Source organism: Sphaerisporangium perillae, from assembly GCF_023276435.1.
Classification (GTDB): Bacteria; Actinomycetota; Actinomycetes; order Streptosporangiales; family Streptosporangiaceae; genus Sphaerisporangium; species Sphaerisporangium perillae.
Window position 1 is genome coordinate 1 of the sequence record NZ_JALLPO010000047.1, and the last position, 57,671, is coordinate 57,671.

Consider the following 57,671-nt stretch of genomic DNA (forward strand, 5'->3'; position numbering starts at 1 on the left):
ACCCCGACGCCCCCGACCACCCCCAGCCCGCCTCCCAGCGGCGGCTGCTCGGCCACCTACAAGATCACCAACTTATGGCAGGGCGGCTTCGGCGCCGAGGTCGCGGTCAAGAACAACGGCACCTCGGCGATCAGCGGCTGGACGGTGAAGTGGACCTTCGCCAACGGCCAGACGATCACCCAGCTGTGGAACGGATCCGTCACGCAGAGCGGCAGCGCCGTGACCGTCAAGAACGCGAGCTACAACGGCAACCTGGGCGCGGGCGCCTCGACGACGTTCGGCTTCAACGGCAGCTGGAACGGCACGAATGCCGTCCCCTCCACCGTCACCTGCACCTCCCCGTAACCGGCCGGATGTGGGCGGCTCCCCCAGGAAGCCGCCCACATCCAACCCGCACCCAAAGGCACCACCGAGAACGACCCTCCAGTGCGCCGTCAAGTGCGGCTCCCCAGTGTCCCGCCCACCCACCCCGCCCCAATCAGCGCCCGCTCACCACGCTCCGTCCCAAACTTGTCCAGGAGCCAGCTAAAGTGAACAACTCCCCGTGCTCACATGGACGCCAACTTATGAGAGACTCCAGGCTTGCGGGGCGGTAGCTCAGCCGGTCAGAGCAGCGGACTCATAATCCGTAGGTCGTGGGTTCAAGTCCCACCCGCCCTACCACGCCACCAAGCAAAACACCCGTTGACCAGGCACTTTGCCTCAAGCGGCTTCCGCGATCATGCAGCCACCTGCCACCGGATGCAGCCGCAAGCCGGTGCTCACGGGATACATGCGGGATGAAAACGCCGCCGTTTGCCCAGGTCAGGCACGCAAAAACGAAGGGCCCCGGGATGACTGCGCCTTCAAGCCGGCGGCGCTCCGTGCCGCCGCACGGCCCGCCGCCCGCCCGCCGTCCGGGCGTGCGGCGTGGGCGCCGGTCCCGAACGGCGGCGAGACTCCGGGCCGCCCGCCGTACACTGCGCCCGCCGTACTAAACCTCATCCGCCGACCTGGGACGCGCCGCCGCCGGCCCCTGAATAGATGCCGCCCCGTTGAAGGGGGAGAGGTCCTGTTTCCGTATCGTGAGGTCTACCTTGTTCGCATGGTCGCCCGCGTCGACGAAGGCTGCCGAGCTGTCCTGCCTGACCTTTCCCCGCCAGCCGCACTCGCACGTCGCCACATACATATTCGGGGCAAGTTCCTCTACCCGACCATGGTGCCGTCGACCCCGTGTCTGCCCAAGCACAACATAGGTGCCCATGACCAGCACCGCCACAGCGCCCAAGACGACGATCGCAGCCAACAAGCCCACCAATTCGGCTTGTCCAGCGTTTCCCAGAGGAATGGGATCATGCCTCCGGCTGAACCCGCCTATTGCAGCGGTAGTTCCAAGCGCGGCCGCGACCAACAAGGCGAGCACGCCGAACGCCGTTCGGCGTATCTTCCGGACCAAGGCCAACGCTGCGGGAACAGCGACCACGCTCGTACCGATTGCGGCGCCTACCATGACTCGTGGCCAAAGCCACGGTTGATCAAACGCCTGCCCCAACAGGATCAGGGGAGCAACACTCAACATCAGGGCGGTTAACAGGAACGCAAGCCATCCGTGCCGATCGAAGAAGTCATCTAATCGATCTTCAACCTTCCCCATGCTGAGAGAACGGCCCGTGGTAGGAGCTGGTTCCCTGTTGCCGCCATTCGGCCTTGGCTGACTCTCAGGCGCAGCCCACCAGGTGCCTCCCCACACAACCGCTCACGATCACGGCCGCCGGCCACCATCGCCGACCAGGCCGCAGCCTTCTGATCACGAGCCGAACGGTCCTGATAAGGAAGCGGTCTCCGAGGTAGGGCCAGGGGGCCGCCGGGCCATTAGCGGGCCATTAAGGGAGGTCAGCAGCGGTTAATCACGGTCACCCGCGGAGAGCCCGCCACCCAGCTCACGGCCCGTACGGCCCAAGATCAGGCCGATTTGCAAGCAGGATGTCAGTGCAGAAGCGCTCGCTTGAACGTTGGCGCGTGGCTGCGTAGTGCTGGTTGCTTTTCGCCAGGTACATGGTGCCGTCCCATGGCCTCCGGCACGGGCCTCAGGCTCCGGGATGATCTCGGTAAGCCCCACGTAGTCGAAGGCTGAGGTCGGCCGGCTCTTCCCGCCACCATCGCCCCAGGACGAGCTGAGCAGACCAGGAGCGCGTGCGAAGCACGCTTTCGCCCGCTGCATGGAAGTGCAACCATGGTCATCGTGAAGCACGACATAGAGCCGAGATCCAAAACCAGCGAGTTACCTCCGTCCATGTTCAAAATGTCTCCGTGGCTACCGTGGGTGGCACTGGTCCTCGGGGTCTTGGTGATCCCTGATCAAGTCGGTGATTTAGTGACGGGCGAACCCCGTTCCCTGGCAGAGGGGCTTCATTGGGGGCCGGTCGGGATAGTGGCGGAAAACCTCATCGTATTGATCTCTTGGAGCCTGGTCTCATTCTTGGCGATCAAGGAACTGCTCCACCGACGACGCAACCGCTCGACATCCGCATTCTCGGATGGCACAACGAAGCCCAACGACTCGTAGCAGCAGTTGAGATCTACGATCGGACGCATACCCCGTAAGGCAAAGGGTTGAGCAACCTCGCCAAGATCCGGAATATGCTGGTGACGCCGAATACGACTTCCTTGCTGGCGCGGACCCCGTCCAGATCGCCGCGATAGCGGACAATGCGCAGTACCTGGGCGGCACCGGGAAAGTCGATTCCGTCGGCGGGAGCCGTACGCAAGACGCGCGTCTCGGTCCGTCCATGACCACGATCGTCGGTGGTGTCAGTTCGCGCGGCGAACATCGCATCGGTCCCGGTCAGCGCGTGTGCCGCGCTGGTCAGCAGGGTCGGCTGATTGTCCTTGACGATCAGGAGATAGTGGCTGTTCAGGTCCTCGACCAGATGGCGGGCGGTCTCGCGGACCGTGTGCAGGGCGTCCCCGGTCAGCACCATCCCGGCGCCCTTGGCATCATCGAGCAGCGGGGCCAGTTCGGGCACCTCGGTCGTCTTGGTTGCGGCCTGCCGCTGAGCCGGCACCGCACCACGCTCGTGCTCGAACAGCGACAATAGGTGAACCCGGCCCCCGCCCGGCAACCGAGCACCACGCATGGCCTTGCCGTCGAACGCCGCCGATGCCAGCATCCCGTTCAGCGGTGGTTGCCGGCGGGACCGCTGGACAGCGCGGCGGGCCTCGCGCTCTTTGGGAAGAGGCTGCGCATCGCAGTCCCCGGTACCGGCCCCGGCGCCGTCATCAGCACGCTCCAGATCGGTCGGGGCAGCCGATTCACCAAGGTAGGCGGCGGTTTGCCGGTCCACTTCGTTCCCATCGACATCAGCCAGTACCCGGCGAAGCGTGCACTCGCTGGGTGGGTGGTGAACGCCCGTGAGCGGGTCACCCCAACAGCCCAGGCGGGCCGGCAGATCCTGCGGCGCATCCTCGGCCCACTCGATGATCGCCGCGATCGAGTCACCACCGACCACGGTGGTGCCGAACGTCATCACCGCCAAGATGGCCTCCAAGGTGTGACGGACCTTGCTCGCTTGCCGAGGGTCGGCGATCGACCGGAATCGGGCCACAAGTCCGCACTTCTGACCCGGGATACTCTGAGCGTCGCTGTCGATCTGACCCACCTCGGGCACGCTGATCAGCGATGATGGAGCGACGGGCACGGTTCCTCCGAGGATCGAACGGCGTCAGACACCGCTGATCTTCAGGAACCGTGTCCTTCCTCATCTGGCACTTGGCCAGTTATTACCTGGTCTTCACTCCGTACGCGACCCGCGCCCCAGGCACAGCGGTACCGAAGAAATCAAACCCGGACGAATCCTCGATATGCCGGGGCCCTGCCCGAGTGGGGGCCTCCCCGGGGGCCTCTCGATACGCCAGGCGTACGATCAAGCGCTCCACATCGCAGGCGCTGAGCTTCACCATCCCCTACCGCTCGATCGGCGACCGGCCGGCCCCGAACTGGCAGGTCCTCGGCCCCGGCCACTTCCAGCAGTGAACGCCGACCACTGACCGAACTGGTCTTTGAGCTGGTACTCCTGCCCCGATCGCGCGATCAGACTGCGGGGCCACATCGGCGCAGCTCCCATCTCGGGCTCGCTGCGGTGTGCGGCCCGCCGGCCGCGCCGGCTCGCGTGGTTGGAAACAGCGGTCCGCCGTAGGCGGAGTCCCGGACGAGCGTACAGCTGGAATGGATCCAGGACGTGACCTGCGCGGTGGTCGATCCCGGCCAGCCGCCGGCGCCTCGGCCGAAGCGTGACAAGACGTAGTGGACCTGTCCCGACGCGACCAGGCCCGAGAACTGCGACAGCGTGGGAAAGGGAACCTGGCCGGTGTAGCCGCCCATCGGAAGGATCGAGACGCCGCTGTAAAGGATGTACGGTGAGGCGTCAGTCCAGCGTTCCACGGCGAACAGGTACCTCGCGCCCGCCCGGTGTGCTGTCACGTAGGCCAGCAGTCTCCGCTGCTGCGGCGTGAGCCCTTGAGGCCGTCCCTGGTGGCTGGTCGGGCCGACCCTGCCCATCCCTCCGGTCTCGCTGTAGCGCGCGTCAAGTGCCGAGACCGACCACGCCCCGGGCGCGACGAGAAGCGAGGCCACACCGGTCACTATGCCGATCACCATTGTGGCCGGGTGTGGCGCGGTCCGGCCCGGCCTGGGGACGCACAGGAGGGCCAGGGCCACGGCGCAAAGCCCGATGGTCATGGGGGCCAGCCACGGCAGGAACCGCGGGTAGCACAGTGCGAGCAGGGCACACCAGGCGGCGTTGACGGCGAGTGCCGCGGGCAGCACCCAGGCGCGCGTTCCGCCGGCCTTGTAGGCCCTCCAGCAAAGCGTGATCCCGGTGCCGCTCAAGGCGGCCAGCGGTACGGCGACGACGCCCATGTAGTACGTGTGCCCGGTGACGCTACCGAGGCTGAAGACGAGAAAGTACGTCGCCAGCCACACCCCCCACAGGAGCAGGTGGGCGAGGTGGGGGTCGGTACGAGCAGCACGCCTGCGGATGAGGCCGAGGACGCCGAGGCCGATCGCGAGCATACCGAGCGGGTAAAGCCACCCGGTCTGCGAGGCGATCCCCGGACTTGCCATCTTGGCTACGGTGTCGCCCGTATGGGGCGACGAAGAGGCGCTCACGGTAGGCGTCGCGCGCGATGCGGTCCCTGTCTCCGCCGGCCGGTTGAGCTCCGGAGGATCCGCGCGTTGCTGGTCCGCGATGACGCTTCCGGTGGCGGTCGCGTTGAACCCGAGGGATCCGAAGCGGCTCAGGAAGTTGTAGCCGACGACCATGCTGAGGGCCGAATTATTCGTGGTGCCGTCGATGTACGGCCGATCACTCGCCGGTATCAGCGCCGCGATCACGATCCAGGAGGCGGACAATGCTACCGTGACAACGCCGGCCAGCGCCACGTGCCCGACTCTGCGGCGCAGTGAGACGGGGGCGGCGACCAGGTAGGTGAGTCCCAGTGCCGGCAGTACGGCCCATGCCTCCAGCATCTTGGTCTGGAACGCCAGCCCGACGTAGGCCGCGGCCAGCAGCAGTATCCGCAGCCGGGCGTGCTCTACTGCCCGCTGCACGGCCTCGGCGGCCAGCAGGAGCAACAGCGTGAACAGGGAGTCCTCGACGATCGACCGGCCCAGGCCCACCGTCACCGGGGTCAGTGTGAGGACGGTTGCCGCCAGAAGCGCGGGCACAACGCCGGCCCAGCGACGCGCCACCTTGTACAGGAGCAGCACGCACAGTACGCCCTCGACCGCTTGGGGCAGGACCAACGCCCAAGGGTGAAAACCGAACAGCCACGCCGAGATCACCTGCGGCCACAGGAACCCCGGCAACTTGTCGAGCGTGATGGAGTTGGCGGGATCGTAGGAGCCGAACAGGAAGGCCAGCGGGCTCTGCGTCATGCTCCGCACCGCGGTCGCGTAGTACACGTGGTAATCGCTGCGGTCGAGGTCCCATGTGAACAGCACCGCGGCGACGGCTGCGATCAATAGCAGCACGGGGCGGGCGTAGGCCGGTTGGCCTGCGGGGGACCTCCATGGTGGTCGGCGTCCGTGAGATGGCAAGCCCGAGGCAAGCGCCACAGGAAGCGACACGTTTGCGCTCATGCTGACAAATATGCTTCTTTACCCATAAAAGCCCTATAACGCCCAGACAGCACGGTCGAAGCCTTCTGCCAGGCGCCGATGGCCGCCGCGAGGTCTCCGGCTTCACGACGCACGTCGCCCAGCGCACGCAGCGCCAGGCCCTGACGCCGGGGAGCGGGAATGCCCTGACAGATCGCGACGACCGTCTCCAGGACCGTGGCCGCCTCGTCCAACCGCCGCCGCGAGCGATGGAGCTCCGCCCAGACGAACAGGACGCGAGCCTCGCCCAGACGTTCGTCCACGCTCCGGTACGTGGCCAGAGCCTCGCCCAGGAGATGCTCGGCGTCCCCGAACAGCCGCAGAGCGAGTTTGGCGGAGGCGAGCCCCAGGGAGGCGTAGGCCGTGCCACGGGGGAAACCGAGATCGGCGAAGGATGTCAGGGCCTGGGCGAAGGACTGTTCGGCGGCGGCGGGTTCGTCCTGGGCGAGCTGGATCTCGCCCAGAAGGATCCGGGCGAACTGACGGGCACGGACGTCGCCCACAGACCCGGCCTGCTCGACGGCGCGTTCGATGTAGGGACGGGCAGCGGCATGCCTGCCCTGGTTGAAGTGGATCTGGCCGATCTCCCGCAGCACCGCGATCTCCGAACCCCGATCACCGGCCTCTGCCAGGCCGCCCGCCGCCTCGTCGTAGCAGGCCAGCGCCGCCGGGTATCTTCCTTATCCGCGCCAGCCGCGGCCTGCACCAGTGTGCGATCCGACAACGCCAGCGTCAGGTCTGCCAGCAGAAGCCGCTTCCAGAGCAGGTGGAACAGCACCGGCGCAGGTGCCTCTCACCGCCGCCGGACGCGCAGCACGCAGGTCAGCATCGGGAGGGTGAACTCGCCGTCCGCAGTCTCCGGTCTGCTCGCAAGGAAAGCGCGGATCCGGCCGAGCGTTGCCTCTTGTTCCTGTTCCGGCATGACCAGCATCCCCGCCCTCGTCGCAAGCGTCGCAACGAGAGAGTCAGCGGTGCGGCGCTGCCCGTGCGGGAACTCGGTCTGCTCCGGCGAGCCGAACCGGGCGGCCCCGCCAGTCTTGGGAAGGTGCATGTCTGCCGTCTCAGCGCGCCAATTGGTGGGCGTGTCACGAGGGCCAATGGCCGCGCTCCCGCTGACCCGCGCCAGCCCGGCAACCCAGTCGACCCGGTCGTCCATGACGTTCCACAGGCCGGCCAGGATGCCGCCGGGTGCGAGAACCCTGGCGATCTCGGGTCCCGCGACGGCCATGTCGAACCAGTGCATGGCGTTGCCGGCCAGCACGGCATCAACGGACGCGTCCGGCAGCGGTATCGCCTCGGCGCTACCCGGCAGGGCACGGACCTCCGGCAGTGCGCGGCGCAGCTCGGTCAGCATCGCCGGGTCAGGCTCGACCGCGGTGACGTCGGCGCCCACCGCAACCAGCGTGGCGGTGAGCTTGCCGGTTCCGGCGCCGAGGTCGAGCACCCGCAAGCCGGGCGCGGGCTCGAGCGCCCAGCGCACCGCGGCCTGCGCATAGTCCGGGCGGTGCTCGGCGTATGCGGTCGCCGCCGCGCCGAACGATGAGGCGTGACGGAGCCGTTCGTTTTGTTCCACACGATCACCCTATTGCGGCCACGCAAGACTTGATCGCCATGGGTTCGTGCCCGGCGCGGGCGGCGATTTGGCCGCCGTTCGTGCCAGCGCAGCCAAACCGGCCGAGACACCATCGCGACTTGAAGGCCACAGCGCGTTCCGCGCCGAGCTCATCCGCCAGATCTCGTGAGACTCCGCCACCCGTACCGACAGATCGCGTGAGACTCCGCCAGGTCAGCCGAGACCTGACAGCGGCGCTGAAGTGGGTAGGCGCCCCCCACCCCGTGCCGCCGGTCGGCCCGTGGTACTTCTACCTCGACGCCCTGGCCGCCGTACGACAGACCCAGCACCGGTACGAGGAGTCCGCCGTGCTGGCCACCACAGCCCGCGACAACCTGGCCGTCCACGGGTTCGGCAACCCAGCTTGCGTGCCGTGGCGTACCCGGGCCGCCCAGAACCTGCACGCCCTAGGCCGTAGCGCACAGGCGCAGGCGCTCGCCGCGGACTTCGCCCACGCCCTGGCCGCTGCGCCCAGCGCCGGTCCGGCTGAACGGGACCGAGCCCCCCACCAACGGTCTGTTCTGAGCTCAGGCGAGGCTGTGGCGCACGGCCAGGTACCGCGTGAGGTGATCGATCACCTCACGCGCGTCGTCCTCGATGCCGTGGATGAAAGTGGACTTACGTCGCCGCAGCACGGGCAGCCCCAGCGCGTACAGTCCCGGGCTATCGACCACACCGCCCTCGTGGCGCAGCCGGCCCTTCGCGTCGACCACAGGCACGTCGAGCCACCCGTAGTCCGGCCGAAGTCCCGTCGCCCAAACGATCGTGCGGATCTCGCCGCTTCGCAGGTCGAGCTGCCATCGCGCCGACTCGGGCACGTGTGTCGGCGCGAAGCGCTCGGGAGGATCGACCTCGGCGTCACACCCGTGAGCCCGGGCCCACTCGTCGAATGTGTCCAGCAGGCGCTGCATCTTGAGGTCCGCGAGCGAAAACACGTTACGCAGGCCACCGGAGAACAGCGCACGGCCGTCACGTACAGCCGCCCAGCGGCCCACCAGCTCGACACCCATCGCGGCGAGCGCGTTGAGATCGAGCGTTCTACGTTCAGGGGTCCCGACCAGCTGCGGCGAGGGTAACCGCCGGGCCCGCGTCAGATCATCGACCTCGTCGTGGCGCTGGTTCCATACGCCCGACGCGTCCATCCACCACAGCACATCGCGCCCGCGGTAAAGGCGCGGCAACCGCACGTGCTCCCCCACCGAGAGGATCACCGGCCGCCCCGACCGCTTCAGCTCCGCTGCCAGCTGCACGCCGGTCGCCGACGCTCCCACGACGAGTACGCCCCCGTCGGGGAGGTTGGTGGGGCCGTGGTAGTCGAACGGCGTCAGTTGCACGACGGACGCCGGCACCGCATCAGTGAACTGCGGCACCGTTGGCTGGTTGCAGGCGCCACTCGCGATGACCACTGCCCGGCAGCGGATTTCGCCGCGGCTCGTCGTCACGCGGTATCCGTCGTCGGTGCGTCGCACCGATCTGACGTTCGTGCCGGTCCGGACGGGAGTGCGCGAGACGGTGGCGAAGCGCTCGATGAACTCGATCACCTCGCCCATCGTCATGTAGCCGTCGGGGTCTGGGCCTTCGTAGCGATGGCCTGGCAGGCGGCTTTGCCAATTGGGAGTGAGCAGCCGCAGGGAGTCCCAGCGTTCGCGTCGCCAGGAGTTCGCCACCTCGCCGCGCTCGAGCACGACGTGGTCGATCGACCGGCCGCGAAGGAAGTGGCTCGCGGCGAGGCCCGCGTGCCCCGCGCCGATGACGACCGCGGTGGTGCGTTCGATGGCTCGGCCTCCCTCAGGCGACTTCGACGGTGACGTTCGTCGGGTTCGTGAGGGCGTCGAACACGGCAGAGCGCTTCTGGGACTGGGCCACCAGCGCTTCGATGTCCTGGGGCGAGGCGTCCGCGTCGATCGTGAACGTCACCTTGATGTCGTTGAAGCCGTTGCGCACGTCGCTGTCGGCACCGAGGATCCCGCGGATGTCGTGGTTGCCTTCGACCGTCGACTCGACCGACCGCAATTGGATGCCGCGATTCTGCGCGACGGACGCCACGCCTGCCGTCAGGCAGGCCGCCAGGCCGACGAGGAGGTACTCGATCGGCGTGATGCCGTTGTCCTCCGCGGCGAAGACCTCGGGGTGGTCGGCGGTGAACACCGTTTCGCTCTTGTGGCTCTGCTCCTGCCCGAGGCCGAAGAAGTTCTGGATCGTCGTCGTGCTGTGGACGCCGTTCTGCCACTTGGAGGATGCCCGCCAGGTGAACTGAGCCGCCTCGGGTGCGCCCTTCAGCGCCTCGCGTGCGTCGAGCAGAGCTTGAACGTTGACTCCGTTGTCGATCGTGGTCATGTCGCGTGATGCCCCTTTCACTCTTCCCTCTATTTCCCATCGGGATTATTGACAATACATTGGCCAGGAGGAATATGGCTATATGATTCCGCACATGGTGTCAGCCTCGACGCTCCCAGCCGGCTCGGTCGGCATTGTCGAAACGCAGTACCTCGACCTGCCGACACCGGTGCAGCTGGACTGCGGGCAGACGCTGCACCCGATCCGCGTGGCGTACGAGACCTACGGCACCCTCTCCCCCGGGCGGGACAACGTCATCCTGGTGTGCCATGCGCTCAGCGGCGACGCCCACGCGGCCGGCTTGTCGAAGACGCCGCCCCAGGGCAGCACGCGCGACGGGTTCGCGGCCGCGGACCGCGACGGTGCGGCCGGCAAGGGACTCGGCTGGTGGGACGGGATGATCGGCCCCGGCAAGGCCTTCGACACCGACCGTTTCTTCGTCATCTCCACGAACCTGCTCGGCGGCTGTCGCGGGACGACGGGGCCGTCGTCGATCAACCCGGCGACAGGCGAGCCGTACGGGTCCGACTTTCCCGTCATCACTGTGGCGGACATGGTGCGCACCGAGCGGGCGTTCCTGGACGCCTTAGGTATCGAGCGGCTCGCGGCGGTGGCCGGCGGCTCGCTCGGCGGGATGCAGGCGTTGGAGTGGGCGATCCTGTTCCCTGATCAGGTCGATGCGGTCGTGGCGATCGCCAGCACGCACGCCCTGCACCCGCAGGGCGTGGCCTGGAACGCGATCGCGCGTGACGCCATCATGGGCGACCCCGCCTGGCAAGGCGGCCACTACTACGGCACAGGCCGCATGCCCCATGCCGGCATGGGCGTGGCGCGGATGGTCGGCCACGTCACGTACCTGTCCGCACCGGCGCTGAGCGACAGGTTCGGCCGGCGACTGCAGTTCGCCGACGACATCCGCCATACGATCACCGAACCGGAGTTCGAGGTCGAAAGCTACCTGCGCCACCAGGCCGACTCGTTCGCCAAGCGCTTCGACGCCAACACCTATCTCTTCACGTCACGGGCGCTGACCTATTTCGATCTCGCGCGGCAGCACGGCGGCGGATCGCTCGCGCGGGCACTCGAACACGTCTCGGCGCGGACGCTGCTGATCGCGTTCACCTCCGACTGGCTGTACCCGCCGTCGGCGTCGAAGGAGATCGAGGACGCGCTTGGCGCTCTCGGCAAGCCGGTCGATCTCCAGGTGATCGATGCGCCGTACGGCCACGACTGTTTCCTACTTGAGGAAGCACGTCAGACGCCCATCATCCGCCGATTCCTGGCCGGCGGATGACGTCGAGGAAGAGGCATTGGTGACCGACAAGTTCCCCCGCGCAGAGGAAGCCCGCGCGTTCGGATTCGAGACACGACAACTACACGCCGGTCAACGGCCCGACCCGAACACGGGCGCACGTGCGGTGCCGATCTTCCAGACGACCAGCTACGTGTTCGAGGACCCGGAGTCGGCGGCGGCGTACTTCAACCTCCAGGAGTACGGGAACACGTACTCGCGCATCATGAATCCGACCGTCGCGGTGTTCGAGGAGCGAGCGGCGAACCTGGAGGGCGGCTCCGGTGCGGTGGCGTTCGCCAGCGGGATCGCCGCGCAGGGAGCCGCGCTCTTCACGCTGCTGGAGCCAGGCGACCACGTCGTCTCGTCCTCGGCGCTCTACGGCGGGACGGTGAACCAGTTCAAGCACCTGCTGCGCAAGATGAGCGTCGAACTGACGTGGGTCGATCCCGACGACCCGGACGCATGGCGCCAGGCGGTCCGCCCGAACACGAAGGCCTTCTTCGGCGAGACGATCGGCAACCCGGCCGGGAACGTGCTGGACATCGAGACCGTGGCATCCATCGCGCACGAGCACGAGCTGCCACTGATCGTGGACAACACGTTCGCGACGCCGTACCTGTGCCGCCCGATCGAATGGGGCGCCGACATCGTGATCCATTCGGCGACCAAGTTCATCGGCGGTCACGGTACGAGCATCGGCGGCGTCGTCGTCGAGGCCGGCACGTTCAACTGGTCCAACGGGCGGTTCCCCGTGATCGCGGATCCGTCGCCTGCCTACCACGGCCTCCAGTTCCACGAGACGTTCGGGAGCTACGGCTACCTGATGAAGCTGCGCGCCGAGACCCTGCGCGATCTCGGCGCGGCGCTCGCGCCGCTCAACGCGTTCTTGTTCCTGCAAGGGCTCGAGACGCTGTCGCTGCGGATGGAACGCCATGTGGAGAACGCACAGGCGGTCGCGGCGTTCCTCGAGTCGCACGAGCTGGCGGACAATGTCACCTACCCCGGCCTGCCGTCGAGCAGGTACCGGCCACTGGTGGAGAAGTACCTGCCGCGTGGTGCCGGCGCGGTGTTCTCGTTCGACTGCGCCGGTGGCCGAGCCGGTGGGCAGGACCTCATCCGCGGCGTGACACTCTGGTCCCACCTGGCGAACGTCGGCGACGCGAAGAGCCTGATCATCCACCCTGCCAGCACCACGCACCGTCAGCTGGGCGACGACGAACTCCGGGCCGCCGGGATCGCACCGGGGACGGTGCGGTTGTCGGTCGGCACCGAGTCCGTCGCGGATCTGATCTGGGACCTGGAGCAGAGTTTCGCGCACGTCACCGCGACAGCGGGAAAGAGGTAGCGAGAGCATGACCGATCTCGGGCAGTACCAGGACCCGTTGTTGATCCAACGCGTGCTCCACACCGCGAGGACCATCGCGATCGTGGGCTTGTCGAACAACGAGTTGCGAGCCAGCTACTTCGTTGGCTACTACCTCAAGCGGCACGGCTACCGCGTGATCCCCGTGAATCCTCGCGAGACGCAGATCCTCGGAGAGACGTGCTACGCGAGTCTGCTGGACGTGCCCGTGCCGGTGGACATCGTGAACGTCTTCCGTGCGCCGGATGCCCTGCCGGAGATCGCGCGGGAGACTGTGGCGATCCACGCCGGTGCCCTCTGGTGCCAGTTCGGCGTGATCAGCGAGGAGGGCGCGCGGATCGCGGAGGACGACGGCGTGACGGTGATCATGGACCGCTGTCTGAAGATCGAGCACGCGCGCTACGTGGGCCGGATGCACTGGCTCGGCTTCAACACCCAGCGCATCACGTCCATCCGCGCCGGGCTCCAGTAGATGACGCGGCGAACTCGCTCATCTCATACACCTCTCCTACCCGACTCGGCCCGATCTGCCATCGCCCATGCGGTCCGCTGCTTGGGGCCGCTGGCCGTAGCGGATTCGGGAGAACCCGGCGCGCTCGTTCCGTGAGCGCGCCGGGCAGCTCAGCAGGCCCCAACCTCGGGCACGGGGCATGGGAAGGCGGGCGCGCGCGTACGGCCTTCCTGGGCACGTCCTCATCCCGACCATCAATGACCTTCACCGGGGTCCCCGGCGGGGCGCAAGTCGTGTGGACCACAGCGATCATGGTCTGGCGACCGCTCATCGGCGCCATCGTGGAGGAAGAACTTCAAGAATGTCCTCTCAGTTGACGGCCGTCTCCTTGCCCGGCGCGTCGGCGCCCTTAACGGCGCAGCACGGTCCACCAACTTGCCGGAGGCGCGCGGGCTTAGCCCGGTGAACGGGGCTCCAGGACGGCTCCGACGCCGTGATCACTCAATGACGAAGCAGAGCTGAGACGGGTTTGCGCTTTCCGTTACGTCAACTCCTACGGTTATACGCGTGGCCGGAGAGACCGGACTGGCGATGGGAGACAACGGGATGGCCTGGTCGATCGCGGACGTGGCCCGGATGTCTGGGGTGACGTCCCGGACCCTGCGGCACTACGACGAGATCGGCCTGCTCCCGCCCGCTTGGATCGGCGGGAACGGCCACCGCCACTACGAAGAGGCCGAGCTGTTGCGGCTGCAGCAGATCCTGTTGATGCGGGAACTGGGCCTGGGCCTGCGCGAGATCGGGGATGTCCTGGACAACCAACTCGATCAAGTGGAGGCACTCCGGGCACACCATCAGCGACTGCTGACGGAGCGCGACCGGCTCGACACATTGGCCCGCACCGTGAGCCGCACCATCGCCGAACTACAGAAGGAGCAGGACGGCAGCGACATGACAAAGATCAACAGGCCGGAGAAGCTGTTCGAGGGATTCGACGCCTCCCGCCACGAGTCCAAGGCCCGCGACAAGTGGCCGCAGGAATGGGAGCAGTCCAAGCGGTACGCAGACACGCTCACGGCCGAGGACCACGAGCGGATGCAGCGTGAAACGACCGCGCAGATGGTCCGCATGGCCGAGTTCATGGCCGTCGACATCCCGGTCACCGACCCGGCTGTACAAGCCGAGGTGGACGCCCACTACCAGGGCATCTGCCGGTTCTGGACCCCGAACGCGGCGGCGTTCAAGGGCCTGGGCCAGACCTACGTCGACGACCAGCAGTGGCGATCAGCGTACGACCGGATCGCCGAAGGGCTCGCCGAGTACCAGCGCGACGCGATGGCCGCCTACGCCGACGCCCGGCTGAGCTGACCACCACCGCACCCGCCGGGAGGCTGCAGACTCCCGGCCCCTCCGCATCAGATCGATTCGGGCGCAGCCTACCCGCGGGCACGGCGCAACCGCCCGCGCACCACAGGAGCCCCCACCGTGATCCCTACCAACTGGATCAGCCACCGCCGGCCCGAGGACAACGAACTGCTCGGCTATCTCCGCCCTGGCGAGGACGGATCCGACCGGTTCACACCCGTCAACGTCTTCGGCTACCCGCTCGGCACCGCGACCACCGAGGACGAGGCCCGGCGCATCCTGGAGTCCGTAGGCCTGAGCTACCTGGCCGAGACTTGGCTGCTGACAATCCCCAACCGTGTGGAACCCGTGGCTGTTCAGATCGTCGAAGCCACACCACAGCACCTGCGGGTCAAGAACGTCGACTTCGGCTATGCCGCCGCGGACATCGGACAGATCTTCGTCCTCGACGTCCCCGAAACAGGAAAGCTCCGGCTCCCCTGACACCGGCTGGTACTCACAGGCGCCGAGTGACTGGGCCTGAGCGATGCTCCCACGCTCGCCTGATGCCGGCTGATCCATTTCTCCTCAGGAATGCCGCCCTTGAGGTGCTCGGGACGGTTGAGCCTGACGACCCGGATGGGGCCGTCCTCCTGCGCCTCGATCATGGAAGCCCCAGTATCCGGGTGGCGATGATGTTCTTCTGGATCTGCGAGGTGCCGCCCATGATGCTCTGGGCGCGGCTGTAGAGGTAGGTGTTCAGCAGGGTCTCGTCGCCGGTCCCGCCCACGGCCAGCGCGGCGTGGCCGACGGACTGTTCCGTCCAGGTCATCAGCAGCTTGTCGACCGAGCCCCCCGGCCCGTGGTCCACGCCGTCCAGCCGTTCCGACAGCCGCCGCCGCACGTGCAGCCGCAGCATCTCGGTCTGCACGTACGCCCAGGCCACCTCCGGCCCGGTGGACCGGGCGGCCAGCTCGCGGACCGTCTTGGCGTAACGCGCGACGAACCCGAGTTCGCCCGGCTCGCGTTCGTGAGCGACCAGCGTCATGGCGAGCGCCCATCCCTCGCCCGGCGCGCCGATCATGTTGGCGACGGGGACCCGGGCGTGGTCGAAGAGCACCTGGCCGAACTCGGTGGTGACCCCGTTGATCATCTTGATCGGCCGCTGGACGATGCCCGGCTGTTTCATGGGCACGGCGAAGCCCGAGAGGCTCTTGTGCTTGGGGCCGTCCGAGGTGCGGGCGAGCAGCAGGCACCAGTCGGCCACGTCCGAGTAGCTGGTCCAGATCTTGTGCCCGTCGATGACGTACTCGTCGCCGTCGAGGACGGCCGTGGTCCGCAGCGACGCCAGGTCGGAGCCGGCCTCCGGTTCGCTGAAGCCCTGGCACCAGCGGTCCTCGCCGCTGATCAGGCGGGGCAGGAACCGCCGCTTGATGTCCTCGCTGCCGTGCCGGCCGAGGCCCTGCACGAGGTAGCCGAGGCCGGGCCGGGGTGGCATGCCGGCGAGCGCCAGCTCCTCGTCGAGGATCACGTCGTAGACCGGCGGCAGCTCCTGCCCGCCGTACCCCCAGGACAGTCCGAAGAAGCCGGCCCTGTAGAGGGAGCGGTGCCAGGCGGCGTCGGAAGAGGTGTCCGGATCGTCGCTCGCGAGCCACTCCCGCAGCCGGGCGCGGAACGCGGCCTCCTCAGGCGAGTCGTGATAGTCCAACGCCGATTCCTTCCAGGTTCGCGGGGAACAGGTCGATGGAGCTCAGCGCCCGGCGCAGGTACAGGTGGGCGAGGCAGTCCCACGTCATGCCGATGCCGCCGTGCACCTGGATCGCCGTCTCGCACACCGTCAGGGCGGCGCGCGAGCAGTACACCTTGGCGATCTGGGCCGCGTGCCACGCCTCGCCGGGCGGGAGCGCGTGGACCGCCCAGGCCGCGTGCCGGGCGACGCTGGCCGAGCCCTCGGTGAGCGCGAGCGCCTCCGCCAGCAGGTGCTGGACGGCCTGGAAGGACCCGATGGCCCGGCCGTACTGCTTGCGGACCTTGACGTACCCGACCGCCAGGTTCAACGCCCCGCGCATCGCTCCCACGAGATCGGCACAGGTCAACGCGGTGCCGAGCGCCGCACAGTCCTCGCGGCAGGATTCCAGCACGGGTTCGAGGTACGGCACGTCGGCCAGGCCGCGCGCCAGCTCCTCGGCGACGATCGCCACCTCGACGGCGGTGGCTCCGTCGGTGAGCAGGTCACGCCATCCGGTCGCCGCCAGGGCCGCTTCGAGCTTCGCGGTGCGGGCGGGGTCGTCGAGGTCGAGTACGGAGCGCGGTCCGAGGTCGTCGACGAGACGGGCGGCCGCTTCGCGGAGCGCGTGCTGCTCATCCGTCAAGCGTGCGTCCATATTGCTCCTTCAGGGTCCGCCGGAGCAGCTTGCCCGACGGCAAGCGGGGGATCTCGTCCATTATCAGCAGATGTCGCATCCGTTTACAGGAGGCGAGCGACCCGGCGACCAGTGCCCGGAGCCGCGCGGGGCCCACGGGTCCCGATCGCTGGGCATTGAGAACCGCCACGCGGCCGACGCCCAGACCTGGGCCGACCGGGGGCTTGCCGTCTTTGAATGATCATGCTCGGGCCGGTCTTGACATGGCCGCCGGGTGCACGAGGTTCACCACGTGGTGCTTTGAACGCCTCCGCATGCGCGATCGCCCATTGCTCGAAGGAGCGCGGTGGCGCCGGCGCAGGACGTGCCGATCGCGCGCATTAGGCTGTTGAGACCGTTTGGGCCCAGGCCGTACCCGGTGGCCGTGGGCAGTTGCAGGAGCTGCGGCGTGATCAGCGACATCGCGTACATTGCGAAGCCGATGACGATGGAGGCGAGGTTCGTCACGAGCACCTGGCGGCGCACGCAGGTGCGCAGGTCGACTTTCCGGAGCCTGGACGGACGCGGCGTGTTCGCCGTGCGCCGGGCGGTCCCCCAGGTGGCGGCCCGCCTCGGCATCTCCCGCGCCTCCGCCTACAACCACCTCTCCCAGGCGCGCGCCTTCGACGGCGTCGGACCCGACACCCCACAGGAGACCCGAGCATGACGAACGCACTCCCGGTCACGCTGGACGACGTCCACGACGCGGCGGCCCGGCTCAAGGGCGTCGCCCACCGCACGCCCGTCCTGCGCTCACGGACGCTGGACGCCCTCGTCGGCGCCGAGGTCTTCCTCAAGTGCGAGAACTTCCAGCGCATCGGCGCGTTCAAGTTCCGCGGCGCCTACAACGCCGTCTCCCGGCTCTCCCCCGCCCAGCTCTCCAGGGGCATCGCGGCGTACTCCTCCGGCAACCACGCCCAGGCCGTGGCCCTCGCCGCCCGCGAGCTGGGCAGCACGGCGGTGATCCTCATGCCCGAGGACACTCCCCGCTCGAAGATGGACGCCACGGCCGGGTACGGCGCGGAGGTCGTCACCTACGACCGTTATTCGGGCGACCGGGTGGCGATCGGTGAGGCCCTCGCCGCCGAGCGCGGGCTGGCGCTGATCCCGCCGTACGAGCATCCGCACGTGATCGCCGGGCAGGGCACCGCGGCGCTGGAGCTGGTCGAGGAGGCCGGCGAGCTCGACGCGGTGCTGGTGCCGGTCGGCGGTGGCGGCCTGATCGCGGGCAGCGCGACGGCGGCCAAGGGCCTGCGGCCGGGCATGCGCGTGATCGGCGTGGAGCCCGAGGCCGGAGACGACACCAAGCGGTCGCTGGCCGCGGGCAAGCGGGTCTCCATCCCCGTCCCCCGGACCATCGCCGACGGCCAGGCCGCGGACATCCCCGGCGAGCTGACGTTCTCCATCAACGAGCGGCTGGTCGACGAGATCGTGCTGGTCTCCGACGACCAGATCCGCGAGGCGATGCGCCTGGCCTTCGAGCGGTTGAAGATCGTCATCGAGCCCAGCGGCGCGACCCCGCTGGCGGCGCTGCTGGCGGGCCGGCTGGAGCGGGTCCCGCCGCGCATCGGCCTGATCGTCTCCGGCGGCAACATCGGCGCGCGACGCTTCGCCGAGCTGTGCGCGGACACGCCCACGGGCCGCTGAAAGATTCGCGGCACTGAGCCGGCGGCGCAACGGGCGTCCGTTCGATCATCCGGCAGAACGCGCCGCTGACCCCGGCTGCCGGCGCGGCGGTACGGGACGGCCGTCAGCCTGCGCGTTCGATGGCGCTGCGCTCGACGCAGAACTCGTTGCCCTCGATGTCGGCGAGGGTCGCCCAGCCGAGGCCGTCGGCGCGCCGGTGGTCGGCCACCAGGGTGGCGCCCAGCGCCAGGAGCCGCTCGACCTCCTCGTCCCGGGTCCGGTCCTGCGGCTGCAGGTCGAGGTGAATCCGGTTCTTGACCGCCTTGGGCTCGGGAACGGTGATGAACAGCAGGTTGGTTCCCTGGGTCTCGACCAGCACCTCCGGATCTCCCGGCTCGTCCTCGTCGCCTACGGACCCGCCGAGCACCTCGGCCCAGAATGCGCCGAGCCGGTACGCGTCGGCGCAGTCGATCGTCACATGTCGCACATGGGAAGTCATGGCCGTCATTATGGTCTGTCCTGGCCGGCATTACGGTCTCGCTGCGGTCAGTGGGACTCGCGAGACACCTCCGAGCCCGAGGAGCCGACGAGGAAGTCCAGGTCGGCGCCCGTGTCGGCTTGCAGGACGTGGTCGATGTAGAGGCGTTCCCACCCGCGCCGGGGATTGGCGTAGCCGTTGACCGTCGCCTCGTTCGGCACGCGGGCGGCGAGTTCCTCCGCGCCGACCTCGACGTCGATGGTGCGGTTCTCGACGTCGAGGGCGATGATGTCCCCGGTCCGCACGACCGCGAGCGGCCCACCGGCGGCGGCCTCGGGCGTGACGTGCAGGATGACCGTGCCGTAGGCGGTGCCGCTCATCCGCCCGTCGCAGACGCGCACCATGTCGCGGACGCCCTGCTCCAGGAGCTTCTTCGGCAGCGGCATGTTCGCCACCTCGGGCATCCCGGGGTAGCCCTTCGGGCCGCAGCCGCGCAGTACCAGGACCGAGTCCGCCTCGACCGGGAGATCGGGGTCGTCGATGCGCGCGCGCATGTCCTCGACGCTGTCGAAGACGACGGCGGGGCCCCGGTGCGCGAGCAGGTGCGGCGAGGCGGCGGCCGGTTTGATCACGGCGCCGCCGGGCGCGAGGTTGCCCCGCAGGATCGCGATGCCCGCCTCGGGCTGCAGGGGCCGCGAACGGACCCGGATCACCTCGGGATCCCAGATGCGCGCCTCGTCGAGGTGGTCGACGAGCGGGAACCCGGTCACGGTCAGCGCCGCCGGGTCCAGGAGATCCCGCACCTCCCGCAGGACCGCGAGGAAGCCTCCCGCCCGGTGGAGGTCGTCCATGAGGTATCTGCCCGCGGGTTGCAGGTCGACCAGGAGCGGGACCCCGGCTCCGGTGCGGTCGAAGTCGTCGATCGTGAGCTCGACCCCCAGCCGCCCGGCGATCGCGAGGAGGTGGACCACGGCGTTGGTGGATCCGCCGATCGCCGCGAGGGCGACGATCGCGTTGAGGAAAGAGGCGCGGGTGAGGAGGGTGCGCGGGGTGCGGCCGGCGCCGACGAGTTCGACGGCGAGCCGCCCGGTCTCGTGAGCGCCTTCCAGGAGACGGCTGTCGATGGCCGGCGTGCCGGCGAGCCCCGGCAGGACGGTGCCGAGCGCCTCGGCGACCAGTGCCATCGTCGACGCCGTGCCCATCGTGTTGCAGTGGCCGCGGCTGCGGATCATCGAGGACTCCGACCTCAGGAACTCCTTGTTCGACATCTCGCCGCCGCGCACCTCCTCGCTCAGCCGCCAGACGTCGGTGCCGCAGCCGAGCGGGTGCCCGCGGAAGGTTCCGGTGGCCATGGGCCCGCCGGGCACGACGACGGCGGGGAGGTCGACCGACGCCGCCGCCATCAGCAGCGCCGGGATCGTCTTGTCGCAGCCGCCGAGCAGCACCACGCCGTCGATCGGGTTGGCGCGCAGCATCTCCTCGGTAGCCATCGCGGCCATGTTGCGCCACAGCATGGCGGTCGGCCGCACCTGCGTCTCACCGAGGGACACCACGGGGAGGTTGAGCGGCACCCCTCCGGCCTCCCAGATCCCCATCTTGACGTGCTCGGCGACCTCGTCCAGGTGCGCGTTGCACGGGGTCAGGTCGGACGCGGTGTTCGCGATCGCGATCTGGGGCCTGCCCTCGAAGGAGTCGGACGGCACGCCGCGGCGCATCCAGGCCCGGTGGATGTAGCTGTTGCGGTCGTTACCCGAGTACCACTGAGCGCTACGCTGCTCCCCCATGAGCCAACTCTTCCGTTAAACGAACCCGGCGTCCACTGCGTCACCGGCCTCGACGAGGACGGGGCGGCGGCGCGGCACGCACGCGCCGGCCGACGCCTACGACATTCACGCATCACGACCTGACGCACACACCCCCGTCTGGAGAGCCCGCTTGTACCTCATGCGCATCGGCGGCGCCGGCGCCGAGAAGACCGCCGGCCGGGTCGAGCGGAACAGCCGCGTCCCGCGCCGGAACGTCACCGGGCCGCGCTGAGCATGCGGGCGTTCATCCTCACCGCCCCCCGCACCGCGACGGTGTCGGAGGTGGACCCGCCGGTCGCCGGGCCCGGCCAGGTGGTCGTCGACGTCGCCTGCGTCGGCGTCTGCGGCACCGACATGGAGTTCTACTCCGGCGAGATGGCCTACCTCAAACAGGGCCACGCCGCCTACCCGCTCCGGCTCGGGCACGAGTGGTGCGGCACCATTTCGGCGGTCGGCGACGGTGTCGACGACGCGCTCCTCGGCACCAGGACCACCGGCGACACGATGCTCGGCTGCGGCGCCTGCCGCCGATGCCTCTCCGGCCGCCACCACGTGTGCGAGTCCCGGCATGAGATCGGCATACGGAACGGCTGGCCCGGCGCCCTCGCCGAGCGACTGCTCGTGCCGGTCACCGCGCTGCGCCCGCTGCCCGGCACCGTGGACGACACGGCGGGCGCCCTGGTCGAACCGGGCGGCAACGCCCTCCGCTCGGTGCGGGGCGCCGACCTTTCGCCCGGCGACCGCGCGCTCGTGCTCGGGCCGGGGACGATCGGCCTGCTCGCCGGGCTGTTCGCCAGGGCCGCCGGAGCCGAGGTCCACTTCCTGGGCAAGGAGAGGCACTCGCTCGAGTTCGCCCGGACCCTCGGATTCGACGGCGTCTGGATCGAGGACACGCTCCCGGGCCTTCCGTTCGACGCGGTCATCGACGCCTCGAACGCCCCGGCGCTCCCGGCCGCCGCGCTCGATCTCGTCGAGCCCGGCAAGCGGGTCGTCTACATCGGTCTCGCCGGGCGCCCGAGCCTGATCGACACCCGCACGCTGGCGCTCAAGGACGTCACCGCCGTCGGGATCCTCGGCGCGTCGGCGGCCCTCGACGGCACGATCGAGCAGTACGCGAGCGGTGCGGTGGATCCACGGCCGCTCGTCGCCGCGACGGTCGGCTTCGAGGAACTCGCCGAGGTCCTGGCCGGCGGCCGCCCTCCGGGCGCGGGGCCGGGACCGAAGATCCACGTCGATCCGCGCCGCTGAGGCCGGAGCGGGCCGCCCCGGACCTCGGCTTCGACGCCATCTCCCTCGCACTGCCGACCGCGCGGTTCCACCGTGACCTGCTGCCCGGCTGGATCGGCGCCCTGACCGTCACCTGCCGCGCCATCGAGGCCGCCGTCGCCACAGCGGAGTGGTCAGGGCGTCAGTGAGGCGTCGCCGAAGACGGCGCCTTCGGAACCGTTGCCGGTGCCGCCCGACGTCCGGGTGGCGGCGATGCGGAGCTTCACCAGGCCGCTGATGGGCACGGTGACCGGGACCGGTTTGGCGTATCGAACGCTGAGCTTCTTCAGCAGCTTGCCGTTTCCGTAGATCGCGAACTCGACGACCGAATCGGTGGCCAGTTCGTCGTTCAGTCCGAGGTCGCCCTTGAAGGTGGTGTACGAGCCGTCGATCGTGTACTCGACCCAGCGGGTGTAGCCGACGCTCCCCACTTCGAGGCCCACGCTATGGACGTAGTCGTGCCCGTTTATCGAATAGCTGCCATGGCCGTAACCGCCCTGGTAGGCGGTGACCTTGTCCGAAAGATCGCCGAGGTAGACGGCGGAGCCGACGGTTCCGGACGCGGGCTCGGTGGTCACCTCGGAATCCGGGGTGACGGTGATCGTGACGGCCGGGGTCGCGGTGACGGTGCTGGTCACCGTGTGCGTGACGGTCTCGGTGACCGCGGCGTTCGGGGCGATGGTACGGGCGATGCCGGTCGGCGCGAAGAAAAGGCCCGCGAGCGTGCCGACGAGCGTGATGAGCGCGGTGAGGACCGGCGCGCCGAAACTGATCCAGGCATTTCCGCGGGCATGCCGCCGTTGCGCCTCCCTTTCCGCGCGCTCGCCGTCGTTCTTGTTCTCCGGAGTCTCGGTGACCACGGACCGCCCCGTTCTCGCAGGTGTTCCGGCCGACAGACGCCCCCGAAAATAGCTCTTTTCCTCAGGTGCCGCGCGCCGATTATCAACCCGTTATGAAGTGGTCCCGCATATCAGGAAATATCAGCTTTTAGATTATTAGCGGGTTTTGTAATGTACGGAGTGACTTTCGAGCAGGAGCTCGGCGGCGGCCTCGCGATGGCTACTTGACGGCGTTTCAGGGGCAGCGTGTCGAGCCGTCCGCCGACGACGAAGAAGGCGTAGAAAGACGTCGTTCCACACGTACAGGCAGATCAGGATCGCCGCGGTGGCCCGCACCGGGGCGACGCCGGCCGCCGGGGAGCGTCCGGGACGCGGCAGGCCGGGAGCGCCTGTGCGCCGGACGCGGGGTCAGCTGGGCCGGCCGGTGGGCGTGACGGTGACCTGCTGCAGGTTCACCCACGGCGGCCGGGTGGCGATGAAGCCGCTACTCCCCCCGGTCCAGGTGCAGGCACAGCGCGTGGGCCGCCTCGACGATCGGGATCCGCGGCAACCGGGCGAAGGAGTCCCGGTAGCCATCCGGCATCTCGCGGCGGTCACCGCGCACGAGCGCGAGCAACTCCGCGAAGACGTCGGTGACCATGCACGCCAGCGAGTCCCCCATGCGCACGGCCAGCTCCCCCGCCGCCGAGGACCGCGAACGCGCCTCGTCGAAGCGTCCGGACAGCGCCGCACGCGCCGCCACCACCCGCAGGTGGTACCAGCGAGCCGCGGGCAGCCGCGTCGCCCACCAGCGCGCGGAGCCGCGCACCGCGGCGCGCAGCGTCTCGGTATCGGCGGTATCACCGGGGACGGCCTCGAGGATTCGCCGCACATCCGCCACAGTGAGCGGCACGAGCGCGATGGTGCGCGCGCCACGGCTGCGGACGATCTCCGCGAGGGTCCTGGCGAAGCCCGAGCGCCCCGGCGCGGGATCCCGGTGGGTGGCGACGACGAGCAACCGAGAGTTCGCCGCCTCCGCCGCGACCTGGCGGAGCAACGCCAGCGAGGTCTCGCGATCACGCCCGGCGAACCGGCCCCGGGAGCCGCGTCCGGTGTCCACCCCCCAAGTCTGACAGCACCGGCGCCGGCAGGGAGTGGCTCAGGGGCGGGGTCAGTGGCAGTGCTGATGTGCCGGGGGGTGGGGCGGTTCAGGATGGGTGACAGGTCGCGGCTCGCCCAGGAGGGGCGTACGGCATGCGGCCGATATCGGGATGACGAACGACGAGGGGAACGACGTGGAACTTCATGAGTATGCGAGCCATGACGGCGTCGGGTTGCGGGAGCTGATCGCCGCGGGAGAGGTGACCGCGGCGGAGGTGGAGAGCGTCGCCAGGCGGGCCGTCGAGATGGCGGACGCGGAGGTGAACGGGCTCGCACTGCCGCCGTTCACCCCGGCGCTCGACCATGCGCCCGACGGGCCGCTGGCCGGAGTGCCTTTCCTGATCAAGGACAACGGCCCGGTGGCCGAGGGGATGCCGTTCTTCTGCGGGAGCCGGAGCATCGATGGGGTCGTGGCGCGGCACGACAGTGACGTGATGACGCGGTTACGGGCGGCGGGCCTGGTCACGCTCGGCCTCACCTCCGTGCCGGAGATGCTGATCAGTTTCTCCACCGAGTCGGTGAGGTTCGGGCCGACGCGCAACCCCTGGGATCCGGAGCGAGGGGTGGGCGGGTCGAGCGGGGGATCGGCGGCGATGGTCGCGGCCGGGGCCGTGCCTCTCGCGCACGGTAGCGACGGGGCGGGCTCCATCCGCATCCCGGCGTCGTGCTGCGGCCTCGTCGGGCTCAAGCCGAGCCGGGGACGGGTACCGTGCGGGCCCGACCTGGGCGAGGTGCTGTTCGGGATCTCCATCGAGTCGGGGCTGAGCCGGACGGTCCGCGACACCGCGCACTATCTGGATGCGATCCAGGGTCCCGGCGTCGGCGACAAGTACACCGCCCCGCCGCCACGGCGCCCGTACGCCGAGGAGGTCGGGGCCGACCCGGGCCGGCTGAGGGTCGCGGTGACGACGCGGGCCTGGTCGGGTGTGACGGTGGATCGGGAGGTGGTGGCGGCGGCCGTCGAGGCGGGCCGGAAGTTGGAGAAGCTGGGCCATCACGTCAGCGAGGCCGGGCCGGCCGTCGACGGGGACGCCATCATGCGGGCCATGGTGCCGTGCGCGATCGTCGCCGTCGCGGCGCCCCTGCTCACGGCGCTGCGCCCGCCGGACCCGGCCAAGGTGGAGGCCGTCACCCTGCGGGCCTTCGAGGAGGCCGGGGAGATGAAGGCCCTGCGCCTGCTCGGCGCGTTCGACGCGCAGAACCAGGTGAGCCGGTCGGTGGGCGCGTTCTTCACGGAGTACGACCTGCTGGTGACCCCGACGCTCGGGCGGCTTCCCGCGCCGCACGGCACCCTCCGGTACAACGATCCCGAGCACACCATGACGAGCTGGCTGGAGTCGATCTTCGATTACGGCCCGTTCACGGCGGTGTTCAACATCTCCGGCCAGCCCGCGATCAGCCTGCCGCTGGGCTGGAGCGAGGGCGGGCTGCCGATCGGAGTCCAGGTCGTCGCCCCCTACGGGCGTGAGGACCTGCTGCTCCGGGTCGCCGCCCAGCTCGAGGAGGCCATGCCCTGGGCCGGCCGCACCCCGCCGTCCTTCGTGGGGAATCGCTGACGGCGCCCGGACCCGCCGATGGCGGCCGCGCCGGCGGCCGCCATCGGGTGGAAGGTCGGGGAAGGCTAGGAGTGCGGGCAGGTGTCGCGGTACTCCGAGATCGCGGCGCTCCTCGGCGCCGGGCACAGGAACTGCTCGTAGCGGGTGTCGTGGGGCGCGCGACGGCTGGGGACACGCCTTCCAGTGTTACGCCGAGATGTCGGTCGCTGGTAGGGGATGTGTCTCACCAGTTGCTGACTGCACCGTTGACGGGCCCGTAGCACGTATGTAACCTTTGGCCAACGGCCTGCAAGAATCTTGCAATTCTCTGTCCTGTTTCTTTCTATTCTCCGCAACTTCCGGCTGGAACGCACTGCGTCCGTGCATCCGCCCGCCCCCATCCAGGGAGGCCACAGTGATGTCGGCCACGGCATCGCGCGGTCGGTCGCCGCCCGGCGACCCCCGGTCGCAGCACTCGTTTACTGCCAATTCCTCTGCCTCGAGATCATCACCCCCCGGCGACGACGGCGGACCCGCGAAGGCTCCGCCGCACCCAGTCGTTCCAGACGAGAGATAGAGAACGCGATGAGAATGAAGCACCCGGTGTTACGGCTGGTCGCGGCGATGCTCGCGGCCTGCCTGCTCGTTCTGGCGGGACCGGTACTGCCGGCCTCCGCGGCCGGTCCCAACCTGGCGGCCGGCAAGACCGTCACGGCCAGCAGCTTCGCCGACGTCTACCAGGCCGGCAACGTCAACGACGGCAATCAGGCCACCTACTGGGAGAGCGCCAACAACGCCTTCCCGCAGTGGATCCAGGTGGACCTCGGATCCGCGCTCAGCGTGAACAGCGTCGTCCTCAAGCTCCCGACGTCAGGATGGGGCGCCCGCACCCAGACCCTCACCGTTCAGGGAAGCACCAACGGCTCGACCTTCTCCACCATCGTGGCGTCCGCCGGCTACGCCTTCGCCCCGGCGAGCAACAACACGGTGACGATCGACTTCGGCGCGACCACCACCCGGTACGTGCGGCTGAACATCACGGCCAACACCGGCTGGCCGGCCGGCCAGCTGTCGGAGTTCGAGGTCTACGGACCCACCACGGGCGACACCCAGGCGCCGAGCGCGCCGACCGGCCTCGCCTACACCCAGCCGGCCTCGGGGCAGATCAAGCTCACCTGGAACGCCTCCACCGACGACGTGGGCGTCACCGGCTACAACGTCTACGCCAACAACGCCCTGCGCGCCACCGTGGCGGGCAACGTCCTGACCTACACCGACGCCCAGCCCGACACCGCGACCGTGTCGTACCGCGTCACGGCCAAGGACGCGGCCGGCCACGAGTCGGCGAGCAGCAACACCGTCACCCGCACCGGCAGCGGGGGCGGCGGCGGTTCCAACCTGGCCGTCGGCAAGCCGATCTCCGCCTCGTCCACGGTCTACACGTTCGTGGCGGCCAACGCCAACGACGACAACGTGGCGACCTACTGGGAAGGCGCCGGCAACAGCTACCCGAACACGCTGACCGTGCAGCTCGGGGCGAACGCGAGCGTCAACCAGGTCGTGGTGAAGCTGAACCCCGACAGCTCGTGGGGCACGCGCACGCAGACCATCCAGGTGCTCGGCCGCGAGCAGAGCTCCTCGTCGTTCGCCAACGTGTCGTCGGCGACGGTGTACACCTTCAACCCGGCCTCCGGCAACACGGTGACGATCCCGGTGAGCGCCACGGTCGCCGACCTGCAGCTGAAGTTCACCTCCAACTCCGGCGCACCGGCCGGTCAGGTGGCCGAGCTGCAGGTCATCGGCACGCCGGCCCCGAACCCCGACCTGACGATCACCGGCCTGTCCTCGGCTCCCGCCGCCCCGGTGGAGACCGACGCGGTGACGCTGTCGGCCACGGTGAAGAACGCCGGGAACGCCGCCTCCGGCGCGACGGACGTCAACTTCTACCTCGGGAACACCAAGGTCGGCACCGCGAGCGTCGGCGGGCTGGCGGCCGGTGCGTCCGCGACCGTCTCGGCCGGCATCGGGCCCCGCGACGCGGGCACCTACCCGCTGAGCGCCAAGGTCGACGAGGCCAACGGCGTCATCGAGCAGAACGAGACCAACAACTCCTACACCAGTCCCTCCTCGCTCGTCGTCAAGCCGGTGGACAGCTCCGACCTGGTCGCCACGACCAGCTGGACGCCGAGCAACCCGGCGAACGGCAACAACGTCACGTTCTCGGTGGCGATCAAGAACCAGGGCACCGTCGCCTCCGCGTCCGGCGCCCACGGCATCACGCTGACCCTCGCCAACGACTCCGGCACGGTCGTCAAGACGCTGACCGGCTCCTACAGCGGGGCCATCGCCGCCGGCGCCACCACGAGCCCGGTGAACCTCGGATCGTGGACGGCCGCCAACGGCAAGTACACCGTCAAGACGGTCCTGGCCAACGACGCCAACGAGCTGCCGGTCAAGCAGCAGAACAACACCAGCACCCAGTCGTTCTTCGTCGGCCGCGGCGCGAACATGCCCTACGACATGTACGAGGCCGAGGACGGGGTCGTCGGCGGCGGCGCGCAGGTCGTCGGGCCGAACAGGACCGTCGGCGACCTCGCGGGCGAGGCGTCGGGCCGCAGGGCCGTGACGCTGAACTCGAACGGCAGCTACGTCGAGTTCACGGCCAAGGCGAGCACGAACACCCTGGTCACCCGCTTCTCCATCCCGGACGCGGCGGGCGGCGGCGGTACCAGCTCGACCCTCAACATCTACGTGGACGGCACCTTCCTCAAGTCGATCGACCTGACGTCCAAGTACGCCTGGCTGTACGGCGACGAGACCAGCCCCGGCAACTCCCCCGGGTCGGGCGGGCCGCGTCACATCTACGACGAGGCCAGCGTCATGCTCGGCCAGACCGTCCAGGCCGGCAGCAAGATCAGACTGCAGAAGGACCCCGCCAACGGCACGACGTACGCCATCGACTTCATCAACCTGGAGCAGGTGTCGCCCATCGCCAACCCCGACACCGCGAAGTACGCGGTGCCGGCCGGCTTCACCCACCAGGACGTGCAGAACGCGCTCGACAAGGTGCGGATGGACACCACGAACACCCTCGTGGGCGTCTACCTGCCGCCGGGCACCTACGACACCGCGCAGAAGTTCCAGGTGTACGGCAAGGCCGTCAAGGTGGTCGGCGCCGGCCCGTGGTACACCCAGTTCCGCGCGCCGACCACGCAGGAAAACACCGACGTCGGGTTCCGGGCGGAGGCGTCGGCGAACGGCTCCACGTTCTCCGGCTTCGCCTACTTCGGGAACTACACCTCGCGCATCGACGGTCCGGGCAAGGTGTTCGACTTCTCCAACGTGGCCGACATGGTGATCGACAACGTGTGGAACGAGCACACGGTCTGCCTGTACTGGGGCGCGAACACCGACCGCATCACGATCAAGAACTCCCGGATCCGTGACACGTTCGCCGACGGCATCAACATGACCAACGGCAGCACCGACAACCACGTCACCAACATCGAGGCCCGCTCGACGGGCGACGACAGCTTCGCGCTGTTCTCGGCCATCGACGCCGGCGGCGCCGACGAGAAGAACAACGTGTACGAGAACCTGACGTCCCTGCTGACCTGGCGCGCGGCGGGCGTCGCGGTCTACGGCGGGTACGCCAACACCTTCAGGAACATCTACATCGCCGACACGCTGGTCTACTCGGGCATCACGATCAGCTCGCTGGACTTCGGATACCCGATGAACGGCTTCGGCGCCGACCCGCCCACCCAGTTCCAGAACATCTCGATCGTCCGCGCGGGCGGGCACTTCTGGGGCGCGCAGACCTTCCCGGCCATCTGGGTGTTCTCGGCCTCGAAGGTGTTCCAGGGCATCCGCGTCAACGACGTGGACATCGTGGACCCGACCTACAGCGGCATCATGTTCCAGACGAACTACGTCGGGGGCCAGCCGCAGTTCCCGGTCAAGGACACGATCTTCACGAACGTCTCGATCAGCGGCGCGCACAAGAGCGGCGACGCCTACGACGCCAAGTCCGGCTTCGGCATCTGGGTGAACGAGATGCCCGAGGCGGGGCAGGGACCGGCGGTCGGCTCGGCCACGTTCAACAACCTCACGCTGAGCGACAACGCCGTCGACATCAAGAACACGACCTCCACCTTCACCATCGTCCGCAACTGACCCTGATCTCCGCACCGGCGCGCGGGGCATGACCGGCCCCGCCCGCCGCCCGATGACCGCAGTGCCGCCGGCGGGAGGACCCCCGCCGGCGGCACTGCCGCGTCCGCGCTCTCGCCCGGGCTGGGGTAGCTTCCCTTCCGCATCGACATGACGGAAAGGACCTCCATGACAGGCGTCGAGTTCGGCACTCCCCCGGCGTTGCCGGCGACCAACGGGTACAGCCACGTGGCCAGCGTGCCGCCGGGCAGCCGGCTCGTGTGGACCTCCGGTCAGGTGCCGATCGCCGCGGACGGCACCGTCGCGGCCCCCGGCGACTGGGAGGCCCAGACGCGCCAGGTGATGCGGAACGTCGGCGCCGCGCTGGAGGCGGGCGGCGCCACCTGGGACGACGTGTTCAAGCTCACGATCTTCGTCGTGGACACCTCGGCGCTGGCCACCGTCCGGGCCGTGCGGGACGAGTTCGTCAACGTGGAACGGCCTCCGGCGAGCTCGCTCGTGCAGGTCGCGGGGCTGTTCCGGCCGGACCTCCTCATCGAGATCGAGGCCGTGGCCGCGGTTCCCGAGCGCTGACGCCGGGCCACGGGGCGTTTCGCTTGGCGATGAGCACGCCCGCGGGTCAGGCTCGCACGGGCGTGGCCTCGGAGCCGGGGGTCGTCAGGTGAGCGCGGGCGGCGTCGGCTGAGAGGTCGTCGGGCTGGTGCTCGGCGGCCTGGTCGGCCTGGACGAGCGTCGCGTAGTCCTCCGTCTGGCGTCGAACGTCCACCTCGTCCCACCCGAGGACCGGAGCCATGAGCGCGGCCACCTCCGGCGCGGCGGCCAGGCCGCGGTCGCGTTCCTCGATCGCGATGCGGGTGCGGCGGGCCAGCACGTCCTCCAGGTTCCGTGCCCCTTCGTGCGAGGCCGCGTACACCGCCTCCGCCCGGAGGTAGTCCCCCGCGCCGGCGAGCGGCCGGCCGAGGGAGGGGTCGGCCTCGATCATCTGGAGGAGATCCTCGACGGCCGAGCCGTAGCGCCGGAGCAGGCGCTCGACGCGGGCGACGTCCAGGCCGGCCCGCGCGGCCAGGTGGACGCGGCGGTTCCACAGCGCCTCGTACCCCTCCGCGCCGAAGAGAGGCAGCCGGTCGGTGACCGACGCGGGAACGCCCCCGACGAGCTCCCGCGCGGCCACGTCGACCGCGTCCTTGGCCATGACCCGGTAGGTGGTGTACTTGCCGCCGGCGACGACGACGAGGCCCGGCGCCGGCCGCGCGACGGTGTGTTCCCGGGACAGTTTGGCGGTGTCGGACGCGTCGCCGGCCAGCAGCGGCCGCAGGCCCGCGTACACCCCTTCGATGTCGTCATGGGTGATCGGCGTGTTCAGCACCGCGTTGACGTGGTCGAGCAGGTAGTCGATGTCGGCCTGGCTGGCCACCGGGTGCGCCTTGCTGAGGGTCCAGTCGGTGTCGGTGGTCCCGATGATCCAGTGCCGGCCCCACGGGATGACGAAGAGCACGCTCTTCTCCGTACGGAGGATGAGGCCGGTGTTGAGGGTGATCCGGTCCCGCGGGACCGTGATGTGCACTCCCTTGGACGCCCGGACGCTGAGGCCGCCCTCGGCGCCCGTCATCCGGCGGGTCTCCTCGGTCCACACGCCGGTGGCGTTGATCACCTGGCGGGCGCGGACGACGATCTCCTGGTCGCTCTCCAGGTCGCGCACGCGGGCGCCGGTCACCCGTTCGCCGTCGCGGACCAGCCCGGTGACCTGGGCGCCGGTCGCGACGGCGGCGCCGTACTGCGCGGCGGTGCGGGCCAGGGTCATCGTGAAGCGCGCGTCGTCGACCCGCGCGTCGAAATACTGGACGGCGCCGATCAGCGCCTCGGGGCGCAGGGCCGGGGCGACGGCCAGGGCACGGCGCCGGCTCAGCTGGCGATGGCGCGGGAGGACGCGCTTGCCGTCGAGCACGTCGTACAGGGTCACGCCCGCGCCGACGTAGAACCGCTCCCACAGCCGGTGCCGGAGCGGGAACAGGAACGGCACGGGCCGCACCAGGTGGGGCGCGAGCCGGGTCAGCAGCAGGGCCCGCTCCTTGAGCGCCTCTCTGACCAGCTTGAAGTCGAGTTGTTCGAGGTAACGCAGGCCGCCGTGGATGAGCTTGCTGGACCGGCTGGACGTGCCCGCCGCCCAGTCCCGGGCCTCAACGAGCGCGACCGACAGGCCGCGCGACACCGCGTCGAGCGCCGCTCCGGCGCCGACCACTCCGCCGCCGATGACCAGCACGTCGAATTCGTCATCGGCCATCCGTCGCAGGCTCGTCGCGCGGTACGACGGTCCCATCGGTACAGGGTTCACAGTGAGGGCTCCTCATTCGCCGGAACGTGGGGAAGGCCGGAGCCGCGCTCGCCGCCGAGCGCGGCCCCGGTGAAGGGGGTGGTCAGTCGACGTCCACCCAGTCGAGGGTGCGGGTGACGGCCTTGCGCCAGCCGGCGTACCCCTTCTCGCGCTGCTCGTCGCTCCAGGACGGCTGCCAGCGCTTGTCCTCGTTCCAGTTCCGCCGGAGCTCCTCGGTCGACTTCCAGAAGCCGACCGCGAGGCCGGCGGCGTAGGCGGCGCCGAGTGCGGTGGTCTCGGCGACGACCGGCTTGGACACCGGCACGCCCAGGACGTCGGCCTGGATCTGCATGCACAGGTCGTTGGCGGTGATGCCGCCGTCCACGCGCAGCACGTCCAGATGGACGCCGGAGTCGTTCTCCATCGCCTCCACCACGTCGCGGCTCTGGTAGCAGATCGCCTCCAGCGTGGCCCGGGCGATGTGCGCGTTGGTGTTGTACCGCGACAGGCCGACGATCGCGCCGCGCGCGTCCGACCGCCAGTACGGGGCGAACAGCCCGGAGAAGGCGGGCACGAAGTACACCCCGCCGTTGTCGTCGACCTGCCGGGCCAGCGACTCGCTCTGGGAGGCCCCGGAGATGATGCCGAGCTGGTCGCGCAGCCACTGCACCGCCGACCCGGTCACCGCGATCGAGCCCTCCAGCGCGTACACCGGCTTGTCGTCACCGAACTGGTAGCAGACCGTGGTGAGCAGGCCGTGCTTGGAGCGCACCAGCTCGTTGCCGGTGTTGAGCAGCAGGAAGTTGCCGGTGCCGTAGGTGTTCTTGGCCTCGCCGGGCGAGAAGCAGACCTGCCCGACGGTGGCGGCCTGCTGGTCGCCCAGGTCGCCGGTCAGGAGCACCTCGCCGCCCAGGGGGCCGCCGGCGCGGGTGACACCGTAGGAGGCGGGGTTGGAGGAGGGGCGGATCTCGGGCAGCATCGCCCGGGGGATGTCGAAGAACGACAGCAGTTCGTCGTCCCAGTCGAGGGTCTCCAGGTTCATCAGCATGGTGCGGCTGGCGTTGGTGGGGTCGGTGACGTGCACGCCGCCGTCGGTGCCGCCGGTGAGGTTCCACAGCAGCCAGGTGTCGGTGTTGCCGAACACCGCCTCCCCCGCCTCGGCCGCCTCGCGCACCCCTTCGACGTTGTCGAGGATCCACTTGATCTTGCCGCCGGAGAAGTAGGTCGCCGGGGGCAGCCCGGCCTTGCGCCGGATGACCTCGCCCTTGCCCTCGCGCTCCAGCGCGCTGGCGATGCGGTCGGTCCGGGTGTCCTGCCAGACGATGGCGTTGTAGTAGGGCCGGCCGGTCCGGCGGTTCCAGACCACCGTCGTCTCGCGCTGGTTGGTGATGCCCAGCGCGGCGAGATCGGCGGCGGTGAGGTTCGCGTTGTTCATCGCGGTCTGGATGACCGCGCGGGTGCGCTCCCAGATCTCTGTGGGGTTGTGCTCGACCCAGCCGGCCTGCGGGAGGATCTGCTCGTGCTCGAGCTGGTGGCGGGCGATCTCGTTGCCGCCGTGATCGAAGATCATGAAGCGGGTGCTCGTGGTGCCCTGGTCGACGGCTCCGACGAATTCCGGCATGTGATTCCTTCTCCTTGAGCTGGTTCGGGGGATGTCAGGCGGCTTCGTACGCGGGCTTCGCGGGCAACTGGCCCGGCTCGGGCCCCTCCTCGGGCGGCAGGAACCGTCCCACGAGGGCCTGGTAGAGACCGGCGCCGATCAGGCCGCCGATGACGGGGGCCACGATGGGCACCCAGAAGTAGAGGTTGCCGTACTGATCCTTGAAGGCGGTCTCGTAACCGGTGAGGAAGGAGGCGAGGCGCGGGCCGAAGTCGCGCGCCGGGTTGATGGCGTACCCCGCGTCGGTCCCCCACGCCATGCCGATCGCCACGACCAGCAGGCCGATCACGAACGGCGCCAGGTTGGCGGCGGGCGGCGAGTTGCGCAGGTCGGTGATGGCGAGGATGAGGAACAGCAGGATGGCGGTGCCGATGATCTGGTCGCGGAAGGCGCCCCACTCGGTGACGGGCAGCGCCCCGTTGCCGGGCAGCGTCGAGAAGACGCCCTGAGTCTTGATCGTGAGACCGGGGTCGACCTTGGCCAGCACCTCGCTGTAGTTCCACCGGACGAGAAGCGCGGCCACGAAGGCGCCCGCGGTCTGAGCGAGGGAGTACGGCAGCACCTTGCGCCACTCGAAGCCCTTGAACACCGCGAGCGCGATCGTGACCGCCGGGTTCAGATGCGCGCCACTGATCCGGCCGGCCACGTAGACACCGAGCGTGACGCCGAGGCCCCACGCCCAGGCGATGCTGTCGTGGTCACCGATGCCGCCGCCGACGACCTGGGCGACCACGCCCACTCCGAACAGGATCAGGACCATGGTCCCCGCGAACTCGGCAGCCAACTCGCCGAGCATCCCTCGGGCCTTCAGTCGTTCCGCCATTGCTCCTCCTCACATGCCATGCCGCCTCGCCGGTCCGCGTACGGAGCGGATCGTTCACGCGGGGCGGGGTCGTCCGATATGGCGCGACGCACCTCACGGCTGCCGGGGACGCTAAGTGAGGGTTGAGGGCGGGTCAACGGCACAATGCCGACAATGTCGAACACTAGTCAGCGATGTCATACGGGATTATCGTTTCCCCCCTATGACCGAGATGTCACAACGCCAAGTGTGCAGCGGATTATCGCGATCTTCACGGCCAAGGCGCCGACATTGTCGAACGTTCGCCGACCGCACTAGCATCGACGGCGTGCCAGGTCCGGTCCAGTCCATCCAGCGTGGAGCCGCCATCCTGCGGCTTCTCGCCCGCAGCTCCGGCCGGCTCGGCGTCGGCGAGATCGCCACATCGCTCGGCCTGGCCCGGGGCACCGCCCACGGCCTGCTGCGCACCCTGCAGCTCGTCGGCTTCGTCGAGCAGGACGAGACCTCGGGCAAATACCAGCTCGGGGCGGCCCTGCTCCACCTCGGCACGAGCTACCTCGACGTCAACGAGCTCCGCTCGCGGGCGATCAACTGGGCCGACGCGCTCGCCGCGCGCAGCGGTGAGGCGGTGCGCATCGGCACCCTCCTCGACGGCCAGATCCTGGTCGTCCACCACGTGTTCCGTCCCGACGACACCCTGCAGACCCTCGACGTCGGCGCTCTGCTGCCCATGCACGCCACCGCGCTCGGCAAGGTGCTGCTGGCCTACGACGCCGCCACGACCGCCACACTCGCCGACGGCCCGTTGGAGGCCTACACCCGCCGCACCATCGTGGCGCCGAAGATGCTGGCGCGCAGCCTGTCCGCCATCCGCGAGGTCGGCTGGGCCGTCGAGGTCGAGGAGATGACCATCGGCGAGGCCGGCGTCGCGGCGCCCATCCGGGGCCACGGCGGCCTGGTCGTCGGCTCCATCGGCATCTCCGGCGCCGTCGAGCGCGTCTGCGACTCCAAGGGCCAGCCGAAAGCCCCCCTGGTGACGTTCGTGCGCGACGCGGCGCGCGCGGTGTCCCGGGACCTCGGCGCCTCCCGCTGGTAACCGACTACTTCACGTTTGTCGAGGTAAAATGCCATGGTCATGCGCTATGTGATGTCCATCGATCAGGGCACGACATCGACGCGGTGCATCATCTTCGACCACCGAGGTCGCCTGGTGTCGGTGACGCAGCGCGAACACCGCCAGCACTTCCCCCGGCCCGGATGGGTCGAGCACGACGCCGCCCAGATCTGGCGGAACCTGGAGCGCATCGCCCCCGAGGCCCTCACCCAGGCCGGGGTCGGCCTGGACCAGCTCGCGGCCATCGGCATCGCCAACCAGCGGGAGACCACCCTGATGTGGGACCGGCGGACCGGCGAACCCATCGGGCGGGCCATCGTCTGGCAGGACACCCGCACCGACACCCTGGTCGAGAAGTTCGCCGCCCGGCCCGAGGCCGCCATGGTGCAGGAACGCTGCGGGCTGCCGCTCGCCACGTACTTCTCCGCGCCGCGCATCCGCTGGCTGCTCGATCACCACCCCGGCCTGCGCGAGCGGGCCGAGCGGGGCGAGGTCCTGTTCGGGACCATGGAGAGCTGGCTCATCTGGAACCTCACCGGCGGCCCCGAGGGCGGCCTCCACCTCACCGACGTCACCAACGCCGGCCGCACCCTGCTGATGAACCTGGAGACCCTCGACTGGGACGACGATCTCCTGGACTTCTTCGGCGTCCCCCGCGCGATGCTGCCGCGGATCCGGCCCTCCGCCGAGACCTACGGCGTGGCGAGCCGGGTGCTGCCCGGCGTCCGCATCGCCGCCGCCCTCGGCGACCAGCAGGCCGCGCTGTTCGGGCAGACCTGCTTCGCGCCCGGCGAGGCCAAATGCACCTACGGCACCGGCAGCTTCCTCATGCTCAACACCGGCGCCGAGCCCGTCCGGTCCAGCCACGGGCTGCTCACCACCGTCGGTTACCAGGTCGGCGACGAACCCGCCGTGTACGCGCTGGAAGGGCCGATCGCCATCACCGGCGCCCTGGTGCAGTGGTTTCGCGACGGGCTCGGCCTGATCAGCAGCGCCCCGGAGATCGAGACCCTCGCCCGCACCGTGGAGGACAACGGCGGGTGCTACATCGTCCCCGCGTTCTCCGGGCTGTTCGCCCCCCACTGGCGCAGCGAGGCCCGCGGCATCATCGTCGGCCTCACCTCCTACATCACCAAGGGCCACCTCGCCCGCGCCGTGCTGGAGGCCACCGCGTGGCAGACCCGCGAGGTCGTCGACGCGATGAACGCCGACTCCGGGCTGGAGCTGCGCACCTTGAAGGTCGACGGGGGCATGACCTCCGACAACCTCCTCATGCAGGACATCGCCGACGTCCTCAACGTGCCGGTCGTGCGGCCCATGGTCGCCGAGACCGTGTCCCTCGGGGCCGCGTACGCCGCCGGGCTGGCCGTCGGCTACTGGCCGGACCTGGAAGGGCTGCGCCGCAACTGGCACCGCGCCGCCCAGTGGCTCCCGGCCATGGACCCCCGGCGCCGCGCCGAGGAGTACGACAACTGGCGCCGCGCCGTAGAACGGACCTTCGACTGGATCAAACCCCACCCCTGACCTCCGCGCCGTATGCCGCCCGCCACGTGCGGGCGGACGGCATACGAGGCGGGCGGTGGCCTGCGCCGCTCACCGTGTGACGGCGAGCGGCGTACGAGAGGCGTTCCCGCCGGTCAGGTGAGCTCGGCGCAGGTGCGGGCGTCGGGGTCCTTGGCCCCGTTCGGCACCCAGCGGACGTTGGCGAAGGACGCCGAGAAGGCTCCGTCGGTGTAGACGAGGAACGGCGTGTTGACGTTCTCGAAGTCCAGGCCGCCGGCGGCCAAGCAGGACACCGGGATCTTGACGGTGGCCTTGCTCCCGGCCGGCAGGTTCTGGAACAGCGACGTGGCCACCACCTCGGAGAAGCATGGGTACACGCAGTGCGCGCTGATCACGGTGCGGGCGGCCGGGGGCTGGTGGACGATGGTGTCGAACTCCAGGGCGGCGTCGGCGTTGAGGTAGCCGCGCAGGTCGCTGCCGCCCGCCGGGTCCTGCATGTAGATCTGCGCGGGCCCGGTGCCGGTCCAGGTCGCCTTGAGGCCGTCCTGCTGCACGTTGACGTCGGAGGGCACCACGTTGATCTCGGAGTGCGCCGCCTCGCCGTCGACCCCGATCTCGGTGCCGCCCCAGTTCTCGGCCGACCCGATGAAGCTCTTGTAGGGGGCGACGTCCGTCCGGTTGAAGATCTCCAGGTCCTCGGTCGCGGTGCCGCCGCCGCCCGTCGAGCCGCACCCGGTTTCGGGGGTGGTCTCGTCCAGCGTGCCGACCGATCCGGTCTGCCCGTAGCGCAGGCCGTAGCCGAGCGGGAAGAGCGGGTCGTAGCCCTCGTCGCCGGCGTTCAGCGGGGTCTGGCAGGCGCTCTTCGGCCAGGAGTACGACAGCTTGCCGGTGTACCCCTCACTCCTGTGCGAGCCGCGCACCAGCAGGTCGGCGACGCCGCCGCCCTCGGTGCCGGGCAGCCAGGCGGCGACGAAGGCGTCGGAGCGGTTGAGCTCCTTGTTGACCCACAGCGCGCGGCCGGCGACGTACACGGTCACCACGGGCGCGCCCTTGCCGCGGACCTTGTCCAGGACGGCGAGATCGGCCGGGTAGAGCTTGGCCGCCTCCAGGGAGCGACGTCCGAGGTCGCCGACGCCCTCGGCGTACGGAGTCTCGCCGATCACCGCGATGACCGCGTCGTAGGCGGAGGGGTCGACGCCGTCGGCCGTCTCGCTGAAGGTGACGTTGGCCGCGCCCAGGACCTCGCGCAGGCCGCCGAGGATGGTCGTGCCGTTCGGGAAGTCGGCGTTGGTGTTGCCGGTGCCCTGCCAGCTCAGGCTCCAGCCGCCGGTCTGGTTCTGCATGCTGTCGGCGCTCTTGCCGACGACGAGCACCTTGGAGCCGGTGGCGAGCGGCAGCACCTTGCCGTTGTTCTTGAGCAGGACCTGCGACTCGCGTACGGCCTTACGGGCGAGCGCCCTGGCCTGCAGCGCGTCGGCCGACCCCGCCTTGGCGCGCGCGGAAGGTTTCGGGGCGCTGAACACCCCGGCGCGCAGCTTCACGCGCAGGATGCGGGTCACCGCGTCGTCGATGCGCGCCATCGGGATCTCGCCGCTCTCGACCTGGGCGATGGTGTTGGCGATGAACGCCTTCCAGTCGTTCGGCACCATGACGATGTCGATGCCTGCGTTGACGGCCCGCGCGCAGCTGGAGTTGGTGCACCCCGTGACCTGGCCGATGCCGTTCCAGTCGGAGACGACGACGCCGTCGAAGCCGATCTTCTGCTTGAGGATGTCGGTGAGCGCGTGCTTGCTGCCGTGCATCTTGCCCTCGTTGATGCCGAGGTCGGCGTTCGTCCAGCTGTTGAACGACGCCATCACGGTCTGCGCCCCGGCCGCGAGCGCGCCGTAGTAGCCCTGCCCGTGAATGTTGATCATCTCGGCCTCGGAGGAGGGGTTGACCCCCTGGTCGGTGCCCTTCAGGGTGCCGCCGTCTCCGATGAAGTGCTTGGCGGTGGCGATGACGCCCTTCTCGCCGATGCCGCGCGGGTGGGTGCCCTGCAGGCCCCGGACCGCCTCGTAGCCGTAGGCGCGGGTGATGCGGGGATCCTCCGAGAAGCCTTCGTAGGTGCGGCCCCACCGGTCGTCGCGCACGACGGCCAGCGTGGGGGCGAAGGCCCAGTCCTGGCCGGTGGCGCGGATCTGCGTGGCCGTCGCCGCGCCGATGTCGCGGACCAGGCAGGGGTCGTGGGCGGCGCCGAGGCCGATGTTGTGCGGGAAGATCGTCGCACCGTAGACGTTGTTGTTGCCGTGCACGGCGTCGATGCCCCAGATGACCGGGATCTTGGTCCTGGTGCCGACGGAGGCCTGCCAGTACGCGTCGGCGAGATCGAGCCAGGCCTTCGGCGAGGCGTGCTTGTCACGGCCGGGCCAGGAGCCGCCGCCGTTGAGCACCGAGCCGATGCCGTACTGCGCGACCTCCTCGGGGGTGATGGCCGAGATCTCCGGCTGGGTCATCTGGCCGACCTTCTCGGCGAGGGTCATGCCGGCCAGGATCTCCGCCACCCGCTTCTCGTCCGCGGGGTTCTTCTTGATCCGGCTCTCGACCTTGGGCCAGTCGGCGAGCGTGGGCAGGGTCTTCTCGATGCGAGCGCAGCCGTGCTCGTCCATGGCGGGTTTCCCGATCACCGGCTGCCTGGCGCCCTTCGCGCTGTCGGCGCCCGCACTCGGAACGCCGGTGGCGCCGCCGGCCAGGAGTGCCAGGCCCGCCAGCAGCGCCGTAGCGCGGCGGCGAGCACCTGATCGGACAGGAGGTCTGGTCATGAGCGTCCGTTCTCGATGCACTGCGCGGGTCGTGCACGGCCCCCCGCAGCCGCACTGGCCAGATCCTGACCCTGTGAGCGCGCCTCCGTCAATAGGGCGCTAGAGCGCTCTCCCAGGGCGTTGCCGTACCGATGACCGGGGCACGAGCGGGCGGTCGGCGTCGATCACCCGTATGAACTGGAACGATGACCGCCGCCGACCGTGATCGCAGTCCGGGGCGACGGTTCGCCAAGAGAGCGCTTTCCTGTACGGATCCGCGAGCGGTCAGGCCGGCCGGAGCCGGAACAGCTCCTCTGCCACCTGCACACAGGAGACCCCGAGCTCGTGGGAGGAGAAGATGTGCAGGCTCTCGGCCGTCTCGATCTCCAGCAACTCCCAGCGCAGCCCGTACCGGGCGTTGCGGGCGACCCTGATGTGCGCCACGCGCGGCCAGGGCACCCGCTCGCGCCGTGCGAGCCCGGTCACCATCGTCAGACCCCCCTCGTCGGCGGTGAGTCGCACCGGGGCCACGACGTCACGAAGGGCGAACCCGGCCAGCAGGACGGCGGCGGCCGCGCACAGCAGCATGCCGCGCGGATCGCCGGAGACGGCGAAGGCGATGACGGCGAAGGCGGCCGCGGCGGCCCCCTTGAGGAGGATGAACTCGCGCCGCACCCGCCACTGCCGGAATGTGCCGGTCATACAAGAACGCTACCGCCCGATCGGGGAGCGGCGGCTCAGTCCACCAGGTCCAGGCAGGCCGCGACGATGGCGTCCGCGTCCAGCCCGTGGTGGCGGTACACGTCCTCGATGCTCCCCGACTGGCCGAACCGGGTGACGCCGAGATGGGTCGCCGGCACCTGGTGGACGCCCGCGAGGAAGGCGAGCGTGTGCGGATGGCCGTCCACGACGGTCACGAGCGGGGTGGCACGCCGCGTGGGGAAGACGCTGTCGAGGATCCAGGTGGGCGCGTCGCCGTGACCGCCCCGGCTCCGCAGGCCCTCGAACAGCAGCCCGGGACTGGTCGGGACGACGACGTCCGCGCCGATGCCGAGCCCCGCCAGGCGGTCGGCCGCTGCGAGCGCCTCTGTCACGACCGCGCCCATCGCGGCGATCGTGACGGCGGGGCGGTCGTGCCGCCTGAGCGGGTAGGCCCCGGCGACGACCTGCCGCCGGCGCAGCTCACGGGCCGCGGGGTCGGCGGGCACGCCGGCCAGTCCCTGGTCGACGGGACGGGTGGACAGCCGCAGGTAGGCCGACCGCCCGTCCGGCCTGCCGAGCCGCGCCAGCGCCGCCAGCAGGCACCACTCGAGGTCGATCGCGAACGCCGGCTCGTAACTCGTGCAGCCCGGCTGCTCGAGGCCGATGGACGGCGTCTTGATCGACTGGTGGGCTCCGCCCTCGGGACCGAGGCTGACCCCCGACGGCGTCCCGACCAGGATGGACTGCCCGCCGGCGTAGATGCCGAACGACCATGGTTCAAGGGCCCGCTCCACGAACGGGTCGTACAGCACCCCGATCGGCAGCAGGGGCCGCCCCCAGCGCGACCAGGTGGCGCCGAGCTCGCCGAGCAGCCCGACGAGGTTGGTCTCGGCGATCCCCAGTTCGATGTGCTGGCCGGTGGGCCCCTCGCGCCAGTGCAGGATGGTCTCGGCGTCGTCGTCGAACCAGTCGGGCCGCTCGGCGGTGGCCCAGACGCCCACCTTGTTGAGCCAGCCGCCGAGGTTGGTGCTGGAGGTGACGTCCGGGCTGACGGTGACGACGCGGCGGCCGACGCCCGGTGCCTGCCGGCTCAGGTCGAACAGGGTGCGCCCGAGAGCCGCCTGGGTGGTGGCGGTGCCGTGCGGGGTGCGGCCGAAGTCGGCGGGGACGTCGGGCACGCTCTCGGGCACCGGCGGCGTCCTGCGCAGCCGCCGTGCCGTGTCGGCGCAGCGCAGCGCGGCGCGGCCGCCCTCGGGGAACGGCGCCCACGGGTCGTCCGGGTCGGCCCCGACCCGGGCGGCGAGCGCGCGAAGCTGGTCGGCGGTCAGCAGCGAGGAGTGGTTCTGCGGGTGGCCCTCGGTCGCCAGGCCGTGGCCCTTGACGGTGTAGGCGAAGATCACGGTGGGGCGGGTGTCGTCGATCGCGTCGAACGCCTGCCGCAGGGCCGTCAGGTCGTGCCCGCCCAGGTTGCGGATGGCGGCGTGCAGCGTCGCGTCGTCCACGCCGTCCAGCAGCCGCGCGATGCTCTCCGCCTCTTGCTCGGCCGCCGCCGTGCCGGGGACCGACGGGGACGCGCCGGACAGGCGTGCGCGCAGCTCGGCGGGGCCGCAGCGCAGCAGCCGCTGGTACTCGGGGTTGGACATCCGGTCGATGCGCGCCCGCAGCGCCTCGCCTCCCGGCCTGTTGAAGAGCTCCTCCAGCAGCCGGCCGTACTTGACGGTGAGCACCTGCCAGCCGGCCGCGGCGAACATGCCCTGCAGCCGGGTGCCGCCCATGTTCGGGACCACCCGGTCCAGGGACTGGCGGTTGAAGTCGACGATCCAGACGACCTCGCCCAGCTCGGCGACCTGCGGGTCGAGGATCGCCTCCCAGCAGGCGCCCTCGTCCAGCTCGGCGTCGCCGACCAGGGAGTACTGCCGCCCGGTGCCGGCCCCGCCGAAATGGGCCTCGACGTATCGGCGGGCCAGCGCGCCCCAGATCGGCGCGGTCGCGCCGATGCCGACCGAACCGGTGGAATAGTCGGCCGGGTCGGGGTCCTTGGTGCGGCTGGGGTAGCTCTGCAGGCCGCCGAAGGCGCGCAGCGTGGTGAGGTACGACGCGTCCAGCTCGCCGAGCAGGTGGTTGATGGCGTGCAGCACGGGCGAGGCGTGCGGCTTGACCGACACCCGGTCGTCCGCGGTCAGGGATGAGAACCACAGCGCCGTCATGATCGATACCATGGACGCGCTGGAGGCCTGGTGGCCGCCTACCTTGAGTCCCGACGGGTTGGGGCGCACCCTGTTGGCATGATCGATCATGGCCGTGGACAGCCACAGCACCCGCTGCTCGATCTCGCGCAGGACCGCCAGGTCCGCGGGCTCCGAGAGCTCCGCGAGGCCGGCGGTCGGAGCCGGAAGGGCCGCGAGGTCCGCCCTGTGGTTCATCGGATACCCGCCTCCAGCAGACGTCGGCCGTCGCCCATTGAGCACATTGCTGAGCCATGCTGACCACGGGCGGCTCGTATGCGCAAGCGCATCTTGCTTAAGTAAGCTTCATGCACGGTTTTGTAGGGGTCACCCCAGGAAGGTGAGGCAGTATGCGCAGCTCGGGGACGCTCGACCGGGTCGACGCGCGCCTGCTGCTCGCACTGATCGACAGCCCGCGGGCCACCGTGCTCGCGCTGGCCGAGCAGGTGGGCCTGTCCCGCAACACCGTGCAGGCGAGGCTCGCCCGGCTGGAGGAACGCGGGGTGCTGGCGGCGTTCGAACGGTCCCTGGATCCGGAGATCCTCGGCTACCGGCTGACGGCGTACATCACGGTGCGAGTCGACCAGCACCTGCTCGGCGCGGTGTCGGACGGCCTGGCCGGCATCCCGGAGGTCATCGAGGTCCTCGGGATCAGCGGCGGGGACGCCGACCTGCTGGTGCGGGTCGCCGCGCGGGACGCGGACGACCTCTACCGGGTGGCCGGCCGCATCCTGGCCACGCCGGGGGTGGAGCGCACCACCACCGCGCTCGCCATGCGGACCCTGGTGGGCCACCGGGTCACTCCCCTCCTGCGGCGCGCCGCCTCCGCCGAGGACCGTCCGGCCGCGCGGCCCGGCACCCGGGACCGAGCGGCCCCGGACGCTACTCCTTGACGGCTACACGCTCAGCGGGCTGGGGGGCCTCGTGATATGTCATGTCATGCACCGTCTCTGGGTCGACGTCCTACCGCGCTCTCCGATCGCGGCTGCCCCGGCGCCGAGGCGGCAAACGCGATCCGAACCCTGGGAGGAAGCCGTGCGAACACGCCGAGAGACCGTCACCGTCGCCGTCGCCGACGGCGGTTTCGACATGGACCTCTGGACTCCCGAGCGAGGCGGCGGCCCCGGCCTGCTCCTCATCCAGGAGATCTACGGCGTCGGCACCTACATCCGCAAGGTCGCCGAGGACCTGGCCGGGCTCGGATACGTCGTGGGCGCGCCCGACCTGTTCTGGCGGCTGCAGCGCCACTGGCAGGCCGATCACGACGACGAGGGGCTGGCCGACTCACTGAAGATGGGCTCGCGGTTCGACTTCGAGCTCGGGGTGGCCGACTCCGAGGCGGCCCTGGGCGCGCTCTCCGCGCTGCCCGAGGTGACCGGCGGCACCGGCCTCATCGGCTTCTGCCTCGGCGGCTCCCTCGCGTACGCGCTGGCCGCCCGGACCCACCCGGCCGCCGTCGTCTCCTTCTACGGCTCCATGGTCCCCGACGCGGTCGGCCTCATGGACCGGATCGACGCCCCCGTCCAGTTCCACTTCGGCGGCCAGGACCCCTACATCCCGCGCGACAAGGTGGCCCAGGTGGAACGGGCCGTCGCGGGGCGGGACGGCATGGAGATCCACGTGCAGGAGGCGGCCGGCCACGCCTTCCACAACTTCGACGCGCCGCGGTTCTACCACGCGGAGGCGGCGGAGGCGGGCTGGCGGCTCGCCGCCGGCTTCCTGGCACGCCACCTGCCCGCCGACTGAACCGGCGCCGTGACAAGCCGCACCGGCCGCCGCGGGCTGACCGCGACGGCCGGTACGGGAGCGGTGGCAACCACCACGTGGCCGGTACCACGGGTGGCCGGGACGGCTATGGGATGAACCGCTCGTTGGGCACGCAGTGGGTCATCTTCAAGCCGGTCACGTCCCGGGGGCCGTTCTTGCCCAGGTTGGACAGGCGCTCCTTGTCCTCCTCGGTCAGATCCTGGCTCGCCAGCGGCTCCAGGTGCGCCACGTCCTCGGGGCCGATGCCGAGACCGGCGCCCACTCGCAGCCCGAGGTCGTCCTCGACCATGAGCAGATGCCAGACCATCCGCTCCTGGACGGGCCGGACGCACTGGGCGAGCAGCGTGGTGAAGTTGAGCACCAGGTCGTCCCGCTCCCACTGCTCCATGAGCAGGTAGCGCTGGCCGGCCTGCTTGTAGTCGTTGGTCCGCGGGATGCGCTTGCGGGTGAGCCGTCCGCTGATCGTCGGGCCCACCTCGTCGTGGGTCGGGTGCTCCGCCTCGCGGAGCCCGCCGGTGATCGAGGGCTCGTAGTTGACGTGCGGGCTCTCCCCCTGGCCGTCGACGTGGTAGGTCATGAAGCCGTCGCGCTGGTTGGTGCGCACCTCGGCGTTCTTGGCCTGGTTCACCGGCAGTTGCAGGTAGTTCGGCCCCACCCGGTGACGCTGGGTGTCGCTGTAGGAGAACGTCCGCCCCAGCAGCATCTTGTCCTCGGAGAAGTCCAGCCCGTCGATCAGCACACCCGTGCCGAACGAGATCTGCTCGTTCTCGGCGAAGACGTTGGCGACGTTGCTGTTGAGGACCATCCGCCCGACGGGCAGCGCGGGGAACTGATCCTCCGGCCACACCTTGGTGTCGTCCAGGGGGTCGAAGTCCAGCTCGGGGTGCTCGTCGTCGGTCATGATCTGCACCAGCAGCTCCCACTCGGGGTGGTCGCCGCGGTCGATCGCGTCCCGCAGGTCCTTGGTGGCGTGGCCGAGTTCCAGCGCCTGGACGGCTGCCGCGTCGGCGGCCGTCATGCTGCGGACCCCCTGCTTGGGCATCCAGTGGTACTTCACCAGGTGGGTCTCGCCCTGCTGGTTCACCCACCGGTAGGTGTTGACGCCGAACCCCTGCATGTGGCGGTAGTCCGACGGGATGCCGCGCGGGCTGAACAGGTTGATGATCATGTGCATGCTCTCGGGCGACTGCGACATGAAGTCGAAGATGCGGTTCGGCTCCTGCCGGAAGGTCACCGGATCGGGCTTCAGCGAGTGGATCACGTCGGGGAACTTGATGGCGTCCCTGATGAAGAACACCGCCAGGTCGTTGCCCACGAGGTCCCAGTTGCCGTGCTCGGTGTAGAACTTCACCGCGAAGCCTCGCGGGTCGCGGGCGGACTCGGAGGAGTCCCTGCCGCCGATCACGGTGGAGAACCGCACGGCCACGTCCGTCCGCTTGCCGGGCTCGCTGAACGGGACCGCGCGGGTGTAGCGGGAGATCGGCTCGTCCCCGAGGTAGCCGGTCGCCTCGAAGTACCCGTAGGACGTGGTGCCCCGCGCGTGGACGACGCGCTCGGGGATCCGCTCGCGGTCGAAGTGGCTGATCTTCTCCAGGAACTGGTAGTTCTCCAGCGTGACAGGGCCGCGCGCTCCCACCGTCCGCTGATCCTGGTTGTCATAGACCGGGTGGCCTTGCCGGTTGGTCAGCACAGGCCGCTCGTCATCCGGCTGCGGGCCCTTGCTCGACACGTCCGTCATGACGGCGGCTCCCTCCTATGGCGGTCGGTCGTCCTCCCCTATCCGGTTTGCGGGTAAGTAAAGCCCCCCTTCAGGTCAAGACCTGTTTGTGGGACGGACCACCGGCCGCGAGGGCCTTATGGCTTCCGGTCGTTGCTGCGGTCGGGTCGTCTCTGGTCGGAGGCACGGTCGCGATCGATGAAGGGCTTAGTCAGTCGTTCCACGCTGCTGTGATCATCGTGTCGTTCATCGGGACCGCCGTATCCGCAGGTGCTGTCGCATTGCGCGATCCAGAGCGCGAGGCAGCCGCGGCCCAGAAGCATGGCCAGCGCGCCGGGGGCCGACCCGCCCGAGGGGCGGCCCGTCTGGACCGTCCCCCGGAGGGATCATTGGCCGGTCGTGGCGTACGCGGGAGCGGACGTCGACGGCCTCCGCCTCCGGGCCGGGCGCCAGGTGGCGACCATCGCCAGCGCGAGCAGCAGTTCGGCGATGTCCCCGCCGTAGTACATGATCTCCGCCGCGCCCTGCCGCGACGCGACGGGCACCGGGACGTCGACGAGCAGACCGGCGTACATGAGCTGGGAGAGCGTCGCGTGCGCCGCGATCGCCACGCCGAGCACGACCAGCCGGTGCGGCACCGCCGGACGGCGCGGGGCGGGATCCGGCCCCGCGATGACCCAGGCGAACAGGCAACCGGCCAGAACGAAGTGCGCGTGGACCAGGTGATGGACCACCGGCTGACCGGCCGACAGCCGGTACAGCGGGGTGGCGTAGAGGGCCACCAGCCCGCCCACGTTGAGCGCGAGCGCCGTCCACGGGTTGGCGAGGACGTGCAGCGCCGGATTCCGCAGGACCGCCGCGACCACACGCCGGCCACGGGGCGTCGCCGACCGCAGCACGAGGGTCACCGGCGCGCCGAGGACCAGCCCGAGGGGGGCCAGCATGCCGATGAGGAGGTGCAGGAGCATGTGGCCGCGCAGGTCGTGCTCGGCGAGCGTGGCCACCGGAGGCAGGAACCCGGCCGCCAGCAGTGAGGCGCCCGCGAGGAAGGCCGCCGTCCGCCAGTGACTCCAACCTCGCACCTCCGAGCGGCGCCGCGCCGCCGCCACCGCGTAGCAGCCCGCGACCACGACCGCCGCCACCGCCGCCACGAACGGCAGCACGTCCAGTGCGCCACCATGGCCGTGCATGTCGTACATCGGAGGCATGTCGCGGGTCGGAGGCGACTCGTGGGCCCAGGGCGTCTCGTCCATCCACGTCCAGCGCGTGCCCCGCGCCCGCGGGATCTCCTGCGGGAACACGCTCACGGCTCCCGCGTGTGGCCCGGGGACTCCCGGCACACGTCGAGTACCGTCCCGCCGCGCTGCAGCAGCCACCCGCCCACCACAAGCACGGCACCGAGCAGGAGGAAGGCGACATCCCACCACATCTGATACGGGCCGCCGTGCACGTGGTGGATGCCCAGGATGTGGTGGTCGATGATGCCCTCGACGAGGTTGAAGATCCCCCACCCGACCAGGCCCCAGCCCCACAGCACCCGCGACCTCCAGATCCGGCCGCGCGAGTGGGTGACCCTCGAGTACAGCAGCCAGAGTCCCGCGAGCACCGCCAGCCAGGTGAACACGTGGAAGAAGCCGTCCCACAGCGTGTTCATCCGCAGGCCGGGCACGGTGTCCGGCGAGTAGTAGCGCACCCCGATGTTGTCGGTGTCCGTGCTGCTCAGCATGTGGTGCCACTGCAGGACCTGGTGCAGAAGGATGCCGTCGACGAACCCGCCCAGCCCCAAGCCCAGGACGATGCCCGGAAGGGCGATGCCCCGGTTCGTACCGGCCACCCGGGCCGGCCTGATCGCCGTCATGGCTCCCCTCTCAACCCGCTCCGGCGGCGGGCGAAAGTTCACCTGAGGTGCCCGGACCCACCAACGCCTCCCCTCCCCCGAAGCGGTCGCCATAAGCCCGACTTGATCATCTGCTTGCCCGGTCAGGTGTCCCGGCGGAAGATCAGGACCAGGACGCGCAGGGCCAGGACCGAGGCCACCACCAGCAGGTTGTAGGCGAACAGCTGGTACAGCGAGACCTCCGCGGTCACCTTCGGGCCCGCGTCGGTGCCCAGCAGCAGGACCGCCATGATCCCGGTGGTGGCGGCCAGCACCGTCAGCAGCACCTGGTGCAGCATGGCGGTGACATGCCTGCGGTCGCGCTCGTCGGCGAACAGCCGCACGTTCAGGCTCAGCCGCCCGTGCTCGGCCGCGCCGACGATGCGCTCCACCCGGCGCGGCAGCCGGCGCAGCATGGGCAGCAGCGCCGCCACCTCGTCGGTCACGATCCGCCGGACGGCCGCCGGGTCGCGCCGCTCGGCGAAGTGGCGGACGGCGAACGCGCGCGCCTCCGCCACCAGGTCGAAGCCGGGTTCGAGCGCGGTGAGCGTCCCCTCGACCGTCGCCAGCGTGCGGAACACGGCCGCCACCTCCGGCGGGACGGAGAGCCCATGCCCGGAGACGATCTTGAACAGGTCGGTGAACATCCGCGCGCCGGCCGCCGGGACGCCACCGCCGCTCATGTGGCGGGCCATGAACCGGCCAAGCTCGCGCTCCAGCCGCTGCTCGTCGATCTCGTCCGGGCGCGGCACGACCTCCAGCAGCGCGTCGGACACGCCGAGAGGGTCCCCGCGGTCCATCGCGAGCAGCAGCCGCTGGAGCGAGGCGCGCAGCGAGCCGTCCAACCGGCCCACCGAGCCGAAGTCCAGCAAGCCGAGACGCCCGTCCTCGAGCAGCATGATGTTCCCGGGGTGGGGGTCGGCGTGGAAGACGCCGTCCACCATGATCTGCCGTAGCAGCGTGTCGAGCAATGTACGAGCCAGCATCACCGGCTCAGCGCCTCGCTCCTCCCCCGGCCCCGCCACGCCCTCCCCGCCGGCGGTGCCGTCCCCGACCTCCGCGCCGTCTCCGATCTTCCCCTGACCGCCGGTCTCCCCGGCGTGCCCGGTCGCGCCCGCGCCCGGGGCGGCGGCGCCGAGCGGCGTACCGTCCAGGCGTTCCATGACCAGCACGCGCCGGCCGCACAAAGGCGCGTAGGGGTCAGGCACGTGCACCGCCGCGTCACGCGAGCCCGCGGCTACGGCGGCCATGTTGGCGGTCTCGACGCGGAAGTCCAGCTCCTCGTGCAGGGCCTCGGCGAACCCGCGCGCCAGGTCGCGGACGCCGATCGCGCGCCCCCACCGCGTACGCGCCTCCAGGGAGCGGGCGAGCCGCGCCACGATGTCGAGGTCGCGCTCGACCACCTCGGCGACCCCGGGGCGCTGGACCTTCACCACCACACGGGCCCCCGAGCGCAGCCGGGCGGCGTACACCTGCGCGATCGACGCCGAGGCGAGCGGCCGTCGCTCGAACTCCGCGAACACCTCCTCCACCGGCCCGGGCAGCTCGGCGGCCAGCACGCGCTCGATCTCCTCCCACGGTGCGGGCGCCGCCCTGTCCCGCAGCAGCGTCAGCTCGTCGATGAACTCCGCGGGCAGCAGGTCGGGACGGGTGGACAGGATCTGGCCGAGCTTGACGAACGTGACGCCCGCCTCGTCGAGGGCACGGCGCAGCGAGTGCGCGAGCCGTGCCCGCCCGGAGGCGCCGCCGAGGTCCGGCCGGCGCCCGCGCAGGTACGGCCCGAGCCCGTGGCGGGCGAGGATCCGGACAATGGTGAAGTAGCGGCGCGACCTGACGACCCTCCCGCGCAACGAGCGCACCAGCTCGACCGGACCGGGCAGGGACCCGGTGGGCACGAGCGCCTCGGCCACCGCCAGGAACACCATCGCCGCGAGCAGCGCGCAGGCCACGGCCAGGATGAGGAACCACAGCGGGGCGAGGCTGGAGTCGTCCGGCGAGACCGAGCCCGCCATCGCCTTCGCGATCGGCCCGGCCAGCACGAAGGCCAGTGCCCCGGCCAGGAACGCGCGCAGCAGGCCGAACGTCAGGTTGAGCAGCCGCCGCGCGGCCGCGGCGAACCCGGCGATCATCACGACGACGGTGACGGCGATGGCGATCGATATCCCAAGATCCACGAGCTGCCTCCGTACGGTCCCGCACACCCTCACCGCCGCCCACGACGGCCGGGAGACCTTATCGCGCACTTTGCCAGCATTTCTCGGCCATACGCCGAAACAACCCATCCAAACGGCAGCGCACCCGAGCGCACGGTGCGCACCGGGCCAGGCAGGGGAATCGGGGCGAACGGCGCATGCCCCGGCGGTACGAGGGGGGTGGACGGGCGGCACAATCGTCCTGTCCGGATGTGAGCGGGTTGGGGGAGAAGGGAGCCGGCCGTGCGCGCGGTGCAGTATGACGGGTTCGGCGGGCGGCCGGAGGTTCGCGAGGTCGCCGATCCGGCGCCGGGGCGTGCGGGGGCCGTGATCCGGGTGGAGGCGACCGGGCTGTGCCGGAGCGACTGGCACGGCTGGATGGGCCACGATCCCGATATCCAGAGATTTCCGCATGTGCCGGGGCATGAGCTGGCCGGTGTCGTCGAGGCCGTCGGCGACCAGGTGAGCAGGTGGCGGCCCGGCGACCGCGTCACCACCCCGTTCGTGTGCGCCTGCGGGCGCTGCCCGGCCTGCGCGGCGGGCGACCAGCAGGTCTGCGAGAACCAGACGCAGCCTGGCTTCACCCACTGGGGATCGTTCGCCGAGTACGTCGCGATCGAGAACGCCGACGTCAACCTCGTCGCGCTGCCCGGCTCCATGTCCTATCCGACCGCGGCGAGCCTCGGCTGCCGCTTCGCCACCGCGTTCCGCGCGGTCGTCGCCCAGGGGCGCGTCGCCGCCGGCGAATGGGTGACGGTGTACGGCTGCGGCGGGGTCGGCCTCTCGGCGGTGATGATCGCCGCCGCCTGCGGCGCCCGCGTGATCGCCGTCGACATCTCCCCCGCCGCCCTCGACCTCGCCACCCGCTTCGGCGCCACCCACACCGTGCTCACCGAGAACGCGGCCGGCACGAGCGGCACAAGCGAAATAGGCGGATCCATCGATGCGACGGAGCCGGCCGGCACGGCGGGGCCGGCGCGGGTGCGCGAGATCACCGGCGGGGGCGCCCACCTGACCGTCGACGCGCTCGGCAGCGCCGCGACCCTCGGAGCCGCCATCGAGAGCCTGCGCCGACGCGGGCGGCACGTCCAGGTCGGCCTGCTCCCCCGGGCGGCCGGGCATCCTGCCGTGCCGATGGATCGGGTCATCGGGCTCGAGCTGGAGATCCTCGGCAGCCACGGCATGGCCGCGCACGCGTACCCACCCATGCTCGGCATGATCGCCGACGGGACGCTCCGGCCCGAGGCGCTCATCACCCGCACTATCGGCCTCGGCGAGGTGCCTTCGGCCCTGACCGCCATGGACACGCCGGGGATCACGATGATCCTCCCCCACCTGCCATAACGACCGGAAGCGACCGGAAATGACCCCCACACCCACATGCGCCGGACGCTACCCGCGACCCCCGGAGGTGACTCGCGGACGTGACACCCGGAGGTGACCCCCGGGCGTGACCCTCGGACGCCGGACGTGACCCGCGGACGAGCGGTCGCGACCGGGCCGACGAGCCGGGGCTGGAGAGCCGGTGGCTCTGGCGCCTTGGCAGGGGATGACGTTTTGATCTCGTTTCGACCACCTTGCGGATACGCCCCTGCTACGTTCGTGCCCGCAGTGCCGTGCCTCCGGCGCCGGATGCCGGGAGGCGTCGCCGACCACGGCGCGGGCCTCCCTGGCCCGCGCCGCCACCGAGGAGGTCTACCGCGTGATCGCGTGGCGCAGGATCACCCTGACGGCCGCCGCCTTCGGCGCTACCCACCTGCTGCTCGGATCATGGGCGGCCGGACCGGCCGGGGCGCACGGCGCCCTGGAGAATCCGCTCAGCAGAGCGGCGGCCTGCGCTCCCGAGCGCGGTGAGGCGGCGACGTCCAAGGCGTGCGCGGCGGCCATGGCGAAGAGCGCTCCGAACGCGCTCGACGACTGGGACACCCTCAGGGTCCCCGGCGTCGGCGGGCGTGACCGGGAGGTCATCCCGGACGGCGAGCTCTGCAGCGCCGGGCTCCCCCGGTTCGCGGGCCTGGATCTGCCGCGTGGGGACTGGCCCGCCACAGAGCTGCCCGCGGGCGCGACGTTCACCTTCAAGTATCGGGCGACCATCCCGCACATGGGGACGTTCCGGATGTACGTCACAAAGGACGGATATACGCCGACACAGCCGCTGAAGTGGTCCGCTCTGGAATCCGAGCCGTTCCTGCGGGCCACCGACCCCGCGCTCGTGCGCGGGGCGTACAAGATGAAGGGGAAACTGCCCTCCGGCAAGACGGGCCGGCACCTCATCTACACGGTGTGGCAGAACTCCGACACCCCGGACACCTACTACTCCTGCTCGGACGTCGTCTTCCGCCCAGCCGGCACCGACGCCCAGAACCCCCCGGCGACCGCGGACGAAGAGAGCAGCCCAGCCGGCACGGACGAGGCGAACGGCACGGACGGCACCCGCACGGACGGCCTGAACGACTCGGGCGGTCTGAACGACTCGGACGGCTCGGACGGCGCCGATGGCGAGCAGGCGGCCGGTGAAGCGGACGGCGCGGGCGGTTCCGGCGGTCCGGCCCTCGAATCGGCGCGACCGGCAGCGGAAGCCCGTGACGCCACCCCGGACGTCGGCTGGAGTCGCACCATCCCTCTGGTGGCGGGTGGCGTCCTGCTACTCCTCGTCTGCGCGGGCGCCCTCGTCGCGCTGACTCGCCGCACCGGCGCCCGCCACCGATAACCGGGACACCAGGCACCGGACCCGCTCGTCGGGTGGTCCGGTGTCCGTCCCGGCGGGCTGAGCGGTCCCGGTGGGCCGGCCGTCCCGGAGGCTGAGGGGTACAAGACCCGATGGGCCGACCGTCCCCGAGGCTGAGGCGACGATCCCTCGCCTGCGCCCATCGGCGGACGGCCCGGGGTGGCGGCCCTCCGGCTCGTCCTCGCCCGCTTCGCCAAGCGCTGGAAGGGATGTACGGCCGCCCGGACCGCTGGAAGGGACTGCTGTGCGATCACCTGGAGGGCATCGGATCGGGGTCCCGCGGTCCACACCCGTACGGCGGAGTGGCGTTAACCGTCGGCCGAACCTGGTAGGAAAGGAGGCACGCCTGCCCTGAAACCTGCAGGCCGGAGGAGTTGATCATGCAGTTTGGTGCCGAGCCGCAGGCCGGATTCATCGTGTCCACGGGGGTGCGGCAGGGCGCGGTCGTCGTCCAGATCCAAGGAGAACTGGACTACCGTTCCGCCCTCGTTCTGCGAGACGAGCTCGCCCGCGCATGGGAGATACTGGGCATATCAGCGGTCATTCTTGATATGGGCGCCGTCACTTTCTGCGATTCCGTCGGGCTGAGCGAGCTCATCGCCGCGCTGCGCCGCAGTAAGGCCACCGGCCATGTCCTCATGATCAGCGGGGTGCAGGGCACGCTGCTGCGCGTGCTGACCATCACGGGGCTGCGCAACGCGTTCGACACCTACGAGACCGTCGAAGAGGCCATGCTCGGTGTCACCGCCGCGCCGGCCCCTGCCTCCGGCTCGCCCCAGAGCGACGACAGCCAGCCCCCGGACGCGGCAACCACCGCCGCGGCACCACAGGCCTGACCCTCGCGACCGGCACCCTCAGGAGCGCGCCATCGCGGGGTACGCGCTCGGTGCCGTGACGACCTGTCCTCACCAGGCGGCCCTCCCCACCCGATGTGACCGGCTGTTAGAAGCGGACTTCGTACTCCGGTGAGCGCCGCCGGCCCGGCTGGCCGGGGCCGACGGTCGGCTCGATCTTGCGGATGTAGCCGGCGGCCTCCAGGAGGTCCAGCGCGGGCACCATGGCGGCGACGGTCTTGAAGCGGCGGGCGAGGCGGCGGAACACGTCGCGCCGGCGGAACCGCTGGGCTCCGGTCCTGCGGATGCACTCCAGCACGGCCCGGGCGTCGTCCGGCAGGGCGTCGTCCGAACGGACGGGCGGGCTGACCGCGCTGATCTGCATCCGGGAGGCGCTCTCGTTGCGGATGCGGGAGATCTCCAGGATCAGGTCGTCCAGATCAACCAGCAGCCGGGTGGCGGCGCGGAAGCGCTCGAAGTCATCCTTGATCAGCAGCAGCCGCTCGGCTTCCTCTCGCATGGCTGAATAATGTCATTTTTGGCATTAATGTCAACACGTTGCGGCGGCCCGCCCCGGCCCTGACCGCTCATCCCCGAGGCCACCGACGTGGTCGAGCCGACCCCCGTCCGGACGCCCCTGATCAGGTCTCCGCCTCGCGCACCCTGGCGGAGGCGTCGGCGAGCGCGTACGCCAGGGCGCTGTCGATGTCCTGCTCGCGGCCTCCGGCGAACGCGGTGTCGAACACGCCGTCCCCGAGAGCCGCCCTGACCCGCGACTCGGTCTCCTCGCGCAACCCGTCCGGCCGCGGGAGGCACCTGAGCAGGCCGAAGGCGCGCTCGACCTGCTCGCCGATGCCGAGCAGCCGTGCCGCGCGGTCCATGTCGCCGAGACCCGCCGCCGAGCTGGCCAGGCTCGCCAGCGCCATCGTCATGCCGAGGCTGTCGTGGAGCCGGTGCTTGTCGCGCAGGGACATGCGGGCGTACCTGCCCGCCGAGGAGTAGTCGCCGCGATCGAGTTCGATCAGGCTGCGGATCCAGTCTCCCGATGAGCGCAGCCAGATGTCCCCCCAGGACTCGCACAGCGACCTCTGCCATCGCAGGCACCACAGCGCCTGGTCGGGCCGGCCGAGACGCGTGAGCGCGTACGCCTGGCCGGTCAGCGCGTACGCGAGGCCGGCTCGCCGGTCGCCGCCGTCCTCGTGCATCTCACGCGCGCGCTCGTACATCGCCAGCGCCTCCGAGACATACCCCCAGCGCAGACCGGTGTTGGCGCAGCAGACCGTGCCCCAGCCCACCGCCTCGAGGTCGCTCTGGGAGAACGCCTGCGACAGGCACTCGGTGGCGAGGTCGTTGGCCTCGTCCAGGTCTCCCTGGAAGTCGGCCAGCCACGCGGAAGCCCATAGCGCGCGCGTCAGGCTCGCGCCCGGCGGCCGCCCAAGGGCCAGCGCCCGCCGCAGATAGTGACGGCCCTCGGCGATGAAGCCGCACGCCATCCAGAAGAAGGTGAGCCGCCCGGCCAGGTCGAGGCCCGCGGCGTGCTCGGCACGGTGCTCGAGGCAGAAGTCGAGCGCCGCGCGCAGGTTCGGCAGCTCGTGGCTCATCCGGGCGCGCCAGGCGACCTGCTGCGGGCCGAACCACTCGTCGTCGAACCGCCGGGCGAGCCCGAGGTAGTGGTCGCGGTGGCGGCGTCGCGTCGGCGCTGACTGGCCCAGCTCGCGCAGCCACTCGGCGCCGTACTCCCGCACGGTGTCGAGCATCCGGAAACGGATCGCCGCGCCGGTGTCGACCCGCAGCAGGATGGACTTCTCCACCAGCGCTATCAGGACGTCCTCGACGTCCTCGCGGTGCAGGCCCGTGCCGGTGTCCGGGTCGGCGCACACCGCCTGGGCCGCCTCGAGGTCGAAGTCGGTGGTGAACACCGACAGCCGGGCCCAGAGAAGGCGTTCGAGCGGCTCGCACAGCTCGTGGCTCCAGCCGATCGCCTTGCGCAGCGTCTGGTGGCGCGGCACTCCCGTGCGGCTCCCGACGGAGAGCAGCTCGAACCGGTCGTCGACGCGGTGTGTGATCTGCTCGACGGACAGCGTGCGCAGCCGGCCGGCGGCCAGCTCGATGGCAAGCGGGATGCCGTCGAGCCGCCGGCACAGCAGCGCCACCTCGGGCGTCGCGACGAAACCGGGCACCAGGGAGGCCGCCCGGTCGGCGAACAGCGCGACCGCCCCTTCCCGCGTCCGGTGGTGGGCGTCCACGGGCAGCGGCTCGACGTTGAACCGCGCCTCTCCGGGCGTTCGCAGGAGGTGCCGGCTGGTCACCACGATGCGCAGTTCGGGAGCGGCGCGCAGCAGCGCTTGGACCGTCGTGGCGCTGCCGTCCACCAGGTGCTCGCAGGTGTCCAGCACGATGAGCGAGCGCCGCTCCGCGAGGAACTCCGTGAGGACGGCCATCGCCGGGCGGCCGGGCTGCTGGGGCACCCGCAGCACCGAGCAGACGGCGTGGCCGAGCAGCTCCGGCGCGCGCAGCGACGACAGCTCCACGAACCACACGCCGTCACGGAAGCGGCGGCGCAGGCCGCGTGCCACCCGCAGCGCCAGGCGCGTCTTGCCTACTCCGCCCACACCTGTGAGGGTGACCAGGCGCGACTCCTCCACCATCCGTGCGATCTCGGCGACCTCGCGGTGCCGCCCCACAAAGCTCGTCATCTCGATGGGCAGGTTGCCCGTGCGTGCCCCGGCAGGCACATCCATGGCCGCCCCACGTCACTCGGCTCCAGATGCCCCGTAATCGTAAATCAGCACCGGACGAACGGAAAAGATAGACATTCACCCAGGCCTACGCCTGCGGCGAACTCTCCTTACGCGCCCGCTCGGTTCCTGAAGCCGTATGCCCGGCATCTCGGGGTGAACGAGTGATTCATCCGCGCGCTCATCAGGCGGTACGCGGTTCTGGCACCGTTGACGATACCTGCCGGGTTCGCCGCTTTATCCGTTACTCCGCACATTCCTCAACACCATAGTGAAAATATCTCATATTCCCTGGCACGTTCTTCCGGTCGCGTTCCATGGCCCTCCCGATACATGGTGGTAGACGTACGCACCCGGTTATGTCGCCCCTCCTTCGCGATATCCCGCACTCCCGGCTCCCTCGTCCTGCCCTCTCCGGCCGCAGGCCCGGTGAACATCGCCGGCTCCGGGCCTGACCGGTCGCGGTCCGTCAATAGCCTCCAGACGATGACAGGTCGCGCGCCGCCGGGTCGGACGACGGTGCGCCGTCGGAGGCCGGCTTGCCCTCCGGTGCGGCGGTGTCAGCCGGGGCCGGGTCCGTGGGAGCGGCGCCGGAGGTGTCCGCCGGCGCGGCGGAATCGAATGGGGCGGCGGAGTCGGACGGGCTGCTCCCTCCGCCGCCCAGGGTGCACTCGACGAAGGCGTCGAGGTCGGGCGGCGTGCCCGTCGCCCGGTAGACGCGGGCCGCGATGCGCTCGATGACGAGCTCGCGCTTCTGCTGGAGGGCCCGCAGGAGCGACTGCTGGACGGCCTCGGCGTCCTCCTGGTCCGCGGAGGCGAGCAGTTGCCGGTTCACCGAGGCGACCTGCAGCTCCAGCAGACCGAGGTTACGAGCGACCTCTGCCTTGATCACTCCCGGCACGCCCACCAGCGCCTCGGCCGC

The 57,671-nt window shown here is 70.3% G+C and carries 45 protein-coding genes, 1 tRNA gene and 1 pseudogene (1 of these 47 running past the window's edge); 20 read left to right on the forward strand and 27 right to left on the reverse strand.

The features are described 5' to 3' along the window. Both MYF83_RS34870 and MYF83_RS34875 read left to right on the forward strand, forming a co-directional pair. The coding region (locus MYF83_RS34870) for a cellulose binding domain-containing protein (protein WP_248965015.1) at positions 1–345 on the forward strand (345 nt) is incomplete at its 5' end. 241 nt (positions 346–586) lie between these two features. Continuing rightward, positions 587–663 (forward strand) — tRNA-Ile (locus MYF83_RS34875). 310 nt (positions 664–973) lie between these two features. Here MYF83_RS34875 and MYF83_RS34880 read toward each other — a convergent pair. The 8 genes and pseudogenes from MYF83_RS34880 to MYF83_RS34910 form a co-directional block, all read right to left on the reverse strand. Continuing rightward, positions 974–1,633, reverse strand: a complete 660-nt coding sequence (locus MYF83_RS34880) for a hypothetical protein (RefSeq protein WP_248965016.1) — start codon at positions 1,631–1,633, stop codon at positions 974–976. 925 nt (positions 1,634–2,558) lie between these two features. Continuing rightward, positions 2,559–3,677 carry an ISAs1 family transposase gene (locus tag MYF83_RS34885; protein ID WP_308201556.1) on the reverse strand — a complete coding sequence of 373 codons (1,119 nt, stop codon included), beginning with the start codon at positions 3,675–3,677 and terminating at the stop codon, positions 2,559–2,561. 392 nt (positions 3,678–4,069) lie between these two features. Further along, positions 4,070–6,010, reverse strand: a complete 1,941-nt coding sequence (locus tag MYF83_RS34890; protein WP_248965017.1) for a mannosyltransferase YkcB-related protein — start codon at positions 6,008–6,010, stop codon at positions 4,070–4,072. Between the two features lie 104 nt (positions 6,011–6,114). Continuing rightward, positions 6,115–6,537 carry a hypothetical protein gene (locus MYF83_RS44825; RefSeq protein WP_443729307.1) on the reverse strand — a complete coding sequence of 141 codons (423 nt, stop codon included), beginning with the start codon at positions 6,535–6,537 and terminating at the stop codon, positions 6,115–6,117. Then, positions 6,538–6,804 (reverse strand): annotated as a pseudogene (locus MYF83_RS44830) (tetratricopeptide repeat protein); the annotation flags it as partial. Positions 6,805–6,929: 125 nt separating this feature from the next. Continuing rightward, the gene (locus MYF83_RS34900) at positions 6,930–7,709 is read right to left on the reverse strand and encodes a class I SAM-dependent methyltransferase (protein ID WP_248965019.1); all 780 of its coding nucleotides are present in this window, start codon (positions 7,707–7,709) and stop codon (positions 6,930–6,932) included. Between the two features lie 566 nt (positions 7,710–8,275). Continuing rightward, a complete protein-coding gene (locus MYF83_RS34905) occupies positions 8,276–9,592 on the reverse strand; it encodes an NAD(P)-binding domain-containing protein (RefSeq protein ID WP_279340492.1) in 1,317 nt (438 codons plus the stop codon). Next, complete coding sequence (locus tag MYF83_RS34910) at positions 9,537–10,085, reverse strand: OsmC family protein (RefSeq protein WP_248965020.1); 549 nt, start codon at positions 10,083–10,085, stop codon at positions 9,537–9,539. The genes MYF83_RS34905 and MYF83_RS34910 overlap by 56 nt, the downstream gene beginning before the upstream one ends. An 82-nt stretch (positions 10,086–10,167) precedes the next feature. Between MYF83_RS34910 and metX the strand changes: the two genes are divergently transcribed. The 5 genes from metX to MYF83_RS34935 all read left to right on the forward strand — a co-directional run bounded on the left by metX (position 10,168) and on the right by MYF83_RS34935 (position 15,041). Next, entirely contained in the window at positions 10,168–11,379 is a 1,212-nt protein-coding gene (gene metX, locus MYF83_RS34915; RefSeq protein ID WP_248965021.1) for a homoserine O-acetyltransferase MetX, read from the forward strand. A 19-nt stretch (positions 11,380–11,398) separates the two neighbouring features. Further along, the gene (locus tag MYF83_RS34920; protein ID WP_248965022.1) at positions 11,399–12,724 is read left to right on the forward strand and encodes an O-acetylhomoserine aminocarboxypropyltransferase/cysteine synthase family protein; all 1,326 of its coding nucleotides are present in this window, start codon (positions 11,399–11,401) and stop codon (positions 12,722–12,724) included. 7 nt (positions 12,725–12,731) lie between these two features. Next, positions 12,732–13,214 carry a CoA-binding protein gene (locus tag MYF83_RS34925; RefSeq protein WP_248965023.1) on the forward strand — a complete coding sequence of 161 codons (483 nt, stop codon included), beginning with the start codon at positions 12,732–12,734 and terminating at the stop codon, positions 13,212–13,214. Positions 13,215–13,760: 546 nt separating this feature from the next. Then, a complete protein-coding gene (locus MYF83_RS34930) occupies positions 13,761–14,561 on the forward strand; it encodes a MerR family transcriptional regulator (protein ID WP_308201557.1) in 801 nt (266 codons plus the stop codon). A gap of 117 nt (positions 14,562–14,678) precedes the next feature. After that, entirely contained in the window at positions 14,679–15,041 is a 363-nt protein-coding gene (locus MYF83_RS34935) for a hypothetical protein (protein WP_248965024.1), read from the forward strand. A gap of 160 nt (positions 15,042–15,201) precedes the next feature. On the opposite strand, the gene MYF83_RS34940 is transcribed toward MYF83_RS34935, so the two are convergent. Beyond that, positions 15,202–16,245 (reverse strand): acyl-CoA dehydrogenase family protein, encoded by a 1,044-nt coding sequence (locus MYF83_RS34940; protein WP_248965025.1) that lies wholly within the window; start codon positions 16,243–16,245, stop codon positions 15,202–15,204. Then, positions 16,223–16,921, reverse strand: a complete 699-nt coding sequence (locus MYF83_RS34945) for an acyl-CoA dehydrogenase family protein (RefSeq protein WP_248965026.1) — start codon at positions 16,919–16,921, stop codon at positions 16,223–16,225. Before MYF83_RS34945 ends, MYF83_RS34940 begins: the two co-directional genes overlap by 23 nt. Positions 16,922–17,387: 466 nt before the next feature. Between MYF83_RS34945 and MYF83_RS34950 the strand changes: the two genes are divergently transcribed. Together MYF83_RS34950 and MYF83_RS34955 are read left to right on the forward strand one after the other, a co-directional pair. Next, on the forward strand, positions 17,388–17,606 hold the full coding sequence (locus MYF83_RS34950) for a helix-turn-helix domain-containing protein (protein ID WP_248965027.1): 219 nt from the start codon (positions 17,388–17,390) through the stop codon (positions 17,604–17,606). Continuing rightward, positions 17,603–18,586, forward strand: coding sequence for a pyridoxal-phosphate dependent enzyme (locus MYF83_RS34955; RefSeq protein WP_248965028.1), 984 nt, complete (start codon positions 17,603–17,605; stop codon positions 18,584–18,586). The genes MYF83_RS34950 and MYF83_RS34955 overlap by 4 nt, the downstream gene beginning before the upstream one ends. A 103-nt stretch (positions 18,587–18,689) precedes the next feature. On the opposite strand, the gene MYF83_RS34960 is transcribed toward MYF83_RS34955, so the two are convergent. Both MYF83_RS34960 and MYF83_RS34965 read right to left on the reverse strand, forming a co-directional pair. Further along, the gene (locus MYF83_RS34960) at positions 18,690–19,043 is read right to left on the reverse strand and encodes a VOC family protein (RefSeq protein ID WP_372500332.1); all 354 of its coding nucleotides are present in this window, start codon (positions 19,041–19,043) and stop codon (positions 18,690–18,692) included. Positions 19,044–19,111: 68 nt separating this feature from the next. After that, on the reverse strand, positions 19,112–20,827 hold the full coding sequence (locus MYF83_RS34965; protein WP_248965030.1) for an IlvD/Edd family dehydratase: 1,716 nt from the start codon (positions 20,825–20,827) through the stop codon (positions 19,112–19,114). 255 nt (positions 20,828–21,082) lie between these two features. Between MYF83_RS34965 and MYF83_RS34970 the strand changes: the two genes are divergently transcribed. Beyond that, positions 21,083–22,096 (forward strand): zinc-dependent alcohol dehydrogenase, encoded by a 1,014-nt coding sequence (locus MYF83_RS34970; RefSeq protein WP_248965031.1) that lies wholly within the window; start codon positions 21,083–21,085, stop codon positions 22,094–22,096. A gap of 152 nt (positions 22,097–22,248) precedes the next feature. Here the strand turns inward: MYF83_RS34970 and MYF83_RS34975 are convergent, their stop codons facing one another. Both MYF83_RS34975 and MYF83_RS34980 read right to left on the reverse strand, forming a co-directional pair. Beyond that, complete coding sequence (locus MYF83_RS34975; protein ID WP_248965032.1) at positions 22,249–22,974, reverse strand: NPCBM/NEW2 domain-containing protein; 726 nt, start codon at positions 22,972–22,974, stop codon at positions 22,249–22,251. A gap of 463 nt (positions 22,975–23,437) precedes the next feature. After that, complete coding sequence (locus tag MYF83_RS34980) at positions 23,438–24,052, reverse strand: hypothetical protein (RefSeq protein WP_248965033.1); 615 nt, start codon at positions 24,050–24,052, stop codon at positions 23,438–23,440. A 175-nt stretch (positions 24,053–24,227) separates the two neighbouring features. Between MYF83_RS34980 and MYF83_RS34985 the strand changes: the two genes are divergently transcribed. The 3 genes from MYF83_RS34985 to MYF83_RS34995 all read left to right on the forward strand — a co-directional run bounded on the left by MYF83_RS34985 (position 24,228) and on the right by MYF83_RS34995 (position 30,374). Continuing rightward, positions 24,228–25,649 carry an amidase gene (locus tag MYF83_RS34985; protein ID WP_248965034.1) on the forward strand — a complete coding sequence of 474 codons (1,422 nt, stop codon included), beginning with the start codon at positions 24,228–24,230 and terminating at the stop codon, positions 25,647–25,649. Between the two features lie 564 nt (positions 25,650–26,213). After that, the gene (locus MYF83_RS34990) at positions 26,214–29,804 is read left to right on the forward strand and encodes a galactose-binding domain-containing protein (protein ID WP_248965035.1); all 3,591 of its coding nucleotides are present in this window, start codon (positions 26,214–26,216) and stop codon (positions 29,802–29,804) included. Positions 29,805–29,969: 165 nt separating this feature from the next. Further along, positions 29,970–30,374 (forward strand): RidA family protein, encoded by a 405-nt coding sequence (locus tag MYF83_RS34995; protein ID WP_248965036.1) that lies wholly within the window; start codon positions 29,970–29,972, stop codon positions 30,372–30,374. Positions 30,375–30,420: 46 nt separating this feature from the next. Here the strand turns inward: MYF83_RS34995 and MYF83_RS35000 are convergent, their stop codons facing one another. From MYF83_RS35000 to MYF83_RS35010, 3 genes are all read right to left on the reverse strand, one after another. Further along, positions 30,421–32,082, reverse strand: a complete 1,662-nt coding sequence (locus MYF83_RS35000) for a glycerol-3-phosphate dehydrogenase/oxidase (RefSeq protein ID WP_308201558.1) — start codon at positions 32,080–32,082, stop codon at positions 30,421–30,423. A gap of 133 nt (positions 32,083–32,215) precedes the next feature. Further along, a complete protein-coding gene (gene glpK, locus MYF83_RS35005) occupies positions 32,216–33,733 on the reverse strand; it encodes a glycerol kinase GlpK (protein ID WP_248965037.1) in 1,518 nt (505 codons plus the stop codon). Between the two features lie 34 nt (positions 33,734–33,767). After that, a complete protein-coding gene (locus MYF83_RS35010; protein ID WP_248965038.1) occupies positions 33,768–34,595 on the reverse strand; it encodes an MIP/aquaporin family protein in 828 nt (275 codons plus the stop codon). A gap of 307 nt (positions 34,596–34,902) precedes the next feature. Here MYF83_RS35010 and MYF83_RS35015 point away from each other — a divergent pair, with 307 nt between their 5' ends. After that, positions 34,903–35,670, forward strand: coding sequence for an IclR family transcriptional regulator (locus MYF83_RS35015; protein WP_248965039.1), 768 nt, complete (start codon positions 34,903–34,905; stop codon positions 35,668–35,670). 33 nt (positions 35,671–35,703) lie between these two features. Continuing rightward, positions 35,704–37,212, forward strand: coding sequence for a glycerol kinase GlpK (gene glpK, locus MYF83_RS35020; protein WP_248965040.1), 1,509 nt, complete (start codon positions 35,704–35,706; stop codon positions 37,210–37,212). A gap of 113 nt (positions 37,213–37,325) precedes the next feature. Here glpK (MYF83_RS35020) and MYF83_RS35025 read toward each other — a convergent pair whose 3' ends face one another. The 3 genes from MYF83_RS35025 to MYF83_RS35035 form a co-directional block, all read right to left on the reverse strand. Beyond that, positions 37,326–39,992, reverse strand: a complete 2,667-nt coding sequence (locus tag MYF83_RS35025; RefSeq protein ID WP_248965041.1) for a glycoside hydrolase family 3 protein — start codon at positions 39,990–39,992, stop codon at positions 37,326–37,328. Positions 39,993–40,256: 264 nt separating this feature from the next. Then, positions 40,257–40,673: a PH domain-containing protein gene (locus MYF83_RS35030; protein ID WP_248965042.1), complete on the reverse strand. Its 417-nt coding sequence runs from the start codon at positions 40,671–40,673 to the stop codon at positions 40,257–40,259. A 35-nt stretch (positions 40,674–40,708) separates the two neighbouring features. Continuing rightward, positions 40,709–43,096 carry a thiamine pyrophosphate-binding protein gene (locus tag MYF83_RS35035; RefSeq protein WP_248965043.1) on the reverse strand — a complete coding sequence of 796 codons (2,388 nt, stop codon included), beginning with the start codon at positions 43,094–43,096 and terminating at the stop codon, positions 40,709–40,711. Positions 43,097–43,248: 152 nt separating this feature from the next. Here MYF83_RS35035 and MYF83_RS35040 point away from each other — a divergent pair, with 152 nt between their 5' ends. Together MYF83_RS35040 and MYF83_RS35045 are read left to right on the forward strand one after the other, a co-directional pair. Then, positions 43,249–43,791, forward strand: coding sequence for an Lrp/AsnC family transcriptional regulator (locus MYF83_RS35040; protein ID WP_248965044.1), 543 nt, complete (start codon positions 43,249–43,251; stop codon positions 43,789–43,791). Positions 43,792–43,933: 142 nt separating this feature from the next. Further along, positions 43,934–44,644: a dienelactone hydrolase family protein gene (locus MYF83_RS35045; RefSeq protein WP_248965045.1), complete on the forward strand. Its 711-nt coding sequence runs from the start codon at positions 43,934–43,936 to the stop codon at positions 44,642–44,644. Between the two features lie 106 nt (positions 44,645–44,750). Here the strand turns inward: MYF83_RS35045 and MYF83_RS35050 are convergent, their stop codons facing one another. The 4 genes from MYF83_RS35050 to MYF83_RS35065 form a co-directional block, all read right to left on the reverse strand. Then, a complete protein-coding gene (locus MYF83_RS35050) occupies positions 44,751–46,403 on the reverse strand; it encodes a catalase (RefSeq protein ID WP_248965046.1) in 1,653 nt (550 codons plus the stop codon). 365 nt (positions 46,404–46,768) lie between these two features. Further along, complete coding sequence (locus MYF83_RS35055) at positions 46,769–47,689, reverse strand: cytochrome c oxidase assembly protein (protein ID WP_248965047.1); 921 nt, start codon at positions 47,687–47,689, stop codon at positions 46,769–46,771. Then, positions 47,686–48,240, reverse strand: a complete 555-nt coding sequence (locus tag MYF83_RS35060) for a DUF2243 domain-containing protein (RefSeq protein ID WP_248965048.1) — start codon at positions 48,238–48,240, stop codon at positions 47,686–47,688. Before MYF83_RS35060 ends, MYF83_RS35055 begins: the two co-directional genes overlap by 4 nt. Before the next feature lie 122 nt (positions 48,241–48,362). After that, positions 48,363–50,432: an ABC1 kinase family protein gene (locus tag MYF83_RS35065; protein WP_248965049.1), complete on the reverse strand. Its 2,070-nt coding sequence runs from the start codon at positions 50,430–50,432 to the stop codon at positions 48,363–48,365. 261 nt (positions 50,433–50,693) lie between these two features. Between MYF83_RS35065 and MYF83_RS44025 the strand changes: the two genes are divergently transcribed. The 3 genes from MYF83_RS44025 to MYF83_RS35080 all read left to right on the forward strand — a co-directional run bounded on the left by MYF83_RS44025 (position 50,694) and on the right by MYF83_RS35080 (position 54,014). After that, positions 50,694–51,794 carry a zinc-dependent alcohol dehydrogenase family protein gene (locus MYF83_RS44025; RefSeq protein WP_248965050.1) on the forward strand — a complete coding sequence of 367 codons (1,101 nt, stop codon included), beginning with the start codon at positions 50,694–50,696 and terminating at the stop codon, positions 51,792–51,794. Positions 51,795–52,152: 358 nt separating this feature from the next. Then, on the forward strand, positions 52,153–53,160 hold the full coding sequence (locus MYF83_RS35075) for a lytic polysaccharide monooxygenase auxiliary activity family 9 protein (protein ID WP_248965051.1): 1,008 nt from the start codon (positions 52,153–52,155) through the stop codon (positions 53,158–53,160). 398 nt (positions 53,161–53,558) lie between these two features. Beyond that, positions 53,559–54,014 carry an STAS domain-containing protein gene (locus MYF83_RS35080; RefSeq protein WP_248965052.1) on the forward strand — a complete coding sequence of 152 codons (456 nt, stop codon included), beginning with the start codon at positions 53,559–53,561 and terminating at the stop codon, positions 54,012–54,014. A gap of 106 nt (positions 54,015–54,120) precedes the next feature. On the opposite strand, the gene MYF83_RS35085 is transcribed toward MYF83_RS35080, so the two are convergent. The 3 genes from MYF83_RS35085 to MYF83_RS35095 form a co-directional block, all read right to left on the reverse strand. After that, positions 54,121–54,531, reverse strand: a complete 411-nt coding sequence (locus MYF83_RS35085) for a hypothetical protein (RefSeq protein ID WP_248965053.1) — start codon at positions 54,529–54,531, stop codon at positions 54,121–54,123. Positions 54,532–54,652: 121 nt separating this feature from the next. Further along, positions 54,653–56,752 (reverse strand): ATP-binding protein, encoded by a 2,100-nt coding sequence (locus MYF83_RS35090; protein ID WP_248965054.1) that lies wholly within the window; start codon positions 56,750–56,752, stop codon positions 54,653–54,655. A 466-nt stretch (positions 56,753–57,218) separates the two neighbouring features. Further along, a protein-coding gene (locus tag MYF83_RS35095; protein ID WP_248965055.1) for a hypothetical protein crosses the window boundary here: on the reverse strand, positions 57,219–57,671 show its end. The gene runs 1,011 nt beyond the window's last position; the window shows 453 of its 1,464 coding nt (coding positions 1,012–1,464); its start codon lies off the right edge, out of view; it ends in the stop codon at positions 57,219–57,221.

Bases quoted from the DNA above. Each gene is read 5' to 3' on its own strand.
- metX (WP_248965021.1), top strand. From the start codon at position 10,168: ATGATTCCGCACATGGTGTCAGCCTCGACGCTCCCAGCCGGCTCGGTC.
- MYF83_RS35080 (WP_248965052.1), top strand. From the start codon at position 53,559: ATGCAGTTTGGTGCCGAGCCGCAGGCCGGATTCATCGTGTCCACGGGG.
- MYF83_RS35090 (WP_248965054.1), bottom strand. From the start codon at position 56,752: ATGGATGTGCCTGCCGGGGCACGCACGGGCAACCTGCCCATCGAGATG.
- MYF83_RS34925 (WP_248965023.1), top strand. From the start codon at position 12,732: ATGACCGATCTCGGGCAGTACCAGGACCCGTTGTTGATCCAACGCGTG.
- MYF83_RS35000 (WP_308201558.1), bottom strand. From the start codon at position 32,082: ATGGCCGATGACGAATTCGACGTGCTGGTCATCGGCGGCGGAGTGGTC.
- MYF83_RS35035 (WP_248965043.1), bottom strand. From the start codon at position 43,096: ATGAACCACAGGGCGGACCTCGCGGCCCTTCCGGCTCCGACCGCCGGC.
- glpK (WP_248965037.1), bottom strand. From the start codon at position 33,733: ATGCCGGAATTCGTCGGAGCCGTCGACCAGGGCACCACGAGCACCCGC.
- MYF83_RS34995 (WP_248965036.1), top strand. From the start codon at position 29,970: ATGACAGGCGTCGAGTTCGGCACTCCCCCGGCGTTGCCGGCGACCAAC.
- MYF83_RS35050 (WP_248965046.1), bottom strand. From the start codon at position 46,403: ATGACGGACGTGTCGAGCAAGGGCCCGCAGCCGGATGACGAGCGGCCT.
- MYF83_RS34970 (WP_248965031.1), top strand. From the start codon at position 21,083: ATGCGGGCGTTCATCCTCACCGCCCCCCGCACCGCGACGGTGTCGGAG.
- MYF83_RS34955 (WP_248965028.1), top strand. From the start codon at position 17,603: ATGACGAACGCACTCCCGGTCACGCTGGACGACGTCCACGACGCGGCG.
- MYF83_RS35040 (WP_248965044.1), top strand. From the start codon at position 43,249: ATGCGCAGCTCGGGGACGCTCGACCGGGTCGACGCGCGCCTGCTGCTC.
- MYF83_RS34965 (WP_248965030.1), bottom strand. From the start codon at position 20,827: ATGGGGGAGCAGCGTAGCGCTCAGTGGTACTCGGGTAACGACCGCAAC.
- MYF83_RS35060 (WP_248965048.1), bottom strand. From the start codon at position 48,240: ATGACGGCGATCAGGCCGGCCCGGGTGGCCGGTACGAACCGGGGCATC.
- MYF83_RS34950 (WP_248965027.1), top strand. From the start codon at position 17,388: ATGGAGGCGAGGTTCGTCACGAGCACCTGGCGGCGCACGCAGGTGCGC.
- MYF83_RS35030 (WP_248965042.1), bottom strand. From the start codon at position 40,673: ATGACCGGCACATTCCGGCAGTGGCGGGTGCGGCGCGAGTTCATCCTC.
- MYF83_RS34945 (WP_248965026.1), bottom strand. From the start codon at position 16,921: ATGGACGCACGCTTGACGGATGAGCAGCACGCGCTCCGCGAAGCGGCC.
- MYF83_RS35025 (WP_248965041.1), bottom strand. From the start codon at position 39,992: ATGACCAGACCTCCTGTCCGATCAGGTGCTCGCCGCCGCGCTACGGCG.
- MYF83_RS34990 (WP_248965035.1), top strand. From the start codon at position 26,214: ATGAGAATGAAGCACCCGGTGTTACGGCTGGTCGCGGCGATGCTCGCG.
- MYF83_RS35085 (WP_248965053.1), bottom strand. From the start codon at position 54,531: ATGCGAGAGGAAGCCGAGCGGCTGCTGCTGATCAAGGATGACTTCGAG.
- MYF83_RS34880 (WP_248965016.1), bottom strand. From the start codon at position 1,633: ATGGGGAAGGTTGAAGATCGATTAGATGACTTCTTCGATCGGCACGGA.
- MYF83_RS34910 (WP_248965020.1), bottom strand. From the start codon at position 10,085: ATGACCACGATCGACAACGGAGTCAACGTTCAAGCTCTGCTCGACGCA.
- MYF83_RS35010 (WP_248965038.1), bottom strand. From the start codon at position 34,595: ATGGCGGAACGACTGAAGGCCCGAGGGATGCTCGGCGAGTTGGCTGCC.
- glpK (WP_248965040.1), top strand. From the start codon at position 35,704: ATGGTCATGCGCTATGTGATGTCCATCGATCAGGGCACGACATCGACG.